Source organism: Thermopolyspora sp. NPDC052614, assembly GCF_040678635.1.
Classification (GTDB): Bacteria; Actinomycetota; Actinomycetes; order Streptosporangiales; family Streptosporangiaceae; genus Thermopolyspora.
In genome coordinates, this window is record NZ_JBFATZ010000014.1 from 1 (window position 1) to 57671 (window position 57671).

A 57671-nucleotide genomic window follows, 5' to 3' on the forward strand; every position below is an offset into this window, starting at 1 on the left:
CTGGCCAAGGAGAACCGGGCCAGCCGCGACTGACCAATGCCGGGGGGTTAATTTTCCCGGAACCGCGCGGGGTCACTATCGCGCGTCCGTTGACACCTTGCGGCCTGTGTGCGTGAGCTGCACTCGTACGAGGTGCCTGAGATCGTGGCGGTCCCGATCGTCCAGGGGACGCCGGATTACCTTGACTGGATCAGGCGGGAGACGTCCCCAGAGCGCGGCGAGTAGCGCGGATGTCGCCGAGTAGTTCCCGGGCGGCTTGGTCGGGCCGGGCTGCGAGGGCCTTCTCCACCTCAACGAGGTGCTGCATGCCCCAGGTGGATTCGGTGCGCTGGGCTGCTTCGAGTGCGCGGCGGGCGTAGGCGACTCCCTCGCTTACATCGCCGAACTGGAGCTGTGCTTGTGCGATGTCGGCGTAGACGACGGACACGCGCTTCTGGTCCTTGTCCTGGCCGAGAGCAGCAAGGGCGGCTTGGCCGGCCTCTGTCACGTGCTGCTCGTCGCCGAGCCGTACGTAGGTCGAGAGCTGTAAGGCTGCCATGCGTCCGGCGTCGAGAAAGCGGGTCCATGCGCGCTCTCGGTGGGGCCGGGCTCGGGTATGGGCTTCCTCAGCTCGCTGCAACAGCTCAACGGCCTGGCCGTCGCCGAGTGCGGCCAGCTCTTCGGCTTCGCGGGCGAGCAACCATGCGCGGGTCGCGTCGTCTCCCTCGGCTGGGAGGAACTGCTGGGCGCATCGGATGTGCTCGACGGCCTCGGGGCCGGTGGTGGCGTACGACCGATAGGCGTAGATGCACGCCTGGATGACGCGGTGCCCGCTCTCCTTGGCGGCCAGGGCGGCGACGCGTTCGAATGAGACCGACTGTGCGAGCTGCTTGAGGTCCCAGGCGATCCAGGACGCCAGCGTTGCGGCTTCGCCGGCTGTTGCCGCCAGGCGGCGCCGGTAGCGCTCGGGCGGGCCGCTTTGAAGCAGGGTGCTCAGCTCGTTGATGTGCGTCGTCAGCCCTTGGTAGATGGCTCGGGCAGGCATGATGTATTCGAGCCGGTGGAAGCCGATGGTTCGCGCTTCGAGCCGTTCAATGGTGTCGTCGTCGAGCATCTGCGGTCCCCTGAGCGCACGGGAAAGACGTTCCCAGGGGTCCGCGATGGAGGCCGCGGTTTCGGCGGTCATTCCGGCCGCGAGGAGCAATATCGTTCGTCGGTCCATCCGGGCATCCAGCCTTCCCACTAGCCAGGCCAGCGTCAGTAGGTCGACATCCCACAAGCCATCAGTTGGACGCGGGCCGATCACCACGCCTTCGACGCTAAGGAGCTGACTCGCTGGCATCCCATCCCGAGAGGGGATAGCGCGACGGGATGAGGCGGCGTCGATGATCTGGGTACGGCCGGGCGAGCGGGGGGCGAGTCCGAGAGCGAGCCGGGCCGGGTCGGGCATGCGCAGTCCATCGGCGATCCGCTCGAACACGTCAAGCGCTGTAATCTGCGCGTTTCCGCGCATGATCTCGCTGACCTTGCCCTGGCTGAGGTTCACGGCAATACCGATGCGGGTCTGACTCACGCCCGCATATTTCCTGATAAGCCGGAAAACCTGCCCGATATTCCGTTTCTTTAGTGCGTCAAGCATTTCAGGGCGCTCCCAGAGGTCAGGCGGGATCATGACTCGTTCCGCCGCTTCTGCGGGCATAAGGCGCTTCCCCTTGCGTCTGCTTGACTTCCTGTATTCCAAGCTTCCGGGTTGGGGTTAACCCGTCAAGAGATATCGGCATGCCCGGCCGGAATATCGGCGCGGGATGGGTTGAGCGACCTGCAATTACGACCCTTGCCCCATGGTTACGGAGACGGAGAGGTGCGGAGCCTGCCGGGGGAAGGGTTGGCGGCTCGTTCGGCGGGCGTCGGCGGATGCCGAGTACCGGCTTGACGGCGTGATCGTGGAACTGTCCACGGTCGAGTGTTTCGACTGCTCGGGCTCGGGCCGTGGGACAGTGGCGTCGTGAGCGGCGATCGGCTCGTGGCGGGCCGTCGCCCCCTGGCCCTCACCGCTGCCCAGTGTGCCGAGCGGCTGCGCTTAGAGCTGGAGCAGTACGGCGTGGCCGCCGATGTCCACGAGGGGTACGGGCTGGCGCTGGTGTTGGTCTGGTTCGAACTGGTCGTGTGGACCGATGGCCGCTGGTTCCGCTGGCGCTCGGGCCGTAACTCGACCAGCGGGCGACCGGTCTACGCCTTCGCCCCGGCCTCCGACATCGTCACCACCGCGCGCCGGGTGGCTCACCGGTATGGGCAACTGCGCCAGCACTACCCCCGTCCGCCGTACCTGGCGGGAGACGCCTAGCGCACGACCTCGGCGAGCCGGGAGCAATTATCGAAAAAGGGCCCCGACTCGCGGGCGGCGGGGCTGGCCATGGCGTTCCAGCCGATCGGGGCGGCCCAGGCCCGCCGGCGCGCGATCAACGCACCCCAACTGGTCGCCCTGGTCCGCGCCGGCGCGACGTTCGAGGGAGGCAAGCTCGTCGAACGACCCGACGAGGTATCCTCGGTGGCCGCCTGCAAGATTTTGATCCATAGGTATTGGCGATTGCTCGAGCCTGGCTTGTACGGAGCTCAAATATCTGGCCGACCTGCGGGAACACCCCCAAGATCATTGCCAGGTGTTTGGCGGACCGGCGACAGACGTGGGCTCGGGGTGGCGTTCGAACCTGGGTAAGCTGAGCCGACGGTTTTACAGCGCGTCAGCATTTCCGGCCGAACGTGCTCCCTGACCTGTGGCGATTCTCTGTCGCACGGCTGCCGCCCTCAAGATCATTGCACGCATATTGCACGACGGACCGACCAACATCCGGTGCGTAAGCGCACCATGCGGTGCCCTGTCTCCTGTGCCTCCCCCATCCTCCTCGTAGCTGCCGATTCCCAGGACGGGACCGTCGTGTCAAGGGTCAGCGAAGCTGATCGCGAAGCGACGCCGTAGGCGCCCTTGACTCGGCGGTCCCGCCCGGGACACTTGAGCAGCGAGGAGGATGAAGCCCAGGCGACCGGTAGCACGGATACGCCCGGTGCGGCGATGCTTGCGCCAGCAAGGATCGAAACTACGAGTAGTGACACCAAACGGCAACTTTATTGAGTAATCGTCAAGACCGGTGGATCAGGAGTTCCTAGGCGGCTGCGGCTGCTGGTGAGGGCTGGTCGTCGGGGCGTTCGACGAGCTTGCCGTTGATGAAGGTCGCTCCGGCGCGGACGAGGGCGACGAGGTGGGGGGCGTTGACCGCGCGCCAGCGGGCCTGGGCCGACTCGATCAGCTTGAAGGCCATGGCCAGCCCGGCCGCCCGCGATCCGGGCCCTTTGGTGACCTTGGTGCGGTGCCGCACGGTGGCGAATGTCGACTCGATCGGGTTGGTCGTGCGCAGATGCGCCGTCGGCGCGCACCCCGATCATCACCAGCAGGCACAAACGGTGTTCCTCCAGCCGGACATTGACGTGCACCCCGTCAGCCCACAGGTAGACGTAGTCCACACCCGACAGATCCCGAGCGGCGAAGGCGCGCTGCTCAGCCTTCCACTGCTCGGTCAACCTCGTGATCACCGGCGCGGACAGCCCGGACGAGGAGCCGAGGAACTGCCCCAGAGCCGGGACGAAATCTCCCGAGGACAGGCCATGCAGATACAGCAGCGGCAGCACCTCGGCGACCTGAGGGGTCTTACCGTACCCAGGGCGGCAGGATCGCCGAGGAAAAGCGCTTACGCTCCCCGGTGACCTCATCGACACGGTTGTCGTTGACCCGCGGCGCGCGGACCTCGACCGTGCCGGCCGCGGTGAGCGCCTGGCGCGGGGCATGGTAGCCGTTGCGCACGACCAGACGGTGACCGTTGTCATCCCGCTGGTCGGCGAAGGCGGCGATGTAGGCGTCTACCTCCGCCTGCAGGGCGGCGGCGAGCATCCGCCGGGCGCCCTCCCGGACGATCTCGTCGATCAGTGAGGAGGAAACCGGGTTGTCTGCCACAGGCTGGTCGCCGTCGGCGGGATCAGGGACTACGGTGAGCATCGGGTGGGCCTTCCCGACCGACGTTGGCGCGTCGGTCATGCGTGAGAGACCTCAAACGATCACCGGGAAGGTACACCCCTTCCCGGCCGATCCACAGGTCTCAAGCATTGCTCAACTTTATTCGGCGGCAGTGAAGTGAGCGAATCAGCTAATCAGATAATCCGGAACTTTTGCGAGCAGGAAATTTTACCCAACGAGCATGCTCTCAATGTACTAGTGCGTTCGTTCGGGCGCCAGGCTGCCAGACTCGAGGAAGACAATGTCGATCTGAAATCTACATTCCAGAATGATCCAAAATCGTGGCCTGCACTCATCAAGGACATCGTCGCTATGCACAACAAAGGCGGCGGTGTTTTGATTTTTGGAATCAACAATGACGGTGCACGTATCGGATTAGCGGCTTCTATGTCCGCGACTCTTGATCCGACGAACATAGGAAATAAAGCGCGGCGCTACCACCTGAACGGCACCGCGCGGACTGCCTATCTTGAGTGCTCCTACTATTCAAAGCGTTATGGTTTTCTTTTCGTTCATGCAGGCGCGGGGCTCCTTGTATTCGACAAAGATGTAGCTGTAGACAAACCAGGAGGGTCACAAGAGATAGTTGCGCGAGCCGGAGTAGTTTACACTCGCCGAGACAGTGCGACTAAACCTGCACGACAGGGAGATATAGATGCGCTTCTTCACAGGATCCTCGGCAAAGGAGTGCGAGCGTTCCTTGCCCGTGTAGAGAAGGTAGCTAACCTGCCAGCGTCTACGCAGCTAATTGCACAAACGCCCGGTGCAAGCAGCGGTTACGTTTTAACGGCTGCCGGCCAAGGGGTGCCTGTCACGATCGTTGGTCCAAGTGAGGACGCCCAAGCCATCCCCTTAACAGAAGCTATGTTGCCGGACCTTCCCTTGGTTAGCGCCAACGCAGAGGTGATAAATCAGCTTCGTCAGTTTCATGCGGACCCGGATCACCGAGTGCAGCCCGGCACCCTCCGGCGGTGGTATCTGAGGCGTGCAGAAATAAGCTGTCCACCTGATGCCGGGATCTTCCTGACGCTTTCAGCGCTCGATACGAGAGCGCTTCCTTGTTACTGGGCGTCCCTAGTAGACCGCGGACAGCTTAAGAAATTCGTCGCTGAACAGATTCGGCGTGATAAGTATCCTGCCCGTGATACGCTGCCCTACCTGGTTGCAGCCTTTTTTTGGGATGAGCGAACGGATATGCTCCAAAACCTATTAGATCGGTCGGCTGCTCGTCGCGTATGTCAGGCGACGGATCGAGAGGACTTTCTCCGCCACGGTCGTATGGTCGGCGCAAGGACTGTTAGGATCGGCTCACGTAGAATCCCTATACAAGACTTATATGCTGATCCTGAGGCAGCACAGGCTGCCCTGGACGAGATCATTGCAGATGATGATCTGTACGCAAGGTCGAAGCAGGTAGCTTATCAGCTCGATCTGTGGCTACATGCGGACAGATAGCGGCTGACTCAGCTCAGTCACTCACTTGACGGAATTGTGTGATTATGATGACCAGTTGTGGCGCCAGGCACCGACCGTGCGCGAGAACGGCCTCCCAGGCCGCACGCGCAGCGTGCGGTCGGGTGCCGGGCGCGAGGCGGCGCGGAGCGCCGCCCTTGATACTCAAAAGCGTAATTCGGCAACGCTGGTGTGAAGTGTTGGAGCTTGCAGGCTGCGGCAGGTGCTGCTCTACACAGGAGATCTCTATCTACTTTGATCGTGATGCGCTTTCCTTGTTATCAGGGCGAGCATCGATAAGTACTATATCCTTCCGCCCTTCTAGCTGCAGCTCGCGCAATAGACGCTTGACTCTCTTTTCTTCTTGTTGGGTTGCGTAGATAATTACCAAAAATGCGCAGTTTGTTCTATTGGCTTCTTTGTATATTTCTACCTGATGGGTCAGTCCGTGCCGCAATCTAGTGTTGCTGCCGAGTTTGAATTCGACCAGGCATTTGTCGTGCGCACCCATACTAATGGCGAAGTCCACTGGCCCGCGACCGTTATTCACCTCGCGGCTAACAGCGTATGGCGTCCCATGCCACACAGCCTGGAAAAGAATTTGGACGTCTTCCTCTTTGAGGCTGTCGAGTTCGTTCCGATGCAGCAATTTGAAGCCGCCCTGCATCTCAATAAAATGCTTAAATGTCTCTAGCCTGCTTCGCGTTTCTTCATAGCTATTTGAGCTGGACCTATAGAAAGTCGTACTATCTCTCAGTTGGGCGCTGATCTGCTCCGCGAGGAGAGCTATCTCTCTGTTCTTTCTAACTTGAGATGGATTATAGATAAGGCCAACTACCCCCTTCCCGCCCCATTTAGTCTGCGGTGGGACTAGAATTTTCTGGCGAGACCGAATAGCCTTGGTTGGCTCTCCTAGAAACACCTCGGCCCTCCACAGGTGAGAGCTCTTTCTTGCGCTATTGGTGAATCCGGGCAGCGCGATAATCGCGTGATCCTTCGGATCGATCCTAAAGGCTTCGGGGTTTCCATCAACAAACATGACCCCTCCGCTGTCACTAACAAGACGCCAATCACTAATCGTGACTTCATGTCGCGATCCATTCCAGACGATCAAATAAAGGCATCCGTGATCTCTGAAGAACGTCAGCTTGCTGACATTGATGATCCTATCTTTGTGGGCGCGAATATTATGTTCAGGGCCGTCGTCCGAGGGTGACCATGTCGCTACGCCATAGCCGATATGCAGTTTTATTGACGGAAATAGACTGTTGATCAAGTGGGCCCCCATCTGAAAGTGTGACATTGCATATAAGAGTGATATCATTAGAAGTTTAGCGCAGGCGCAATGCCGGGAAGGCTGGCACCTCGACCACGAACCCATCAACCTGCCCGACACCCCGGATGAGTATCAGCGGCATCTCGTGGAGCTGCGCGCGGACGCTCAGGCGTGGCGGGACGAGGTCGAGAAGGCCGGCGGGGACACCACCGACCTGGACGCCGCCATCATGGAGCTGGATGAGGAGATCAACCGCGCGGGGATGCGCGGCAACGTCCTCGGCCGAGTCTCCGGCAAGCGCACCCGGTCCACCAAGCGGCGGCAGGACGCCCCGGACCTGCCCAGGCGGCGCATGGCTAAGACCACGCTCGGGCGGACCTTCACCGGCTCTGGCGGCAGAACCTATCGGCCGTCGATGTTCGTCACGCTCACCCTGCCCTCCTACGGGCGGGTGCTGGAGGGTGTCCCTGTCGACCCGGACGCCTACGACTACACGCGGGCGGCCCGCGACGCGTTGCACTTCTCCAAGCTCGTGGAGCGGTTCGTGCAGAACCTCCGCCGCGTCGCCGGGTTCGATGTGCAGTACTTCGCCACCGTCGAACCGCAAAAGCGGCTCGCCCCGCACCTGCACATGGCGAACCGCGGCACCCTCCCCAGGGCGGAGCTGCGGCAGATCGTCGCGGCCACCTACCACCAGGTGTGGTGGCCACCCACGGACACCGTTCGGTTCGAGGGTGACCACCTGCCGGTGTGGGAGGACGGGGCAGGCTACCTCGACCCGGACATCGGGGAGGTCCTGCCCACCTGGGAGCAAGCCCTCGACCAGCTTGACGCCGACGAGGACGCCCAACCCCTGCATGTGCTGCGCTTCGGCGACCGACTCGACATACAGAGCGTCCTCGCCGGGACCCCGGACGCCGACCAGCTCATCCGGTACCTGTCCAAGTACCTCACAAAGAGCCTCGGGGACGCGCTCGGCACCGACGACCCGCGCCGGAAAGCGCACGCCGAACGGCTGCTGGAGGCTCTGCGGTTCGAGCCGTGCTCGCCCACGTGCCCGAACTGGCTGCGCTACGGCATCCAGCCCAAGGGCGCCAAACCCGGCATGGCCCCTGGGCGGTGCAGAGGCAAGGCACACAAGCCCGACCACCTCGGCTACGCCGGCCGCCGCGTCCTCGTCTCCCGCAAGTGGTCCAACAAGACCCTCACCGAGCACAAGCAGGACCGCCGCACCTGGGTCCTGGAAGCCCTCGGCCTGCCCGACGAACCGGCCGACCCCCACCGCTACATCTGGCGGCCGGTCAAGCCCGGTGATCCCGACCTCGCCCCCATCGGCGTACGGCTCCTGCGGTCGGTCCACGAACGCCAACGCTGGCTCAACCACCTCGCCCGGCTCGAAGCCGAGGCAGACGGCAGAGATCTTTCGGCAACTGAAGGGAGGGCGGCATGAAGAAAGACGACAAGCTGATGACAGTCCCCGAAATCCTCGACGCGCTCGGCGGCATCTCCCGCCGCACCTTCTACCGCTGGCGCCAGATCGGCAAGGCTCCCGAGGGCTTCAAGCTCCCCAACGGGGAGATCCGCGGGTACCGCAGCGAGTTCGACGCCTGGTTGGAAAGCCTGCGGGAGGCTGCGTGAAGACCTCCTATGACGTGAAGTTCTTCGAGACCTACCGGAACAAGTCGAGCAAGGCGCCGTCCTACGTCGTGCGCTGGCAGGTGGCCGGGAAGCGGTCTTCGAAGACCTACCGGACCAAGGCTCTCGCCGAGAGCTTCTTGTCGGACCTCCGTCAGGCGGCCAAGCGGGGAGAGCCGTTCGATGTCGAGAGCGGCCTACCGGCCTCCAAGCTCAAGGCCAAGAGCGCACGGACCGTCTTCGACTTCGTCCGGGCCTACATCGACATGAAGTGGCCCCACGCTGCGGCGAAGACGCGCGACAGCATCTCTGATGCGCTCTCCACCGTGCTCCCTGCCCTGACCAAAGATCGTCCGGGCCGCCCTGACGCCGAGACCCTGCAGACCGCGCTCCGCAAGTGCGCCCTCATCCCGGCGGACAAGAGGCCGGAGCCGTCCCCGGAGATGGCGCGAGCGATCCGCTGGCTCGAAGGTGCGTCCCTCGACCTGGCCGATTTGAACGAGACGAAGACCGTACGGCTTGCCCTCGACGCACTCGCGCTTCGTCTCGACGGCCAGGCGGCCAGCGCGAACACCGCCAGGCGGAAGCGGGCCGTCCTCCATGCGGTCTTGGAGTACGCCGTCGAGCTGGAAGAGCTGCCGTCCAATCCGCTCCACAAGGTCAAGTGGAAGCCCCCGAAGACGACCGAGACCGTAGACCCTCGCGTGGTCGTGAATCCGCGGCAGGCCAAGGAGTTGTTGACCGCCGTGACGTACGTGGGCAAGCGTGGCCGGGGTCGGCGGCTCATGGCCCTGTTCGCCTGCATGTACTACGCCGCGCTTCGGCCGGCTGAGGCCGTCGCCCTTCGACGGCAGGACTGCCATCTTCCGGCAACCGGCTGGGGGCGTCTCCTCGTCGACGTGTCGCGCCCAGAGGTCAACACCCAGTGGACCGACAGCGGCGACGCTCACGAGGAACGCGGGCTCAAGCACCGGGGCCGGGACGACGTACGGCCGGTGCCCATCCCTCCGGCCCTGGTGAAGATCCTTCGGCAACACATCGAAGAGTTCGGGGTCGGCTCGGACGGGCGGATCTTCCGAAGCGAGCGCGGCGGGGTCATCGCCTCGACGGCCTACACGGAGGTGTGACAGGAAGCCCGCAAGCTCGCCCTCACCCCCGCCCAGGTCGCCTCTCCCCTGGCTCGTCGGCCGTACGACCTGCGGCACGCGGCCGTCTCCCTCTGGCTCAACGCAGGAGTCCCGGCCCCCGACGTGGCCGAGCGGGCCGGGCACAGCGTTGACGTCCTCCTGCGCGTCTACGCCAAGTGCCTCGACGGCCAACAGGAGATCGCCAATCGGAGGATTGACGACGCCCTTGCGGCGTGAGTCGCGATCACCACAGACAGGGTCCCAGAAGCCGGCCGGGACCCTTCGCCGTTTCGGCGGCTCGTCTCGTCACCCCTACGATGCCGAAAAGCGCGGCGCGACCTGCGGAAACGCGCCCAAGATCATTGCACGTATATTGCACGATCATCGACAGACGGCCGCATGGGCCCGGACAGCAAAAGAGGCCCCTTAGGGCCTCTGAGCTGCGAATTCGCTGGTGGCAGGTCCAGGGTTCGAACCTGGGTAGGCTGAGCCGACGGTTTTACAGACCGCTCCCTTTGGCCACTCGGGCAACCTGCCTTGTCGTTCCGCTTGGCGCGGTGACAGGTAAGAGGATAGCGGACTTCCGGGGTGTACGTGACACCCGTTCGTGGGGCGGTGATCTGCACCCGGGGCGGGCGGGATCGGTAGGGTCGGGGAGAGCGTTAGGAAGGACACTCAATACCGATGGCCGATTCGAGTTTCGACATCGTTAGCAAGATCGACCGGCAGGAGGTCGACAACGCGCTGAACCAGACGGTCAAGGAGGTCGGGCACCGGTTCGACTTCAAGGGGACCGGGGCGGGGATCGCCTGGTCGGGTAAGGACATCGAGATCAGGGCCAACAGCGAGGAGCGGGCCAAGGCCGTGCTCGACGTGTTGCGGGACAAGATCGTCAAGCGGGGGCTGTCGCTGAAGATTCTTGATCCGAGTGAGCCCAAGTTGTCTGGCAAGGAGTACCGGATCATGGTCTCCCTCAAGGAGGGCATTGATCAGGAGCACGCCAAGAAGATCTCCAAGATGATTCGCGACGAGGGGCCCAAGGGCGTCAAGGCGCAGATCATGGGGGAGGAGCTGCGGGTCAGCTCGAAGAAGAAGGATGATCTGCAGGCGGTCATTTCGCTGCTAAAGGGCAAGGATCTGGACATCGCGCTGCAGTTTGTGAACTACCGGTAGTCACGACGGCGGCGTTGGACTGCCGTGCGGTCTCCAGCGCGTTGGGTGGCGCTGGGAGGCTGTGGAGGGCATCCGGGGCACATGGGTGAGCGGCATCGTCCGTGTGGATGTGCGTTTTCCTGTGCCCCGGCCGCTCCCCGCGTGGCGTGCCCCGTGTCGGCGGCTTGGGGACCGCGTTCATGGTCTTGATCGCCTGGTGGGCGGCGTCTCGCGGGTTGAGCCACCTCGTGCTCGTTGATCTCTGCTCGGGTAGCGTCGGAGATATCGGGCAAAGGAGGTCAAAGTGGGCAAGGTTTATGAGGCGTTGACGGATCGGCTGCGGGCCTTCATTGAGGAACAAGCGGTCTTTTTCGTCGGTACGGCTCCCCGTGAGGGTGGGCACGTCAACGTTTCGCCCAAGGGGCTCGCCGACACGTTCGCCGTGCTCGATGAGACGACCGTCGCCTATCTGGATCTCGGTGGGAGCGGGGTGGAGACGATCTCCCATCTCCGGGAGAACGGGCGGATCACGATCATGTTCTGCGCCTTCTCCGGGCCGCCGAAGATTTTGCGGCTGTACGGCACCGGCCGGGTGGTCATGCCCGGCGATGAGGAGTGGGACGGGCTGTTCGCGCGGTTCGGGGCGCATCCGGGGGTGCGGTCGATCATCGTGGTGGAGTGTGAGCGGATCGCAGACTCGTGCGGGTACGCCGTGCCGCTCATGAGCCTGGACAAGGAACGCGTCTGCTGGACCAGTCGGCGGGGCGTAAGAGTGCGCAGCAGTTGCGGGACTATCGCGCCAAGTACAACAGCCGGAGCATCGACGGGCTGCCGGCGCTGACCTCCGAGGAGATCGACGCGGTTCTGACGTGATCACGCCGCGCCGGTGGGTTTGGCACGGCGCGGCGTGATGGGCGTTCGGTGGGGTTGTGGCGGGTGGTCAGCGGCGGTAGCCGGCCATGCGCTCCAGGCGGGCCACGCGGTCGGCGGTCGGGGGGTGGGTGGAGAAGAGGCGGCCGATGCCCACGCCGCGGAACGGGTTGGCGATCATCAGGTGGGAGGCCGAGGCGATGCGGCCGTCCTCGGGGAGCGGGATTCTGCGGGTGCCCAGTTCGATTTTGCGGAGGGCCGAGGCCAGCGCCAGCGGGTCGCCCGTGAGGCGGGCGCCCGACTCGTCCGCCTGGTACTCGCGGGATCGGGAGATCGCCATCTGGATCATGCCGGCGGCGACCGGGCCGAGGATCATCATGAGCAGGCCGCCCAGCAGGCCGGGGCCGTCGTCATCGTCGGACGAGCCGCCGAAGAAGACGGCGATGTAGCCGAAGTAGGTGATGATCGTGGCGAGCGCGCCCGCCACGGAGGAGATCAGGATGTCGCGGTTGTAGACGTGGGACAGCTCGTGGGCGATGACGCCGCGGAGTTCACGTTCGTCCAGCATGCCGACGATGCCGTGGGTGACGCAGACCGCCGCGTTTCTCGGGTTGCGTCCGGTGGCGAACGCGTTGGGCTGCATCGTCGGTGAGATGTACAGCCGGGGCATCGGCTGTCGCGCCTGCGTGGAGAGTTCGCGGACGATTCGGTAGAGCGTGGGCTGTTCGACCTCGCTCACCGGCCGCGCCCGCATGGCGGACAGGGCGATCTGGTCGGAGAAGAAATAGGCGATGCCGTTCGCAAGCAGAGCGACGACGATCGCGATCTGCACGCCGGACCCGCCTCCCAGCCACGCCCCCAGCGCCAGGATCAGCGCGGAAAGAGCGCCCAGGAGAACCGCGGTACGCAGACCGTTGTGGTGCACGCCTCCCCCTTCGCGGTGCTTGGCAGCAATGCCCGATTGCACTGCCCACCAATGTCAACGCATGTGGCGTGGTTGAACGTTCCCCAGAGTGATCAGCCCACAGCGGACGGGAGGATCCCGAACACGACCTGCGGCGCGACCGAGAACAGGACCGCGGCGGCGAGGGTCGCGGCGATCGCGACGCCGACGGGTCCGGCTCGGCGTCCCCGGCCACCGTACGGCTCGCGCCCGGCTCCCGGTGCCTCGGCGGTGAAGAGCCTGGCCGCCCAGCCGACGTAGTAGTACAGGCCGACGACGGTGTTGACCGCCATGACGACGGCGAGCCACCCCGCTCCCCCGTCGACGATCTCCCGGAAGACGACGATCTTTGCGAACAGGCCGGCCATTCCCGGCGGCAGCCCGGCGAGGCAGATCAGGAAGAACGCCAGGGACAGCGCCGCGGCGGGCCTGCGAAACAGCAACCCCCGGTAGTCGTCGATCGCGTCCCCGCCCTCGTCGGCGGATCCCCGGGCGACCAGCATGACCACGGCGAACGCCCCGATGTTCATCGCGGCGTAGAACACCAGGTACGCCATCGAGGCGGCGGCCGGGGCGCCGCGGCCCGTGCCCCACACGGCCAACGGCGCCAGGATGTAGCCGGATTGGGCGACCGACGACCAGGCCAGCAGCCGTACGGCCTGCCGTTGCCGCAGCGCGAGCAGGTTCCCGGCGGTCATGGTGAGCGCCGAGAGCACGGCGACGACCGGCGTCCACAGCGCGGCGCGGGCTCCGAGGGCGGTGGTGAGCAGGAGGATCAGGCCCGCGAACCCCGCCGCCTTCGAAATCACCGACAGCAGCGCGGCCACCGGGATCGCCGCGCCCCGGTAGACGTCGGCGGCCCAGAAGTGGAACGGCACGGCCGCGACCTTGAACGCGAAACCCGCCACGACGAGCACGGTCACGATCAGGCCCAGGTTGGGGCCGAACTCGGCACGCTCGGTGGCCACGCCGAGCCGGTCGAGGAAGACGGTGCCGCTCATGCCGTACAGCAGGGAGATCCCGAACAGCGTGACGGCCGTCGAGACCACGGAGACCAGGAACAGCTTCAGCGCGGCCTCGGAGCCGCGCGGGTCGTGGCGACGCAGCGCCGCCAGCGCGAACACGGGCAGCGACACCAGTTCCAGCGCGACCACCAGCATGATCAGGTCGCGGGAGGCGGGGAGCAGGACCGCGCCGGTCAGGGTGCACAGCAGGAGGAAGTACCACTCGCCGGCGGGCACGGTGCCCTTGGCGATCTCGCCCATCGACAGCAGCACGATCACGACGCCGGACGCCAGCATCACGCCCGCGAAGACCAGCGTCACACCGTCGATCACGAATGAGCAGGCCGAGGGTCCTCCGCCGTTCAGCCCGGCTGGGACGCAGAAGGTACGGCGCACCGCGCCCTGCGCCCCCTGCGCGGCGATGACGCCGAGCGCGGCCAGGACGCCGACGAGCGTGACGCCGCCGAGGATGGTGGCCCTGGACGGTGCCCGTCCGGATGCGCCGGCGGGACCGGTGGAGCCAGGGGTTTCGGCGATCGCGTCGGCGGAGTCACCCGCCCGGACCCGCGAGCCGGCGTCGGATACCGTGGCCGCAGGGAGATCCGCTCGACGGCGCGGCCGGTCGAAGGGGAGGAACGCGCCGAGCAGCAGGACGATTCCGGCGGTCACCGCCAGGATCAGGGGTGCCGCGATCGCGTAGTAGTCGATTGATTGGATCACTCGACGCCCTCCGCCCGCTCGATGCCGAGGTCGTGCACAAGATCGCTTTCCCTGCGACGCGGCCCGCCGGGCGGTGCGACGGTCTTCCGGGTCCAGTGCGGACCCGGAAGACCCCTGGCGCGCAACTCCGCCCAATAGTCGCCGAGACCGTGGGCGCACGTGGCGGGCGGCATCGCGGCCGCACAGGTGAACACGTCGGGGTCGGTCACGGGATCACCCCTTGCACGATCGCCAGCACGGCTCATCAGCACCACCAGGACAGCCCAGGCGACCAACTCGTACGCAACCGCACCCCCACAGCACCAACGATTTGTCGGCCGCGAGGGCGAACACGCCAGGATCGGTCACCGGATCACCCCTTGCACGATCGCCTGCACGGCTGGGGTCGTGAGCAGCAGCAGCCCCTTCGGCCACAAGCCGAAGAGCAGGATGAGCGCCACGAGGGGAGTCCACGCGGCCACCTCGTACGCGGCCACGTCCGGCGGCCTCAGTGGTTGCTCGGCCGCCGTCGCGACGGCCGCTCGGCCCGCCGCCGCACTGCCGGTGGCCGGTGCCGGGGTCTCCCGGGCGGCCACGGTGGCGTCGTCGGGGCTCCGGGGCCTTTGTTCACCTGCGGAATCCGTGCCGTCCTCCGGGGCGCGCGGTCTGCCGTGGGTCACCTTTGACAGCATGGTGAGGAAGTACGCGGCGGTCAGCAGGGTGCCGAGGCCGCCGAGGGCCATGAAGGCCAGGTAGAGCGGGCGGGGCAGGCCGGGGGCGGGTTGGAAAGCGCCGAGTAGGGCCAGCATCTCGCCCCAGAATCCGGCCAGGCCCGGCAGGCCGAGGGAGGCCACGGAGGCGAAGGTGAGCAGGGATGCCAGGTATGGCAGGCGTGCGAGTAGCCCTGGTCCGAGGGACGTCATGTCGGCCGTGCCGTACCGGGATTTGAGGGAGCCGGCGAGGAAGAAGAGCAGGCCCGTGATCAAGCCGTGGGCGATATTTCCGAACAAGGCGGCGTTTATGCCGACCGGTGTGAGGGTGGCGAAGCCGAGGAGGACGAAGCCCATGTGGCCGATCGACGAGTAGGCGATCATGCGTTTGAGGTCGCGCTGTGCCAGGCACGCCAGCGCGCCGTAGATGATCCCGACGACCGCGAACGCCCCGAGCCACGGCGCCACCGCGGCCGCCCCCTCCGGCAGCATCGGGATGGCGATCCGCGCGAAGCCGTACGTGCCCATTTTCAGCAGCACCCCGGCGAGCAGCACCGATCCGACGGTCGGCGCCTCGGTGTGCGCGTCGGGCAGCCAGGTGTGCAACGGCCACATCGGCGTCTTCACCGCCAGGCCGGCCGCCACCGCCATGAACGCCACAATCTGCACCGACCGCGACATCCCGGACCCGTGCGCGGCGGCGAGTTCCACCATGTCGAGCGTCCCGGTCTGCGCCCAGATCACCAGCAGGCCCAGCAGGAGTACGGCCGAGCCGAGCAGCGTGTACAGGATGAACTTCACCGCCGCCGCCCGCCGCTCCGGCCCGCCCCAGATGGCGATCACGAAGTACATCGGGATCAGCACGATCTCGAAGAACAGGAAGAACAGCAGCAGATCGAGCGCGAGGAACGTCCCGAGCATGCCGACTTCGAGCACGAGCAGCGCGAACACCAGCGCACGCGGCCGGGCGACGCCGAGCAGCTGGCCGGGCCGGTCGGCGCGCCCCCACCCCAGGTAGACGAAGCACAGGAAGGTCAGCAGCGCGGTCAGCACGACCAGCGGCAGCGAGACGCCGTCCACGCCGAGGTGGAAGCGCAGGTCGAGCCACGGGATCCAGCGCCAGTCCGCCTCCGCCTGCATCCGGCCCGCCGCGCCGTGGTCGAACCCGGCCGCGAGCACGACGGCCAGCGCCAGCGTCAGGCCCGACACCGCCATGCCGTACGCGGGCAGCCGGGGCCGCCACCGGATCGGCAGCAGCAGCGCGGCGCTCCCGGCCAGCGGCACGGCGGGGAGGGCGACCAGGATCCAGCTCATCTTCCCCACCGCCGGTTCATGTGAGCACCACCGCCGTCACCGAGACGATCAGGACGCCCGCGAGCACGCCCGTCACGTAGAGTTGCGGGTTGCCGGTCTGCGCGAGCCGTACGAGGTGGGACAGGCCGGTCGTCAGCCGTCCCGAGCCGCGCACCGCGCCGTCGACCACCCTCTCGTCGGCGCGCACGACCTCCCGGGCCAGCCACCGCACCGGCCGTACGAACAGCACGTCGTACGCCGAATCCACGCAGAACGCCCGAGCGCTGGGCGCCTGCAGCGGCCCGAGCACGCGCGCCGGGTCCGCGGCGGGGTCCGCGCGCCAGGCCACGTACACGACCCCGGCGCCCAGCAGCGCCAACACCACGCTGGTCGCCGCCGAGCCCCAGGCCAGGCCCTCGGTGTGGACGAACCCCAGCAGCAGCGCCGGTACGGCGAGCACGACGACCGGCCAGAGCATCGTCGGCGGGGCCTCGCGGGCGTCCCACACGTGCGCGGTGCCCGGCGCGGGTTCCGGCGACGCGGCGCCCTCCTGGCGGCTCTCGCCGAAGAACGTCCGCAGCCAGGCCCGGGTGGCGTACGCGCCGGTGACGGCCACGGTCGCCAGCGCGCAGCCGTACAGCAGCCAGGCCGCCGCGTCGGTGAGCACCCGGCCGGTCGCAGCGTGCTCGACGGCGGCGAGCACCGCGTCCTTGCTGAAGAATCCGCTGGTCGGCGGCAGTCCCATCAGCGCCGCGAACCCGATCGTCATCGCGCCGAACGTGTACGGCATCGCCCGTCGCAGGCCGCCCATGTCCCGTAGGAAGTTGGAGGCCACCTTGTGGATGACGGCCCCGGCGCACAGGAACAGCAGCGCCTTGAAGGCCCCGTGGCTCACCAGGTGGAAGATCGCGGCCTCGTCGGACCCGGCGGCGAGCCCTCCGGCCATGTACGCGAGCTGGCTGATCGTCGAGTACGCCAGCACCCGTTTGAGGTCGTCCTGCGCGAGCGCGGCGAGCGCGGCCCCGAGCATGCCGACGGCGGCGAGCACGGCGAGCACGTCCAGCGTGGGGCGGGCGGCGAGGAAGACCGGGTACAGCCGGGCGACGAGGAAGATCCCGGCCGCGACCATGGTGGCCGCGTGGATGAGCGCGCTGATCGGCGTCGGGCCGGCCATCGCGTCCGGCAGCCAGGTGTGCAGGGGCGCCTGCGCGCTCTTGCCCGCCACGCCCGCGAGCAGTAGCATCGTGGCCGCCACGACCGTGCCGGTGGGCATCTCCGGAAGTGCCCGGATGACATCGACGATGCGGAAGCTGTCCGCCGCGAACCCCAGGACGAAGATCCCGAACAGGAATCCCACGTCGCCCAGCCGCGTCACCAGGAACGCCTTGACCGCCGCCCGCGAGTTCGCGCGGTCCTCCCACCAGTGGCCGATCAGCAGGTACGAGCACAGGCCCATGACCTCCCAGCCGACGTACAGGACGATCAGATCGCCCGCGTAGACGACGAGGAACATCGCGCTGGTGAACAGGCCGATGAACGCCGCATACGACGGATATCGCCGCTCATGCCGCATATATCCGACCGAATACACCTGTACGGCCAGCGCCACTCCAGCCACCAAGACCCCGACCAGCGCGGCCAGGCCGTCCACTCGCGACTCCACACCGATCGCGATGGAGCCTGTGTCGATCGAGGTCAGGGTGCTCTCCGCCACCCCGGGAAACGCCTCCGCCCAGAAGGGCGCCCGCCCGTCACCCCCGCCCCGGCCGCGCAGGTCGATCAGCAGCCAGACCGCCAGCACGGCGGCCACCGCGGTGGGCGCCACGGCGAACCACGCCGCCCTCCGATGCGCCCCCGTCTCATCCGGCCGATCACCACGGACACCTACGGATCGGGGCCAACCGGACAGCAACAACGCCGCCACCGCGCCCAGGAACGGCAACAGGATCACGAGCCAGGCAATCACCGCCGCCCCTCCCCTCGCCCCAGACGCGCCGACCGCTTGGCACGGACATCCGCAGGTCGAGGCCCGTCGGACAGCAACAACGCCACCGCGCCCAGGAAGGGCAACAGGATCACGAGCCAAGCGATCACGACCGCCCCTCCCCTCGCCCGGAATCCGCCGCCCCCGCACCACGAACCCCCACACCGCTGCCTGCGACCTCGCCTTCTCCTCGCTCGGCCGCGTCCGCCGTCTCCCCGTCCGCTTCGGCGGATTCCGGGTCGTCCGGCGTACCGTCGCGTGGCCCGCGCTCGGCGAGCAGTCGTAGGCGGTCGATGTCGATCGTGCCTCGGGCGCGGAACACGGCCAGCACGATCGCCAGCCCCAGCCCGACCTCGGCCGCAGCGATCACGATGACGAACAGGGTGAGCACCTGGCCGCCGTGCAGGGCGTCGCGGAGCCAGACGTCGAAGGCGACCAGGTTGAGGTTGACCGCGTTGAGCATGAGCTCGACCGACATCAGCACCAATATGGTGTTGCGCCTGGCCAGCACGCCGTACACACCGATGGAGAACAGCAGGGCCGCGATCACCGCCGGATAGACGACGTGCATCTCATCCCCCCTCGGGCTCCGACTTCGGCGTACCGGACGAGCCCGGCGGCTCGCCCCCGTTCTGCTCGCCGGAGGCCGACGGCGGCATCGCGACGGCGGATTCGCCCGGCCGCCGTCCGTTTCGTGAGTCCTCCTGACGCGACCCTCTGTCGGACGGAATGTCCGTACGGGAGATGACGATCGCGCCGATGAGCGCGGCGAGCAGCAGGATCGACAGCGCCTCGAAGGGCAGCACCCACGTGCGGAAAATGCTCGACCCCAGCGGCTGCGCCGCCCCGCGACCCGGCTCAAGATCCGCGTACGCCGTCCGGAAGCCCTCGATGACCACCGCCACGAGCACCGCGGCCGTGGCCACGGCGACGATGGCGGCCACCACGCGATTTCCGGAGTCGAGATCGGTGCTTCGCCCCACGGGCGCGCGGGTCAGCATGATCCCGAACAGCAGCAGCACGACGACCGCGCCCACGTAGATGAGCACCTGCACCCACGCCACGAACTCGGCCGTCAGCACCAAATAGCACCCGGCGAGCGCCCCGAACGCGACGACCAGCCACAGCGCGGCGTGCACGAGCTGCCGGGTGGTGACGACGAGCAAGGCCGCCCCGACCGCGACCGCCCCGAGCAGCAGCAGAACGATCTCCTGCGCGCTGGGCGGCCAGACCGGCGGAGCGGCTCGCGTCACGACTCGTCCCCGCCCTCCGGCCCGATGTCGGGTTCCGCGGCCTCTTTGCCCCTGGGACGGCGCGGATCTCCACGCCCCGCCCCCGCCTCGGGTCCGCCCCCGGACCCCGCGCGATCGGAGCCGTCCGGCTTCTTCGGCAACGCACCGGGCGGGCGTACCGACCGGACGTTCGCCAGGCGGCTGCGCGCGCTTCCTTCACGAACGGGACGACCGCCTTCAGGGCGACCCGGATCGGCCCCTTCGGTCGATTTCGCCGCACTTGCCTCGGGCCGCGCCTCGGGTCGCGGCGAAGCCGACATCGCCCGCCCCGGCTCGGCCGACGCCGCGCTTTCCGAGCCCACGCTGCCCGAACCCACGCTTTCCGAGCCGGTGCTGCCCGAGCCCGCGCTCGAACCTGCACCTGCCGAAGGCCCGCCTCCCGTACGGCCCGCCGTCTCATCGGCGCCGCTCGGCTTCTTCGGCAACGCGCCCGGCGGACGGATGGAGCGGACGTTCGCCAGGCGATCGCGAGGGCTGCGCTCGCGGGCGGGCCGTCCAGATGCGGATTCGTCCGCCACCCCTTGGCCGGGGGTAGACGACCCGGCAGGCCCGGCGGTTTCCCGGCCGGGTTGGACACGCGCGCCCGCGCCGGAGTCCGCCTCGCCGCCCGCGGAACGGCCGGCCTCCTCCTGCGGGCGGGCATCCGGTTCCGCGCCGGGACGCCGCCGCTCGCGGGTCGCGGGCCGCGCGCCGCCGGGGCGCTCCCGGCCCGTCCCGGCTCCGGTGGCGGCGGACATCTCCTTGGGCGGCTCGGCGTTGACCTCGTGCGCGGGCGGCGGTGGAACGGTCTGCACCCAGTCCCGCAGGCGATCCTTCTCGTGGAGAAGGTCACGTATGTCGTACTCGGCGTACTCGAACTCCGGCGACCAGAACAACGCGTCGAAGGGGCACGCCTCGATGCAGATGCCGCAGTACATGCACAACGAGAAGTCGATCGCGAAGCGGTCGAGCACGTTGCGCGCACGCGGGCGGCCGCCCTCCGGAGCCGGCAGCGTCTCCTTGTGCGAGTCGATGTAAATGCACCAGTCGGGGCACTCCCGGGCGCACAGCATGCAGACCGTGCAGTTCTCCTCGACCAGGGCGATGACGCCACGGCTGCGTGCGGGCAGGTCGGGCTTGACGTCGGGGTACTGCTGGGTCACGGACTTGCGCACCATGTGGCGCAGCGTGACGGCCAACCCCTTCGCGAGCCCTTCTCCCGGTATGTGAGCCACAACAGCATCATCGCGCACATCTCGCCGAACGTGAATGTGACAACCGTGCTCCGCTCCGTACTCGCACCCCAGCGGCGTCAGAGCGTCACACCGTCCACAGAAAACCCCCGGTCATCCACAGAAATCGGCCACTTATCCACAGGGCTGTGTATGACGCTCCTCATCCGAAAGGTCGATGCCACTGCGGCTTACAACTACGTATTCTTCGGATATGCAGTCGACGAACGGGCCGGGGGGCCGGGGGTCCAATCCGAGCGATCCGCAGCAGCCCGGACACGACGGGCCCCACCCCGATCCAGAGCACTCCTCCCGCGATCCGCAGCGTCCCTCTTCTGCATATCCCGATTCGCCGGACCGAAGTACGCCCTCGCCACCGCCCATCGGCCCCACCGTGCCCGTCAGGCCCAAACGACCGGCCCCGGACATCTACCCTCCGCCGCCGCCCCCGGCTCCGGAGATCAAGGACCACTTCGCGCCGCGTCACCCCCCGGCGCCGCGCCCTCCGACGCCGCGTCCCCCGGCTCCGCGCCCGCCGCGGCCGAATAACCCGCGTTACTATCCGGGGCCGCACCAGCACGGCCCTCAGCCTCCGCCGCCTCCGGCCGCCCAACCGTCGTCGGGCGCGAGCATCCTGTGGGCCCTGACCCCGCTGTTCACCTGCGGCTTCGGCACCCCGTTCACGATGGCGTACGGCGCGGCGCGGCTGAAGAGCCGCGGCCTGGCCCTGGCCGCCGTCATCTACGGCCTGGGGCTGCTGGTCTTCTGGTTCGGCGTCGGCCTCGACGCCCCCGAGGTGCTCCGGCCGCTCATGGCCCTCGCCTACATGGGCAACTGGCTGGGCGGCACCGTGCACTCGTTCATGATCCACCGTAAGGTCTTCGGCCTGCCCGGCTCCGAGGCCCCGATGACCGCGAACGAGCGCGCCATCGCCCTGGCGCAGCATCGCAGGAACCTCCGCAAGGAGGCCCGCGAACTCGCCGCCGGCGACCCGGCGCTCGCCAAGGAGCTGCGCATCGGTCGTCCCGACCTTCCCCGCCAGTACGACGACGGCGGCCTGGTGGACGTGAATCACGCCCCGGTCGAGGTCATCGCCACCCTGCCGGGCATGACCCGCGAACTGGCGCAGAAGATCGTCGACGTCCGCGAGACCGTGGAGGCGTTCATCTCCGCCGAGGAGCTCTCCGCCACGGTCGGCCTCCCCCCGCAGCTCACCGCCGACCTCGCGGAGTACACCATCTACCTGAACTGACATCCGCCCGAGCCGACTACCTACACGGCGCTGCATGGCACTACATGGCACGGCGCCGCGCCCCGCAGCGGTTCTCCCGCTCGGGCCGCGGCGCCGCCGCACGTTCTCCCCGCTCTTTTTCCCGGCTGTCCGCCTCGGTCAGCGTGCGCAGATGGCGAACACGCTGATGCCGACGTCGTTGTAGCCGGGCTGCCGCCCGATGCCGATCCACCCCCGCTGGTCGTCGGTGGGGAAGGAGCCGACGAGGATGGCGTTGACGCCGCGGGCCTCCGCCCCTCCGCCGACGACCTTCATTCCGGTCGGGCAGTGGACCGTACGACGCTGGAAGTTGGGCACATTCGCGTTCGGCAGGGTGACGAGCACGAAGTCGGTGGTCGGGCGGGGCGCCTGCCCGGCCGATGGGATGGTCTCCGTGGCGGAGGCCGCGCTCGCAGGCACGACGGAGGTAAGACACGCGGTGACGACCGTGGCGGCGACCGCCGCGATCCGAACTGGCTGCATGGGTGACTCCTCAGAGTGTCTGCTTGAAATCGCTTCATTCGCGGCAGCACACACGAATTCGTGCCATGTGCGCTGGAAGCGCTCCGCGTCCTCACGGAGAGTATCAAAGCAATCACTCTGTGACACTTACCTCCACCCTGCGGCGCGTGCCCCGTCCCTGCGCTCGGGCGCTCAGCCGATGGCGATCTTGACGACGCCGGTGAGGGCGAGTTGCACCAAAGCCAGCGGGACCAGAGTCGTCCAGGCGAGGCGCTGCAACTGATCCTCGCGCAGCCGCGGATAGCTGACGCGGACCCAGATGACGACGAAGGCCAATATGAAGACCTTCAGGAGGGTCCAGAGGGGGCCAAGCCCGTCGGAGAGGAACGGCCCTTTCCATCCCCCCAGGAAGAGCACGGTGGTCAGGGCGGAGAGCACGACGATCCCGGCGTACTCGGCGAGCATGAACAGGGCGAAGCGCATGCCGGCGTACTCGGTCATCGGCCCCATGATGATCTCGGAGTCGGCGATGGGCATGTCGAAGGGCGGGCGGCGCAGTTCCGCGAGGCCGGCGACGAAGAAGACGACGCCGCCGATCAACTGCCAGGGCAGCCACCACCACTGCCAGGCCTCGACGATCCCCGGCAGGGAGAGCGTGCCGGCGGCCATGGCCACGCTGGAGGCGGCGAGGACCAGGGGCAGCTCGTACGACATGAGCTGGGCGGCGGCGCGCATGCCGCCCAGGGCCGAGTACTTGTTGGCCGACGCCCAGCCCGCCATGATCGCGCCCAGCACGCCGATGCCCATCACCGCGAGCACGAAGAACAGGCCCGCGTCGAGGTCGACGCCGAGCAGGCCGGGGCCGATCGGGATCACGACCAGCACCACCAGGTACGGCACGAGCGCGACGGCGGGCGCGAGGCCGAACACCCGGCGGTCGGCGGCGGCCGGGATCACGTCCTCCTTCTGTGCGAACTTCACCCCGTCGGCGATCAGCTGCGCCCAGCCGTGGAAGCCGCCGGCGTACATGGGCCCGAGCCGCGACTGCATGTGCGCCATGACCTTGTGCTCGGTCTGCCCCACCACCAGCGGCAGCACCAGGAACGCGACCACGATGACGCCCAGCCGGATCGCGATGTCGAGCGCCTCAGCCATCGGCTCTCCCTCAGTCGGGCGGCACCACCCCGGTCGGATGCGCCGTGCGGTACCGCGTGGCCTCAGCCATCGGTCCTCCCCCAGTCGGCCGGTACGCCGGGGGGCAGCATCTTGCGGCGGCTCGGGGCGCCGTGGCCGGACTCGCCGGGTTCCTTCGCGCCCGGCCAGGCCTTGGCGACGCGGGCGGCGAGGATGAAGTCCTTGCGCAGCGGGTGTCCCTCGAAGCCGTCGGGCAGCAGCAGGGGCCGCAGGTCGGGGTGGCCGTCGAAGACGACGCCGAACATCTCGTGCGTCTCGCGCTCGTGCCAGTTCGCGCCCCGGTAGACGCCGGTGACGCTGGGCAGGCGGGGGTCGGCGCGGGCGACGCGGGTGCGCAGCAGCAGGTGCCGGTGGGTCTTGACGTCGTACACGTGCGCGACCACCCCGATGCGGTCGGGCGGGTCGTCCACGCCGGTCAGCCAGTCGAAGAACTCCATGCCCAGGCCGTCGCGGGCGAAGGCGACGAGGTCGGCCCACGACTCGGACGCGACGTCGACGGTGACCTCGCCGAAGGACTCGGTCACCTCGGCCCCCTCGCCGTACCGGTCGGCGACCGCGGCGCGCAGATCGACGGACGTCCGCTCAACGCTCATCCGGCGCTCCCCGGTACCGCTCGCCCAGGCTCTCCTCGGCGATCTTCTCCTGCAGTTTGGTGATGCCGTACAGCAGGGCCTCGGGCCGCGGCGGGCATCCGGGGACGTACACGTCGACCGGGATGATCTGGTCCACGCCCTTGGTCACGCAGTAGGAGTCCCAGTACGGCCCGCCGGAGTTGGAGCAGGCCCCGAAGGAGATCACGTACTTGGGGTCGGGCATCTGCTCGTACAGGCGCTTCACGGCGGGGGCCATCTTGTCGGTGACCGTGCCGGAGACCACCATCAGGTCGGCTTGCCGCGGCCCGTTGGCGAACGGGATCACCCCGAACCGGATGAAGTCATGCCTGCTCATCGACGTGGCGATGAACTCGATCGCGCAGCAGGCCAGGCCGAAGTTGAAGACCCACAGGGAGTAGCGCCGCCCCCAGTTGAGGATGAAGCGCATCGGCTTGGGCGCCAGCTTCGAGGCCGGGCCCACCGTGGGCATCGGCAGATCGGTCGCCGCCATGTGCCGGCCCTCCTCTCGTCGGCTCTCCCTATTCTCCGGCCCCTATTCTCCGGCCACCGCGTCGTGCCCCGGTCCACGCCGCCGCGTCCGGGCCGGTTCGCCGCCCGCCGTCAGGTCCATGTGAGCACGCCCTTGCGCCAGGCGTACACGATGCCGAGCGCGATGATCCCGAGGAACACGAACATCTCCACCAGCGTGGCCATCCCGAACCCGGGCGCGGCGAAGATCGTCGCCCACGGGAACAGGAACACCGCGTCCACGGCGAAGACCACGTACAGGTAGGTGAAGACGTAGTAGCGCACCTGGCTCTGCGCCCATCCCTCCCCAACGGGATCGACGCCGCACTCGTAGGTGAGCAGCTTCTCGGGCGTCGGGCGGGCGGGCCGCAGCATGCGGTTCGCGGTCAGCGCGCCTGCGAAGATCGCGATCCCGATGACGAGCAGCACCGCGACGACCGCGTAGGAGCCGAAGTATCCGTCCATGCAGCCACTCCCTGCCGGGGGCGCGAGCGTCCCTCCGATCGTAACCCCGCCGGGGCGCGTCACCCAGCGGTTACCCACGGCAGCCAAAGGCCGATCACCGATCAGGTAAAGCACCCATAAATAGGCCGAAATCCCCCCTAATGTTGCTGCCGTGTCCACATGGCGATCTCTCGGGGGTATCGCATCGCTCGTCCTGCTGCTCACGGCGTGCGACGCGTCGGTGCTCCCCGCCGCCGGGGACGGCATCGTGGTGCCGTCCCAGCCTACGGTGTTCGACTTCGTCGATCCCGCGCGCATCCCCGGCCTCGGCGTCGAGACGATCGCCATGGACTCCCCGTACGTCCACGTCAGCTACCCCACGCTGGCGGACGCGCCGGCCCTCGACCGCGGCCTGCGCGCCTGGCTGTCCCGCGAGGTCCGCGAGCACGTCGCGGCCGTGCCGAAGGGCTCCACCGCGACCGAGTTCAACGTCGACTGGCGACTGACCGCCGCCTCCGGCGACATCGTGGGGGTACGGCTCCGCATGGGCGAGTTCGCCGCGGACGGCTGGGCCAACGGCTTTCGCACCCTCTGGTACGACCGCGCCGACGGCCGCCTCCACCCGTCCGCAGACCTGGTGAAACCGGACGCCGTCGCCGCACTGGCCACCACCGTCCGGCGGCTCGCCACGGCCGACCGCGTGGGCATCGCCGCCGACCTGATCGAGGCGGATCCCGACGTATTCGACTCGTTGAACTTCAACCGCCGCGGCGACCTGGTCGTGGAACTCGACGACAGCCGGATCGTTCCCGCCTCCATGGGTCGGGCGGCGATCGCCGTCCCGGCGGCCGACGCCGCCCCGCTCCTGTCGGACCTCGGCAGAAGGATCCAGGCCACGGTCAGGGCCGCCGCCCCCCAGGCGACGGTCCCGTACCCGCAGGCGCGATCGCCCATGCAGACGGACCTGGAAGCGACAGGGCCGGAACCGACGGGCCAAGCGACCGGCGCAGAGCAGACCGGCGCAGAGCAGCCCGCGCCGGGGCAGGAGACCTCGGGCCCGGCCGCGTCGGCCTCGCACGGCCCCGGCGGCGTGGACGAGGCGGGCGAGACGAGCGGCCCGCCCACCGACTGCACGAAGGTCAAGTGCGTCGCGCTGACGTTCGACGACGGCCCCGGCCCGTACACGGCCGAGATCCTCAAGATCATGAAGAGGCACCGGGCCTGCGGGACGTTCTTCGCCGTCGGCATCAACGCGGCGGCGCAGCCCGATCTGGTCAGGCGCGTCGGCGACGGCTGCGGGCTGCTCGCCGCCCACACCTGGTCGCACCGGAACCTGACCACGCTGCCGCAAAGCAAGATCGCCGACCAGATCGAGCGCGGCCGGTACGCCGTCGCCTCCGCCACCGGGAGGAGCCCCACGCTGCTGCTTCCGCCGTACGGAGACGAGGATGCGCAGGTGGATGCGGTCGCCCGCGAACTGGGCGTGACGGTCGTGCGGGCCGATGTGAACGCCGGGGACGGCGACGACCCCGCCGCCATGGCCGCATCGGTGATCGCCCGCGTGAGCCGCAACGCCATCGTGCTCATGCACGAGACCCGGGCGACCGTCAAAGCGCTCCCGCGCATCCTTAACGACCTCGACCGGCGAGGCTACGCGGTTGTCACCGTCCCCGATCTGGGGATATAGGCAGGCCCGCGTCCAGGAGGCGCGGCCCGAGCCCAGGAGGGAGCCCGAGATCAGGAGGCGTCCCGGACGACCGGCAAGGGCGGCGGTACGAGCGCCGACAAGCACCACGGCAAGCGGTTCCGCCCCGTCTCTGGCAGCCTCTTCACCCGCGTGAAGGCGAAGCACCGGCGCTGAGACGCGCCGAACCGGCTCCCCCGGCGGTTCGGCCGTACGACGACGAGACTCCGGCCATCCGGACGCCCCCGTCCCGATCGCCGGAGTCTCCCTCTTCTCCCGCTCCCCGCGCCCTCTCGCGTCCCTGCCCAGGAGTCCTCGGCCGCCACGATCACACTGGCTCACTTCGGGGCTCACTTCGGGGCTCACTTCGGGGCTCACTTCGGGGCTCACGTCGGGGGTCACGTCGGTGCGAACGCGGACGTGACCTGTACCGGACACATACCGGGGCGGGCCGGGTCGCGCGGGGCCGGGAACGTATCATTGGCGATCGTGACGAAGAATGTGCTGTTCGCTCGCCTGCACGTTGACCTTGGCCGGTTGGCGGCGGCGCTCTGTCGTCCTGATCTCCCCCGGGTCTGACGCCGCCATCAGCGGCGATCGCCCTCTGATCCCGAATGGGTTCCATCGCGTAACCCATTAGGCGGGCCGCGCCGGTCACCACCACGCGAGCCCGGCCTGAAGCGCACCCCGAATGGCCGTGTTACCTAGGCCACATCCAGACGGTGCGCAAAGGAATACGTGTGTTCCGAAAGCGACTTAGCATGTTAGTTGACAAGCGCGTCACGACCCTTGATGTTCGGGCGCGCAGCGGGAGGACTGAGCTGTGACGCAGCGCAGCGGGGCGACCACAGCGCCCGGCACCCTGGTCGCGGGATCGGCCAAGGAGAATTCGTGATCGAGATCGAGCCCATCGACAGGCACGACGGCACCCTGGTCTCAGGGCCGGCGGGGGAGGCCCGATGACCAAGCAGGTTCAGCAACTGGAACGCGTCATCATCCGCTTCGCGGGTGACTCCGGCGACGGCATGCAGCTCACCGGCGACCGCTTCACGGCCGAGACCGCCGAGTTCGGCAACGACATCTCGACCCTGCCCAACTTCCCGGCCGAGATCCGCGCCCCCGCCGGCACCCTGCCCGGCGTGTCGAGCTTCCAGCTCCACTTCGCCGACCACGACATCCTCACCCCCGGCGACGCCCCGAACGTCCTGGTCGCGATGAACCCGGCCGCCCTCAAGGCGAACCTGGGCGACCTGCCGCGCGGCGCCGACATCATCGTCAACACCGACGAGTTCACCAAGCGCAACCTGCAGAAGGTCGGCTACGACGTCAGCCCCCTCGATGACGGCTCGCTGGAGCCGTGGCGGGTGCACGCGGTGCCGCTGACCTCGCTGACGGTCAAGGCGCTCGAAGACTTCGACATCTCCAAGAAGGACGCCGAGCGGGCCAAGAACATGTTCGCCCTCGGCCTGCTGTCGTGGCTGTACCACCGGCCGACCGAGGCGACGATCCAGTTCCTGGAGAACAAGTTCGCCAAGAAGCCCGACATCGCCAAGGCGAACATCGCGGCCTTCCAGGCGGGCTGGAACTACGGCGAGACCACCGAGTCCTTCTCGGTGTCGTACGAGGTCAAGCCGGCCCGGCTCGCCCCCGGCACGTACCGGAACATCTCCGGCAACCAGGCGCTGGCGTACGGGCTGATCGCGGCCTCGGTGCAGTCGGGGCTGCCGCTGTTCCTCGGCTCCTACCCGATCACCCCGGCCTCGGACATCCTGCACGAGCTGTCCAAGCACAAGAACTTCGGGGTGCGCACCTTCCAGGCCGAGGACGAGATCGCCGGCGTCGGCGCGGCGCTGGGCGCGGCGTTCGGCGGGTCGCTCGGCGTCACCACCACCTCGGGGCCGGGCGTGGCGCTGAAGGCCGAGACCATCGGCCTCGCCGTCACCACCGAGCTGCCGCTGATCATCGTGGACGTGCAGCGGGCCGGGCCGTCCACCGGCATGCCGACCAAGACCGAGCAGACCGACCTGCTGATGGCGATGTTCGGCCGCAACGGCGAGTCGCCGGTGCCGATCATCGCGCCGTCGACGCCGTCGGACTGCTTCCACGCGGCCATCGAGGCGGCGCGCATCGCGCTGAAGTACCGCACGCCGGTGATGCTGCTGTCGGACGGGTACCTCGCCAACGGCTCCGAGCCGTGGCGCCTGCCGGAGATGTCCGAACTGCCGGACATCTCCACCACATTCGCCACCGCGCCCAACGGCGAGGACGGCACATTCCTGCCGTACAAGCGCGATCCGGAGACGCTCGCCCGCCCGTGGGCGGTGCCGGGCACGGCGGGTCTGGAGCACCGCATCGGCGGCATCGAGAAGGCCGACGGCACGGGCAACATCTCCTACGACCCGAACAACCACGACCTGATGGTGCGGCTGCGTCAGGCCAAGGTGGACGGCATCGACGTCCCCGACCTGGAGGTCGACGACCCCAGCGGCGACGCCCGGGTGCTGGTGCTCGGCTGGGGCTCCACCTACGGCCCGATCGCGGCGGCGGTCCGCCGGGTCCGCAACGCGGGCGGCAAGGTCGCCCAGGCCCACCTGCGTCACCTCAACCCGCTGCCCGCCAACACGGGCGAGGTGCTGAAGTCCTACGACAAGGTGCTGCTCCCGGAGATCAACCTCGGGCAGCTCGCGCTGCTGCTGCGGGCGAGGTTCCTCGTGGACATCATCAGCTACAACCGCGTACGCGGTCTGCCCTTCAAGGCCCAGGAGCTGGCCGGAGTGATCCAGGACGTGATCGACAGTGAGTGAGTCCCTCAACGGCAAGGGCCTGCGCCTGGTCCCGAAGACCGATGCCAAGCAGACCCTCAAGGACTTCAAGTCCGACCAGGAGGTGCGCTGGTGCCCGGGATGCGGCGACTACGCGATCCTGGCGGCGGTGCAGTCCTTCCTGCCCGAGCTCGGCCTCAAGCGCGAGAACATCGTGTTCATCTCGGGCATCGGCTGCTCCTCGCGGTTCCCGTACTACATGAACACCTACGGCTTCCACTCCATCCATGGCCGCGCGCCGGCGATCGCGACGGGCCTGGCCGCCTCGCGGCCCGACCTGTCGGTGTGGGTGATCACGGGTGACGGCGACTCGCTGTCGATCGGCGGCAACCACCTGATCCACGCGCTGCGCCGCAACATCAACCTGAACATCCTGCTGTTCAACAACCGCATCTACGGCCTGACCAAGGGCCAGTACTCCCCGACGTCGGAGATCGGCAAGATCACCAAGTCGACGCCGATGGGCTCGCTGGACAGGCCGTTCAACCCAATCTCGCTGGCGCTCGGCGCCGAGGCCGGCTTCGTCGCCCGCACGATCGACTCCGACCGCAAGCACCTGCAGTCGGTGCTGCGGGAGGCGGCGGCGCACCGCGGCACCTCGCTGGTGGAGATCTACCAGAACTGCAACATCTTCAACGACAACGCCTTCGAGCAGCTCAAGGACCCGGAGGTCCGCGACGACATCACGCTGCGGCTGGAGCACGGGCAGCCCATCGTCTCGGCCACCAAGGCCGTACGGCGGGGCCCGAACGGCGGCATCGAGGTCGTGGACCGCGCGACGGTGGCCCCGGAGGAGATCCTCGTCCACGACGCGCACAACCCGGACCCGTCGGTGGCGTTCGCGCTGTCCCGCCTGGACGAGCCGGCCTTCGAGCACGTGCCGATCGGCATCTTCCGCTCGGTCGACCGGCCCTCCTACGACGAGCTGCTGAACGAGCAGGTGGACAAGGCCGTCGCCGCCAAGGGCAGGGGCGAGCTGCGCGACCTGCTCCTCGCCGGGGACACCTGGCGCATCAACTGACCACCGCTGACCAACGCCTCCGATACGGTCGCTCCGATACGGTCGCTCCAGATCACGAAAAGCGGAGGTTCCGAAAGCACGGGACCTCCGCTTTCGCGTTCCGCCCGACGTCCCCGCCTCGCGTCACCGCACGCATCAAACCCCACGAGCCCCATATATCGCCGAAATCCCCTAACCCATCCTGCGCCCGTACCGTCCTCCGCCGCGTTTACCGTTCCCCCTTACGGTTTTCGCCAGATATCCCAACACGCGGCCCCTCGTTCGGCTGATATGCGATAGTTGCCAGCCTGGTCGTCGCACGAGGAGGTTCGCTTGTCGCAAGCGGCATTCTGGTCCGGTACGCGGGCGCTGGTGACCGGGGCCACCGGGTTCATCGGGGCCCACCTGACGCGACGGCTGCTCGACCTCGGCGCGGTCGTGCACGCGGTCGGCCGCCGCCCCCCGGAGCGGTCCGAGCACGGCGAGGTCTGGCACGCCGCCGACCTCGGCGACCCCGAGGCGTCGCTCGGCCTGATCCGGCGCGTCCGCCCCGACCACGTGTTCCACCTGGCGAGCGAGGTGACCGGCGCGCGGGATCCGGCGGTGGTGCGGGCCACCCTCGACGGCAACCTCGGCGCGGCGATCAACCTGCTGACGGCGGCCACCGAGGTCCCCGTCCGCCGCCTGGTGCTCGCCGGGTCGGTGGAAGAGCCGCGCGAGGGCGACCCCACCCCGTCCTCCCCGTACGCGGCGGCCAAGTGGGCCGCCACCGGCTACGCCCGCATGTTCCGCGACCTGTGGGGGGTGCCGGTGACCGTGCTGCGCGTGGCCATGGTCTACGGGCCGGGCCGGCAGAGCACCGCCCGGCTCGTGCCGCACGTGGCCCTGTCCCTGCTGCGCGGCGAGGACCCGGCGGTGAGCAGCGGCACCCGCCTGGTGGACTGGGTGTACGTGGACGACGTCGTCGAGGCGTTCCTCCTGGCCGCCGAGATCGAGGCGGCGTCCGGCCGGGTACTCGACGTCGGCGGGGGCGGCCAGGTGACGGTGCGGGAGACGGTGGAGTTGCTCGCCCGCCTGGTCGGCGGCACGGCCCGGCCGAGGTTCGGCGCGGTCCCGGACCGGCCGCTGGACCGGCCGCAGGTCTCCGACATCGGGCCCACGGCCGACGTCCTCGGCTGGCGTCCCGCGGTCGGCCTGGAGGAGGGGCTGCGACGCACGGTGGCCTGGTACGCCGAGCACCGATAAGCGTCCACAAATGTGCGGATTATCCATATTACCGGACATTCTTCGCGAAGATCCTCACGCCGATACGCGGACAGACCGGGAACGACCTCGTGAATTCGCCTCTCCGTACGGACACGGTTACGGATTCGCGCTACCGTGTCACCGCGAAAGCCGATATCAATGACGAGTGGAACATTCCACAAGGCTGTGCTCAACCGTCTGTTCGAAATGCCGGATCGGAAACGGGAAGGCTGTTGATGCGTTCGGTGGTCAATCTGACAGTGCACGGCATCGGCCCGCCCGCACGGCCGTTCGACCCCGGGGAGCAGGACACCTGGGTCACCGTCGAGCAGTTCGAGCAGGTGCTGGACGCGGTGACCGGCCGCACGGACGTCCGCCTCACCTTCGACGACGGCAACGCCTCCGACGTCGAGATCGCGCTTCCCCGGCTGCGCGCCCGCGGCCTGACCGCCGAGTTCTTCGTGCTGGCGGGGCTGCTCGGCGAGCCGGGGCGGCTGGACGAGGACGGCGTGCGCGAGCTGGTACGGGCGGGCATGCCGGTCGGCTCGCACGGCTGGGCCCACCGGGACTGGCGGCGCCTCGACCCGGGCCAGACGAGCCAGGAGCTCGGCGACGCGCACCGGTTGCTCACCAAGCTCACCGGGCGGCCGGTGACGCGGGTGGCCATCCCGTTCGGGTCGTACGACCGGCACGTGCTGCGCAGGCTGCGCCTGGCGGGCGTCACCCGGGCCTACACCAGCGACGGCGGGCCCGCGCGGCCGGGCTCCTGGCTGCAGGCGCGCACCAGCCTCCGCCACGACCTCGACGCCGACTGGACGCGCCGCGTCCTCGACGAGCGCCCCTCCCCCATACGGCGTGCCCGAGCGCTGGCCGCCCGCACCGTCAAACGCCTGCGCGGCTGACCGGAGCCAGCCCCGCGTGCACCTCCCGAGCCCCGACGCGAACGAGCGGCCGCAACGCCCCCGGACCTGAGACCACACCCCCAACGGCAGAGGGTCGAAAGAGAGCAACGATGCCCGTGTTCCCCCCGAGGACAGGCACGTGATGGCCGGCGCCCCGCGCACGCCGCCCGGCGTCGCCGTCGTCATCGTCACCTACAACAGCGCCGACGTGCTCCCCGGCTGCCTGGACTCGATCGCCGCCGGCCTGGAGGGCGTACGTCTCGCCGCGGTGGTGGTCGCGGACAACGCCTCCAAGGACGGCTCGGCGGAGATCGCCGAAGGAACGGTCCACCTGCCGATGCGCGTCGTGCGGACCGGCCGCAACGCCGGCTACGCCGCCGCGGTCAACGCCGGGGTCGCGACGCTCGACCTCGACGACATCGACGCCGTCTTCGTCATCAACCCCGACTGCCGGCTGCGCCCCGGGGTGCTCGCCCGGCTCGCGGCGGCGCTGCGCGAGCCCGAGCGGGGCATCGCGGTGCCGAAGCTGGTCAACCCGGACGGGAGCCTCCAGCCCTCGCTGCGGCGCATGCCCACGGTGCGGCGGGCGCTGGCCGAGGCGGTGATCGGCGGCACCCTCGCCGGGCGGCTCGGCCGGCTCGGCGAGCTGGTCACCGACCCGCGCGAGTACGAGCGTCCCGGCTCGGCGGTATGGGCGACCGGCGCGGCGATGCTCGTCGCCACGCGGGTGATCCGCCGGATCGGCGGGTGGGACGAGTCGTTCTTCCTCTACAGCGAGGAGACCGAGTACGCGCTGCGCGCCCGCGACCACGGCTACACGCTGTGGTACGAGCCGGAGGCCGTGGTGGAGCACATCGGCGGCGACTCGGGCGTCAACCCGGCGCTCGCCTCGCTGCTCGTGGTCAACAAGGTGCGGCTGTTCCGGCGGCGGCACGGGCGGGTGCCGTCGGTCGCCTACTACCTCGCGGTCGTCTTCGGCGAGGCGCTGCGCGCGCTCGCGGGGCGCCGCACCGCCAAGGCGTCCGTGGTGGCGCTGGTACGGCCGTCGCGCCGCGTTCGCACGCTCGCCAACTGACCGACGGACCCGGGCCGATCCCAAGGGGACGCCCGACAGGGAGGTGACGATGGGCAGCGCCGCAGAGCGGAGCGGCACCGCCGAGGAAGGATTGTCCCAGGTACCCGATTCGTCCCATGCGACGGGTTCGGCGGGCGCACCCGCGTCCGGCCACGCCCTGCCGGGGCCGGCGGCGACCTGGCGGCGGCTGGGCTTCGACGAGTTGGGGAGCGAGGAGCTCGACGCCTGGCATCGGCTGCGGGACGCCAATCCGATGCTGGACAGCCCCTACTTCCATCCCGGTTTCGCCGCCGCCGTACACGCCTGCGGCATGCCCGTGCAGGTGGTGGTGGCGCGGGATCTCCAGGGTCGGGTGTGCGCGCTGCTGCCGTGCCATCGGGAGCGGTCGCTGCTGCGGCCCGCCGGGTGGCCCGCCGCCGACTTCCAGGGACCGGTGCTCGCGGCGGGGGCGGGGTTCGCGCCGTTGCGGCTGCTTGGGGGCGGGGTGCGGGGCTTCGCGTTCGATCATCTCCTGGCGGGCCACGCGGACTTCGATCCGTGGGTGGAGTCGCGGCGGGCCTCGCCGTACCTGGACGTCTCGGGCGGTCTTGACGGGTATCTCGGGCGGGCCTCGCGCAGCGGCAAGGACAACATGGCGCAGGCGCGGCGGCGCGCGGCCAAGGCCGAGCGGACGTACGGGCCGGTGCGGTTCGTCGCCGAGTCGGTCGACGCGGACGATCTGGCGCGGCTGGTGGAGCTCAAGCGGGGCCAGTACGCGGCGACCGGGGTGAAGGACCACTTCGCCGACCCGCGGCGGCTGGATCTGCTGCACCGGCTGCTGCGCACCAGGGACGCGTCGTTCGGCGGCGTGTTGTCGACGCTGCACGCCGGGCCGCACCTCATCGCCGCACATTTCGGGATCCGCTCGGAAAAGGTGCTGCATTGGTGGTTTCCCAGTTATGACCCCGCGTTCGCCGCCCTCGGCCCCGGGTGGATGCTGCTACGCGAGCTCGTGGCCGCCGCGCCCGCCCTCGGCATCGCGCGCATCGACCTCGGGCGGGGCGACGACGAGTACAAGCGCCGGGCGAAGACCGGCGAGACGCTGGTGAGCCAGGGTCTCGTCACCCGGAATCCGGCACGGCGGGCGCTGCGCAAGGCCCGCGAATCCATGATCGCGGCGGCGAAGTCGTCCGTCCTCGGGCCGCGATTACGCGGCGCCGTGCGCCGGCTTCGCGCCCTCTCCCGGTGAGCGACGGAGGCATCGCATCCATGAGAATCAGTGTGTTCGGGCTCGGGTACGTCGGCTGCGTCTCGGCGGCGTGCCTGGCCGCGCAGGGGCACGAGGTCGTCGGCGTCGACGTCAACCCGACGAAGATCGACCTGATCGGCCGGGGGCGGACGCCGGTGGTCGAGGAGCGCATCGGCGAGCTGATCGCGAAGGCGGTCGCCGACGGCGCGTTACGGGCCACCTCCGACGCCGCCGAGGCGATCGACGCGACCGACGTCTCGCTCGTCTGCGTGGGCACCCCCTCGGCGCGCAACGGCAGCCTGTCCACGACGTACCTGGAGCGGGTGGCCGAGCAGATCGGCCGGGCCCTCGGCAGGCGGGAGCGGCGGGACCGGCACCGGACAAGGCACACGGTCGTGTTCCGCAGCACGATGCTTCCGGGCACCTGCGACGGGCTGCTCGTCCCGATCCTGGAGCGGGCCTCCGGGCTGAGCGCCGGGAGCGGGTTCGGGGTGGCGGTCAACCCCGAGTTCCTGCGCGAGGGCAGCAGCGTGCGCGACTTCTTCGACCCGCCGAAGACCGTCATCGGCGAGTACGACGCCGCCAGCGGCGATGTGGTGGCCGCCCTGTACGAGGGGCTGCCCGGCGAGGTGTTCCGGGTGCCGGTGGCCGTGGCCGAGATGGCGAAATATGCCGACAACGCGTTCCACGCGGTGAAGATCGCGTTCGCCAACGAGCTGGGGGCGATCAGCCGGGCGCTCGGCGTCGACTCGCATCGGATGATGGACGTCTTCCTCGCCGACCGCAAGCTCAACATCAGCCCGGCGTACCTGCGCCCCGGATTCGCCTTCGGCGGCTCCTGCCTGCCCAAGGACCTGCGCGGCCTGGTGTACGCGGCGCGCAGGGCCGATGTGTCGGTGCCGCTGCTCTCGCACGTGCTGCCGTCCAACGAGGAGCACCTGCGGCGCGCGTTCGACCTGATCACGGCGAGCGGACGGCGGAAGATCGGCCTGTTCGGCCTGTCGTTCAAGCCGGGCACCGACGACCTGCGCGAGAGCCCGCTGGTCGAGCTCGCCGAACGCCTGCTCGGCAAGGGCTACAGCCTGCGCATCTACGACGCGGGCGTCTCGCTGTCGCGGCTCATGGGGGCCAACCGCGACTACATCGAAAGTCGGCTCCCCCACCTGGGCGACCTGCTCACGAACTCCGCCGACGCGGTTCTCGACCACGCCGAGGTGTGCGTGGTCGGGTGCGCGGACGCGGCCGTGCTCGCCGCCCTCGACCGCGCGGAGGACCGCGTGATCATCGACCTCGTCCGCCTCCCCGACGCGGAGACGCGCCGGGCGACCCCGGGATATGCAGGCCTTGGCTGGTAAGCCCACCTCCGAAACCACCCCTCACACCACCCCTCACACCACCGCGCAGAGCACCCCTGAGAGCACCCCCAAAGGCACCCCCGAGAGCACCCCTGAAAGCACCGCAGGCAATGGCGGGAAAGGGCGCAAGGCGCTCATCCTCGTCGAGAACCTGTCGGTGCCGTTCGACCGGCGCGTCTGGCAGGAGAGCAAGGCGCTGCGGGACGCCGGATGGGAGGTGCACGTCATCTGCCCCCAGGGGACGAAACGGGACACCGAGCCCGAGGCCGAGATCGACGGGGTGCGCATCCACCGCTATCCGCTGCGGCCCGCGACCGGCGGCCCGCTCGGCTACGTGCGCGAGTACGGCCTGGCGCTGTGGCACACGATGCGGCTCGCCCGCAGGGTGGGGCCGGTGGACGTGGTGCACGCCTGCAATCCGCCGGATCTGCTGTATCTGGTGGCGAAGCGGTTGAAACGGCGCGGCGCGCGGTTCGTGTTCGACCAGCACGATCTCGTCCCCGAGCTTTACCTGTCGCGGTTCGGGCGCGGCGAGGACCTGCTGTACCGGGCGGTGTGCCGGTTGGAGCGGCTCACCTACCGGGCCGCCGACGTGGTGATCGCCACCAACGAGAGCTACCGGCAGGCGGCGCTGCTCCGGGGCGGCAAGGCGCCCGAGGACGTGTTCGTGGTGCGCAGCGCGCCGGCCGTCGAGCGCTTCCACGAGGTGCCCGCCGAGCCGGCGTTGAAGAAGGGCAAGCCGCACCTGCTGTGCTATCTGGGCGTGATGGGGCCGCAGGACGGCGTGGACTACGCGTTGCGGGCGCTGGCGAGGCTGCGTGGGGGGCTGGGCCGTACGGACTGGCACGCGGTGTTCATCGGGGGCGGGGACACCTTCGAGGCGATGGTGGCGCTCGCGCGGGAGCTGGGGCTGGACGACATGGTCGAGTTCACCGGCCGCATTCCGGACGAGGACCTGCTGCGTTACCTGTCCACGGCGGACGTGTGCCTGTCGCCGGACCCGCGCAATCCGCTCAACGACGTGTCCACGATGAACAAGGTCATGGAGTACATGGCGATGGCCCGCCCGATCGTGTCCTTCGAGCTGAAGGAGGCCCGGGTGTCGGCCGGGGAGGCCGCCGTGTACGCCCCGGCGAACGACGAGGACGCGTTCGCGGAGCTGATCGCGCAGTTGCTCGACGATCCGGAGGAGCGCCGGGTGATGGGCGAGATCGGGCGTTCGCGGGTCAGCGGGCCGCTGAGCTGGGAGCACTCGGTGACGGCGCTGCTAGCGGCGTACGAGGCGGCGTACGCCAAGAAGCCCGGGAAGCCTGGGAAGCCCAGGAAGCCCGAGGAGGCCGAGGAGAAGGACGCGGGAAGACCGGCCGGGACGGACGCCGAGGGGTCGGGGGTCAGCGGGCGGGCCGGTGCGTGATCCGGGTGCTCGCGTCCGACCCCCACGCCACCTGACCCCCCTGTTTGCGCGCCCGCAGCCGGGTGAGGGCGCGGTCGAGGAGGAGCACGGCCAGGTAGCAGGCGGCGTCGGGCACGCTCACTTCGCGTCGCCGTACCAGGGAACGCAGGTCGCCCGGCTTCAGCCGTCCCTCGGGGAGGGGCAGGCCGAGCGCGTCGAGCTGCCGGTTGCCCATCCGCACCCGGACGCGGCGCCGCAGGTGCGCGCGGACGGTCCGCGCCGGGCGCACCACCGACCGGGCCTCGGGCACGACGGCCCGCTCGTCCGGGCGGAAGGATCGGTGGATCCAGCCGTCGTCGGAGATCACGTCGGCGGGGATGGGGAACGCCCGCGCGTGCCCCTCCTCGGTGAGCACGTAGACGCCCACCCCGGCGAGCGCCCGGTGCGGCGCGATCAGGCGCTCGTGCACCCGGTGCATGCGGCGGGCGACCGGGCCGACGCCGTCCAGGTCCAGCTCCGGCACGGGGGCGCAGGCGAGCACTCCCGGCCGCGCGCACGCCGCCACGAGGGCGCGGACCGAGTCGGCGTCGAGTTCCACGTCGGCGTCGAGATACACGCGGGGAAACAGCGTGCCGCAGTGCTCGTCGCCGACGCGCAGCGCGTTCGCCTTGCCCGGCGTCGCCGTCTCCACGATGATCACGTCTCCCGCCGTCTCCGCCGAGCCGACGTCCTTCCCCGGCCGTTCGGCCGCGCCGTCCCCTGCGCGCCCCCCTTCGCTCGGCCCACCGTCCGGACAAGCGTCCGCGCTCTCGGGCGCATCCACGTGGGTACGCGGGTCGGACTGTCCGTCGGCCCCGGTACGGGACTCGGCGGCGAAGCGGGCGGCGGTCTGCCGGGCGATCTCGGCGGTGCGGTCGGTGCAGGCGTTGGGGACGACCACGACGCGGAGCTCGCCGGGGGCGGTTCCGGCGAGGAGGCGGTGGAGGGTGCGGCCGATGACGGCCTCCTCGTTGTGGGCGGGCACGACAACGGCGGCGATCGCCTGGGTCACCGGTGCGCCTCCTGGGTGCGAAAAGGTCCTGCCGGTCGTCTCCGCGCCGCCGGTGCCGGAGCGCGGCAACTCGATCCTTTTGTCCCCCGCGTGCCGGTAGCGGCAGTTTCGTCCCTGGTGGCGGGGACGGCGATGCCGTACAGGCGTGGTCTGCCCGCCCGCGCGGCGGTTCGGTCCTCGCCGCCGGGCATCGGACACACTACCGTTCTGCGCCGTGCGTCGTTTCGCTTCCGCCTCGCTTTTCCAGGTTTTCCGCCCACTTCCCTGGGAGCAATTTTTCGCGTTATTTAAGGAGGGATGATGAAAATCGAACGGACGACGCTCGACGGGGTGCTGCTGTTGCTGCCGACGCCGCACCACGACGACCGGGGCCTGTTCACCCGGACCTTCGACGCCGCGATCGGCGAGGAACTGGGATGGGAGCCTTTCGTGCAGGACAGCCAGTCCCGGTCGCGGAAGGGGACGATCCGCGGCATGCACGGGCGCACCGGGCGCGGTGAGGCCAAACTGGTCCGATGCGCGCGGGGCGCGGTGCACGACGTGCTGGTGGACGCGCGGCCGGAGTCGCCGACGTTCGGCCGGCAGCTGTCGGTGCTGCTGGACGACGAGAAGTTCGCCACCCTGTACGTGCCGCCGGGCATGCTGCACGGATTCCAGGCGCTGACCGAGCAGGCCGACGTGTGCTACCGCATCGACCGGGAGCACGACCCGGCCGAGGACGTGTCGGTCCGCTACGACGACCCGGAGCTGGCCATCCACTGGCCGCTGCCGGTCACGGCGATCAGCGAGCGGGACCTGGCCGCCGGCTCCTGGGCGGAGTTGCGCGCCCGCCTCGTCGGCGCCCCGAGCGGGAAGGGCTGACCGGAACCGTCCATGGCCAGACGCACGACCATTACCGCGATCATCGTCGGCGCGGCGCTGGTGACCGCCTGCCAGTCGTCGCCGAGCGACGCCGGCCCCAGTCCCACCCCCAGCGTGGCCACGAGCGCCCCGGCCACGCCGACCCCCGTGGCGGATCACCCCACCCCGGAGACGACCGGCGTGCCGCCGGGCACCAAGCTGAAGCGGCTGAAGTCCAACTACGAGGGCATCTACCGCGTCACCAAGCGGGGCACGGTCCTGGACGGCGTGCACATCGCCAGCGACCTGCTGATCGTCGCCGACGACGTGGTCATCAAGAACAGCCGCATCGACGGCGGGGTGATCGGAGAGTACTCCGGCAAGATCTACTCGTTCACCATCACCGACTCGACCGTCGGCCCGACCAAGGGCTGCCTGACCGCGCCCGGCATCGGAGCGGCCGAGTACACCGCCGAGCGGGTGCACATCCGCGGCCACGGCGACGGCTTCAACGCCTCCGGCGACGACATCGAGATCAGGGACTCCTACGTACGGCTCTGCTCCAATCCCGGCGACCACTCCGACGGCATCCAGACGTACATGACCGGCAAGGGCCTGATCTTCGACCACAACACCATCGACCAGCGCTTCGCCAAGGACATCACCGCCCCCATCTTCATCACCGACGAACAGGCCGAGGACGTCACCGTCACCCGCAACCTCGTCATGGGCGGCACGTACTCCATCCAGGTGCGCAACGTGAAGGGCAAGGCGGTCGTGCGCGACAACCGCCTGGTGGACAGGTCCTGGGTCTACGGTCCCGTGGACTCCGAGTGCGCGACCGTAGAGTGGGCGGGCAACACCCTGGTGACCATCGACGACGACTACCGCATCACCTCGACCGTCGGCCCCCTGCAGTGCGAGGGCTGACGCCACGGGCCCCTGCCGTGCCCGGGGATGTCCGGAGGGGAGGCACGCCGGAGAGGACGACACGCAGGGCCGTGGCGGCCGGAGGCGCGTGCGTCCTGCTCCTGTGCCTGGTGTACGCGCTCGCGGTGTGCACGCGGCGCGGGCAGCTCCTCGAGGACGCGGTGCTCGACGCCTACCTGGCCGTGTCCACCGGCCCCCGCGCCCGGGTCGCGCTGGACGCGCTCGCGCACATCAGCGTGTTCTCGCTGGCGGGGGCGGTCGTCGCGGTCTTCGCGATCGGCATCGTGCGCCGCCGGCCGCTGCTCGCCGTGACCTCGTCGGGACTGATCGTCGCCTCCGTGGTCGTCACGGAGTTCGTCAAGCTCGCGGTGGTGCGTCCGCTGCTGCTGGATTCGGGCGTCCATCGGGAGAACCAGAGCTTCCCCAGCGGCCACACCACGATCGCGATCTCGGTCATGTGCGGCCTGGCGCTCGTCGCGCCGTACCGGGCACGGGTGGCGGCGGTCTTCCTCGGCTCGCTGTGGGGGATCGGCATCGCGGTGGCGACGGTGACCGGCAACTGGCACCGCCCCAGCGACACGATCGGCAGCGAGCTCATCACCCTGGCCTGCACCTGCGCCGCGCTCATCCTGCTGGCCCGGCACGGGCGGGTACGGCAGGCGCCCCCGGCCCCGGGCCGCGTCGGCGGAATACTGTCGGCGGCCCTGTACGCCCTGACGGCCACGGCGGCCCTCGCGATCGCGGCCGTACGCCAGGACATCCTCACCACGGGATGGGCCATCGCGCTGGCCGGGGGCTGCCTCACCGCGCTCGCCCTGCTCGCCCTGCTCGGCACGGCCGACTTCGCGGCCCCGGCCCCGCCGCGGACGTCGCCACCCGCCCCCGCCCGGGCTCCGGCCCACGTGCCATCGGCCGCCGGGCCTCCCGAAAGCGTGGAATCCACCCCTATCAGCGACAGAACGCGGCGGTTGGGCCTCGAGAAAATCCCCGAAGCCGATAGGCGTTTGCGCCTTGACCAGCGATAATCGAGCGGCGGCACATGATCGGTCAGGGCTCGGCACATCGCGATGGACCGGAGGTCGGACAAATGTCGCCAAGGCACCAGCCCCACCACGCCGACGATTCGCAGGACGACCCCGCACGGCCACGCCCCCGTCTCCGGTTCGTCCCGTTCCTCCCACGCCCGTCCGCGCCGGTGGCCATCGGGCTCGCGGTCGCCGTCCTCACGGCCACCGCCCTCGCCGCGCTGTGGATCACGGTCTCCTCTTCCCCCGCCCCGCCCGTGGCCGCGCCGTCCGCCCCCACCGCGACCCCGGACGGCGACCTCGACCCTGCCTCCCCGCCGACCGGCGACCCCCCTTCCTCCGGCGCACCGTCCCCCGTTCCCAGCCCCTCCGCCTCCGCCGGCACCCCGGCCCCCACCCCCGAGCCGACGCCACCGGCGACCCAAGGCGGCGAGGACACCGAGGCGAAGCGCCCACCCGACGGCAGGAGCTGCCCCGGGCACCCGACCCCCGCCTGCACCGGAGTCCCGCCCGGCACCCGGCTGACCAGGCTGGCCCTCAACGAGGGGGGCGCCTACCGCGTCACCGAACGGGGCACGGTCCTGGACGGCGTGCACATCCCCGGCGACCTGCTGATCGTCGCCGACGACGTGGTCATCAGAAACAGCCGCATCGACGGCAGCCTCTCAAACGAGTACAAGCTGCATCGCTACTCCTTCACCATCGCCGACTCCACCGTCGGCCCGCCCAAGGGCTGCCTGACCGCCCCCGGCGTCGGCGAGGCCCGCTTCACCGCCGAGCGGGTGCACATCCGCGGCCACGGCGACGGCTTCCACGCCTCCGGCGACGACATCGAGATCAGGGACTCCTACGTACGGCTCTGCTCCAACCCCGGCGACCACTCCGACGGCATCCAGACCTACCTCGCGGGCAAGGGCCTGGTCTTCGACCACAACACCGTCGACCAGCGCTTCGCCAAGGACATCACCGCCCCCATCTTCATCACCGACGAACAGGCCGAGGACGTCACCGTCACCCGCAACCTCGTCATGGGCGGCACGTACTCCATCCAGGTGAAGAACGTCAGCGGCAGGGCCGTCGTCCGCGACAACCGCCTGGTGGACAGGTCCTGGGTCTACGGCCCCGTGGAGGCCGACTGCGCCACCGTCGAATGGTCCGGCAACACCCTGGTGACCATCGACGACGACTACCGCATCACCTCGACCGTCGGCCCCCTCCCCTGCGCCACCTGACCCGGCCCATGTACGGCGCGCAGGAGGGCGCCGGAGGCGCCGATCAGCAGGAAGGTGACGCCGGTGACGGTGGCGAAGGAGAACAGGTCGAAGGTGGCCATGCCGATCAGGGGGACGGTCAGGGCGGCGGCGAGTGACAGGCCCAGGTCGCGGGTGGCGGGGTCGGCGCTGAGGTGGCGGGCGCGCAGGGCCGCGTAGGCGGCGGTGAGGAACATGGCGACGATCACGATGACGCCGATGAGGCCGGTCTCGACGGCGGACAGGATGTACTGGTTGTCGAAGACCTGGTGCTTGGGCGCGTACCAGGTGGCGAGGCCGCGGCCGAGCCAGGGGTGGCGGGCGATCTGGTCGGCGGCGACGGCGTAGTCGTGGGTGCGGTAGCGGATGCTGTCGTCGGCGCCGAGGTTGGCGAACAGGCCGTAGAACGTGCTGAGCAGGCCGGGCACGAGGAGCCACACCGCGACGAGGAAGCCGCCGGTGACGGCGATCGCCTGGAGGCGGCGGCGGGCGGGCCAGCCGAGCAGCAGCACCACGCCGACGCCGACCAGGCCGAGCATCGCCGAGCGGGACACCGAGAACATCAGGCCCATCGCGATCAGGGCCGTGCACGCCCACCAGCGCAGCGCGGGCTCGGCCCGTTCGCGGGCCTGGAAGCCGTAGTGGGCGGCGATCGGCAGCAGCATCGCGCACACCACGCCGAACTCGATCGGGTGCCCGGTCGTCGCCGCGACCCGGCGCAGGTCGGAGCGTTCGAGCACGAACGCGTCCGCGGAGGTGTACTCCAGGATCGGCAGCCGCAGAAAGCGGGTGAGGTCCAGGTCGAGCACGAACTGGAATCCGCCGATCACCGCCACGATCGCTCCGGCGGTCACGACGCACTTGAGCAGGAAGTCGAGCCGGTTCGCGTCGCGCACGCCGTCGCACACCAGCAGGGCCAGGCCGACCACGGCCACGATCAGGACCAGGGCGTGGTCGGCCAGGTTGAGCTCGTCGCTCGGCAGGTAGCCGTAGGTGGCGACGCCGTACGTGGCGATCGTCGCGGTGATGTGGGCGAACAACGCGGTGCGGACCGGGTTGCGCCCCTTCGCCATGCCCAGGGTCGTGGTGAACTGCGCGAACAGCCAGCACAGGGCGGCGATGAGGCTGATCACGTTGGCCGGGGTGAGGGACAGGGGCAGGTAGCGGAAGACCAGCCGGGCCGGGACGATCAGCAGCACCACGGCGAACAGGCAGGCCACGGTCGCGCCGTCCGCGCGGCGGCGCACGACCCCGGCGACGGCCTCTCCCCCCGCGCGGGTACGGCCCGCCGACCGCGTACGGCCCGGCGACGACGCGGCGGTCACGCCTCGGCCCCGGTTTTCGACGCGACCGCGACCGGGCTCTCAACCGGGGATTGCGCAACCGGGGATTCCGTGACCGGGGATTGCGCGGGCGCGGGCGGGCGCGGTCCGGGGAGTGCGGGGCCGTGCGCCAAGGAGCGGGATCGGCGTCGCCGGCCGAGGAGGCTCTCGACGGCGAAGGTCGCGGTGAGGGAGGCGATCAGGCCGGTCCCCAGGGCGGCGGCGGTGGCGCGCATCCGGCGGCCCTGCTGGGGACGCGGCGTGGTGGGGGGTACCGCCTCGGACATGCTGATGTACGTGCCTTTGGGCGCGTTGACCGCCTTCTGGCGGATGTCCAGTTCGAGTCGCGCCCGCTGGATGACGCGCCGCACCATCTGCGACGCCTTCTCGGGACTGGTGCTGTTCGCCTCGACGAACACCAGCGGGCCGGTGGCGAGCGACTCCAGGTTGCTGCTGCCGTTGGTCACCTGGTACTCGGTGTCGCCGCCCTCGCTCACGCCGAGGTCGCGGGCCACGTCGGGGGTGCCGAGGGCCGCGATGAGGATGGAGGCCGACACGCTCAGGCCGTGCTCGAAGTTGAGCATCGGATTGATCAGCGTGCTACGGATCCTCGGATCGGCCGCGACCGTGCCGCCCGTCGTCGGGGTGGTGAGCACCAGGACCGCGTTCGAAACGTAGACGACCGGAATGGTGGAGTAGACGCCGAACGCGGCGGCGACGGAAAGGGCGAAGGCCGGCAGAGAGATATACCACCGCCGAAACAGGACGAGAACCGTCCCCCAGAAGTCCATGTGCTTCCTTCCGAGCCGGACGGCGGCCCGCCGAGAACGAGGCCCGCCATTGAACCCGCCGCTGAACCCTTGTCAAACCATGCGAACCGGCGACGTCGAACTGCTTCACGCCTGACGCCGGGCTTTCCGTGGAACATCGCCCTAACCCTTGTCGTGCGTTACGGCGGCCGATGAAGATATTGCAATAGGATGCCCGTGGACGCCAAGTCGCCTTCCCTGACCATACACCCTCCCGACGTCAATCTCCCGCTATGACTTCTCGCTATAAATCCCCCATATACCTTTGCGGATACGCGCCGTCGTCGCCGCCCGTCACCGCTTGCGGGGACGAGCGCGCCGGTGACGCCGGTCGGCACCGCGGAACCGGAGTAAGCCGATCATGAGTGAGATGGCCGTGCTCACGCCGTGCTACCGAGGCGACGCGGCGATGTTTCCGGAATTGCACCGATCGGTGCTTGAATTCACCCCCGAGGACACGATTCACCACGTCTACGTACCGGCACGGGACAAGCACCTGTTCACCCAGTTCGAAGGTCCGCGCTGCCGGGTCTACACGCGCTCGGACATCCTGCCCTCGTACTACCTCCGTCCGCCGCTCACCGACGTGTACGTCAACGTCCGGCGGCCCTGGCCGCCGCTGCGCGGCTGGGTGATGCAGCAGACCGTCAAGATCGAGGCGGCCGCGCGACTCGACGTGGACGTCGTGCTCATCATCGACTCGGACGTGGTGCTGGTCCGCCCCACCACCGCCAAGCGCTTCGTCTCCGACGGCCGGCTGTGCCTGTACCGGGAGGAGAACGGCGTCACCGCCGACATGGAGCGCCACGTCATCTGGCACCGGGTCGCCCGCGAGCTGCTCGGCCTGCCTCCCGCGCCGCCGCCCCCGCTCCCCGACTACGTCACCCCGCTGAACTTCTGGGATCCGGCCATCGTCCGCGCGATGCAGCGACACATCACCGAGACGACCGGGATGAACTGGATCGACGCCTTCAACGCGCAACTGCACATCTCCGAGTTCATCCTGTACGGCGTGTTCGTCGACGAGGTCCTGAGCTCCCCCGGCACCCGCCCGCCCGGCGACATCTCGATCTGCCACAACAACTGGAAGCGCAGCCCTCTCGGCCTCGACGAGGCCATCGCCTTCGCCGACAGGCTGCCCCCGGAGGCGGTCGCCATGATGATCTCCGCCAAGTCGAAGACCTCCGACGACGTACGGCTCGCCGCCAACCGTTACGCCACCACCCTGGCCGCCGCCGACTGACCGTCCCGGATGTTCGGGGCCACCCCGGAGCGGGCGGGTCGGCGGCGGACCGCCCGCCGGCGCGGACCGGATGTCGGGCGATCGGAGGTCAGGCGACGAGAGGTCAGGCATGGCCCCGGGAGCCGTCCCGGTCCGCCCTGCCGGGCACGACGACCACATAGGAGTCCTCGGCCGGGCTCGCCGGGTCGGAGCCGTCGCGGCCGTCCGCGTCGCCGTCCTCACCGGTGAGACGAGCACGCAGCTCCCGGGTGGCGTCGTCGCTCCAGGCGGCGGTCTCCTCCCAGTCGTCCGGATCGTCGGAAGCGCCGGGCGCGCGGTCCGTGGCGACCGGCTCGGCCTCGTCCTTCGCCCCGTCGGGCTCCCCGGCCGCGTCGCCCCGCCTCCTCGTCGTTGCGGCGGGCTCGTCGGACACGGGCTCCGGCCATTCGGACCTGCGGATGACCGTCGTGATGACGGGCTCGGACGGCTCCCCCGCGGAACCGGGCTCGTCGGCCGGATCCGAGCCATCGGCCGCGTCCGGCGCCGGAGCGGTCATGTCCGTCGTGGGGGCCTCCGCCCGGGAGGCGTCCGCCCTCCGGGCCGGACCGACATCCCGGTCGGCGTCCGGGTCGGCATGCGCGGAAGCGTGAACGGCCTGCGGGTCGGGCGCCTCGGACGCCTCGGTCACAGGGGACCGAACGGGCAAAGAGCTCTTCCCTCCCGCGCGGCCCGCTCTGATCTGGATGACGGCGTAGGCGAGACCGAAACCCGCCACCAGCGTCACGACCAGCGCGGCCCCGGCGGCGGTGAACTTGGCGGAGAGCTTCGGCTCGGGCGTGGAGGGCGGCACCACGTCGGCCATCCAGATGTAGGTCGACCTCGGCGCCCGGAGCGCCTGCTGCCGCGCGACCAGCTCGGCCTGGATGCGCTTCTTCGCCCGGATCGTGGTGTCCCGGGCGGCGGCGGCCGAGGTGCTCTCGGCCTCCACGTAGATGAACGGGCCGTTGGTGCTGATGCCCAGCAGTTCGGGGTTGGTCCGGCCGTCGTTGATGACGAGGCTCGTCGGCCCCCCGTCCACGATGCCGAGCTCGGCCATGATGTCAGGCGCGTTCATCGCCAGGATGAGAATGCCCGCGGTGGTCCGCAACCCGTCATTGAACTGCAGCAGCGGGTTGGTCAGCCCACCCGGCTTCGTCGGATCCTGCGACAGCGTGCCCCCCGTCGCCGGAGCGGTGAGCACCATGGAGGCCGTCGAGACATAAACGGTGGGCAACAGAAAATAAACCAGCCCGGCTATGATGATTGAGAGCGCAATCATCGGAGGGCCGACGGACTTCTTTCTGACCAGAAAAAGAACGCCTTTCCAGAAATCCATGCCCTTCCTGCCTCCGCAAAGGTTTCGGGGCGCGGCCCCTGAGCAAAACACTATATGAACGACCGCGCATTGCGAAGCCGCTGTTACGCATTTGACATCCCACCTGGGATGTTACGTCCGGCAAGCGGATGACGATAGACCCCGAGGGCGTCCGAAACGTCGCCCGGACGTCGCGATCCGTCCCGCACCGGCACTCCGGCGCTCGGCACGGGCGAACACGCAAATGCCGCAGGCACTCCGACACGGGAAGGAAGTCCACCGGTTGACCACTGTTCACCAGATCGTACGGACGTCGCCTCCGGCGAGCGCACGGACGCTGCGCGCGTGACCCGGCAGGGCGCCGGATTCGCGCCCTCCCGCCACGGCACGCGGACATCCTCCGACCACCAGGGAGAGTGAGTGACTCCTCCGCTTCCCGAAGAAAGCGGCTTCTCGCATTCCGCCGACTCCGCCGAGGCGGGCGACGGGCCGGCCGTACCCGTTTCGAACACAAGGACCATCTCAGGAATGCGATTTCCCCGCCGGGTGCACCGGGCGGCCCGCCCCAACGCGACGCAGCCGGCGGCGCGGGCCGCGAGCACATTCGCCGGCGGCGAGGCGCGGCACCGCGCCAGGCTCGCCTGCCTCGACGGCATACGCGGCGTCGCCGCGCTGTTCGTGATGGTGCACCACTGTTGGTTGCTGTCCTTTCCGGGGTATCCGCGCGACACGGGTCCGGGCTGGGCCGGGTGGCTGCTCTACGGGCACTTCGCGGTGGTGGTGTTCATCGTGCTGTCCGGTTTCTCGCTCGCGGTGTCGCCCGCCCGCTCCGGGTGGCGGCTGGGCGGTCTTGGCCGGTTCGCCCAGCGACGGGCATGGCGCATCCTGCCGCCGTACTGGGCCGCGCTGGCGCTCAGCCTGGTGATCGCGTGGACGGTGATCCCGCAGCCGGGCGAGGGCCCGCCCACGGCGAAGTCGGTCCTGGTGTACGGCCTGCTGACGCAGGACCTGTTCGGCGCGCCCAGCCCCAACGGCGCCTTCTGGTCCATCGCCATCGAGGCGCAGCTCTACCTGGCCTTCCCCGCCATGCTCCTGGTCCTGGCCAGGTACGGCGCGGCCGTCATGCTCGGCGCGGTCACCGCGATCGTCGTCGCCGTCGGCGCGCTCGCGCCGTACGTGCCCGCCGTGGACCTGCTGATGCGGCTGACCCCGCAGTTCGCGGCCCTGTTCGCCGCCGGAGTCGTGGCGACGGTCGTCCTCGCCGCCGACCGCCCCTCGCCGAACCGGCTCGATGCGGACCGCATGAGCGACGTCGCCGCAGGTCATCCCGGACCGAGCGACCTCGGTCAAAACCCGATCGCCCCCGGCCCCGCCACATTGGCCCGTGACGCGGCCGAGCCCGCCGGGCGGGCGGGAAGACCGAAGCGATACCACGCACTCCTGCCGTGGCTGGCGCTCGCCACCGCCGTCCCCGCCGTCACGCTGATCGTGGTCCAGGGGTCCGTCTGGACGGTCGAGAACTTCTTCTGGGTGGATCTCGCGCTCGGCCCCTGCGTGGCGCTGCTGCTCGCGGCCCTCGCCACGGGCCGCCCGGCATGGCTCGTGCGCCTGCTCGACCTGCGCCCGCTGCGCCGGCTCGGCTCGTTCTCCTACAGCCTCTACCTGACCCACGCGCCGTTCGTCGTCATCATGGCCCAGCTGATCGTGGCCCCGCGCGTGACCCCCGGCGTGCCGGCGTTCCTCACCACGCTGGCCCTGTCCGCGCCCCTGACGATCGCGGTGGCCTGGGCCTTCGCCGCCGTCTTCGAGCTTCCCTTCCAGCGCCACCGAAGCTGGACCGCGCTGCGCGCCGCGATCCGCGCCCGCCTGCCCCGGCGCAAGGCCCGTCCGGCGGCGAACGAGCCGTGAGCCCGTGGCCGGGCTCATCGGGCGAGCCCGGCCATCCGCAGCAGCTTGCGGCTGCGATGGCTCACCGTACGCCGCTGCCGCCGGGCGTACATGCGGTACACGGCAGCCCTGGCCCGCCGGCGCTGCGCCTCGGTCAGGTCGGCCGCGCGGATCCAGCCCAGCAGCTCGCGCAACTGCAGCGTGTTGGAGAAGTGGGACTGCCAGGACGGTACGCCGAGCCGCCGGGCCACCACCCCGATGCGCTCCAGCTTCCAGTGCCGGTGGGCGAGCACCTCCGGCACGTGGCCCCACGGACCCGCCAGGGCGAGCTTGGCGGCGAACACCTCGTCCTCGCGCAGCATGTTGCGGCGCGGCACCGCCGCCACGGGGGCGCGCCGTACCATGCCATAGAGCGGGTCGATGATCAGGTGGCTCTCGTTGAGCAGCCGCAGCATCTCGGCGAAGCGTTCGACCGGATCGTCCGAGCGCAGCGCGGTGCCGGTGTAGTCGCCGGTGGCGACCGTGCCGTCGGGCCCGGTGTAGGCGACCTTGCTGGTGACGAGGATGAGCCGGGGGTCGGCGGCGAACTCGCGCAGCAGCCGGGAGACGTAGTGCGGCTCCAGCCTGTCGTCGTCGCCGATCCAGCGGAAGTACTCGCCCCGGGCCAGGCGGATCGCGGCGATGAAGTTGTTCAGCAGGCCGATGTTGCGCGGCTGCCGGTGGTAGACGACGCGCTCGTCGGCGGCGGCCAGGTCCCGGCAGACCTGCTCGGTCTGGTCGGTCGAGGCGTTGTCGCAGATGACGAGCTCGATGTGGCCGTGGTCCTGGGCGAGCACCGAGCGGACCACGTTCTCCACCCGGTCGGCGGCGTTGCGCACCGGCAGGCCGATCGAGACCAGGGGGCCGGAGGTCGTGTCCATGAACTCCTCACGAAACGGTACGAGGCGATGGGGGGTGCCGGTCAGCGTGGACAGTCGGCGTGGACAGTCGGCGTGGACAGTCGGCGTGGACAGTCGGCGTGGACGGTCAGCCGTGGACGGTCAGCGTGAGCGGGCGGCGGCGAGCCGGCCGCCGAGCCGTGCCAGGGCGGCGACCAGCGTGACGCGCGGCACCATGACCAGGACGTAGGCGAGCAGACCGCCGCCGCCCGCCACGCACAGCTCGACGAACGGGTTGCCGCCCGTGAGCCCCGTCACCAGCGCCGACAGCGCGAGCGCCAGCACGCCGCAGACCAGCCCGCCGAGCAGCGGGCGGCGCAACTCGGGGAGGATCGGGCCGAGGCGCACCCCCGTACGGCGCAGCGCCAGCACCGCCAGCGGAAGGGCGACGAGGGCGGCGGAGGCCGCGTGCCCGATGGCGGCCCCGCGGATGCCGCCGAGGTGCGCCCCGACGAAGATCGCGGGCACGAGCGCGACGCCGGTCCCGGCGTTCATCCAGACCGTGGCCCGCGTCGCGCCCTGCGAGGTGAGGATGTCGAACGCGAACGAGGTCAGCATCCGCACCAGCATCAGCACCGCGAGAAAGCGCAGCACCCCGGCCGACATCTCCCATTCCACGCCATAGAGGAACACCACGATCGAGTGCGCGAGCACCGCCATCAGCACCGCGATCGGCAGCACGCCGGCGACCAGCAGCGGCACCGAGCGCTCCACGCCGCGCTGCAGCGTCTGGTCGTCGCGCTCGGCCAGCCGGGAGAACCCGGGGATCGACACGTAGCGGATCGCGGTCCCGACCAGCCCCGGCACCCAGCTCGACACGTTGAACGCGAGCAGGTAGAAGCCGAGCAGCTCCTTGTGCAGCACCGCGCCCACGATGACGTAGCCGACGTTCAGCAGCACCGCCTCCAGGCCGGTCCCGGCCGCCGACGGCAGGCCGAACCGCAGCAGCCGCACGGCGATCGCCCGGTCCACGCGCAGCCGGAACGGCACCCCGGCCGACACGAATATCAGCACGCCGGTCACCACCGCCCCCGCGAGTTGCCCCCAGGCGAAGCTGTACGGCCCGGCCCCGCCCGCGGCGAGCGTGATCGCCACGGCGGCGTTCATCACGAAGCCCGCCAGGATCGCCCCGGTGAGCCGGTCGTGCCGGAACTCGCGCATGAGCACGCCGCTGCGGACGGCGGTGAAGCCCTCCACGAGGATCACCGCGGTGAGGATGCGCACCACCGGGGCGGCGTCCGGGGTGCCGGCCATCGCGGCGAACGCCGGCGCGCCCACCCAGAACACCCCGTACAGCGAGGTCGCCGACACCAGCGCCAGCACGGTCGCGGTCGGCGCCATCTCCTCCAGCCGCCCCCGCCACTGCACGGTCGCCGCGATGATCCCGACATCCTTGATCGTCATCACGAACTGGGTCGCGGCGAGCGCGACCGCGTAGACGCCGAAGTCCCCGGGCGCGAGCAGCCGCACGAGCACCAGGCTCACGATGAAGGACCCGGCCTTCATCACCACGTTGCCGAGCAGGCTCCACCGCAGCCCCCGCCCGGCCTTGCGCCCGATCGCGCCCACCGCGCCGGACGCGGCGTCTCCAGCCGCCGGGTCCCCGGCCGCCGGCGCGTCCGCGTCCGTGTCCGCCACCCCCGCCGTGGCCGCCACCCCCGCCGTGGCCGCCACCCCCGCCGTGTCCGTGGTCGCCGACGCGTCCCCGGCCGTGGCGGCGCTCTCGTTGTGGCCCATCTCGGCGCTCATCGGCCGGTTCGCGCCGCATCGGGGCCGCCGGGCCGGGCCGTACGGCCGGGCTCGGGAACGCGTTCGAGCCAGATCTCCCGCCAGAACGGGACGAACTCGCGGGGGCAGTTGAGGTTGTAGACGCCCGCGCAGACGATGCCGTCGAGGATGATGCAGGGGTTCTTCATCCGCAGCATCCGGCCGGTCCGCTCGTCGATGCAGCGATCGACGCGGGCCACCACCCGGGCGGTCCGGCCGCAGTACCGGGCCATCTCCTCCTCGAAGCCCATGCCGCGGTTGAGCAGGTCCGCGTTGAGCGTGGCGAGGATCTCCTCCTTGGATTTGATCCGGACCAGTTCGCCGGGCCGCAGGTCGAGGCGGGCGCTCGGGGTCGGGCCGGTCGCGCCGCCCTTGACGAACCCCCAGCGCAGGCCCCCCTTGATGCGCAGCGGCCGGGGCAGCACGCGCGTGCTCAGGTGCTGGTACCGGTTGAACAGGCCGATGAGGATGCCGCGCAGCGTCGCGAGCACGCCGGCGTTGCCGGTGCGCACGTCCGTCACGTACTGGCGTACGTCGCGGAACGGCAGGCAGACCGGGGCCGCGCGGAGCAGTTCGGTGGCCTGGCAGGAGTAGCGCTCCTCGCCGTCCGGCCCGGGTTCCTTGCGGGTGGCGGCCTCCAGCAGGGGCAGCAGTTGCCGGCCCGCCGCGAGGTCGCCGGGCGCGCCGGAGGCACTGGGGGCACCGGCCTGGCCGGACCGCCCCGCCGAATCCCTCCCCGGCGCCGGGACCGACGGCCGCGGCGGCGTCACGGCCGTCGCCGGACGCGGGACCCCGTTCACCCCCTCCGCCGCCCGGCCCCCGGGCGACAGGTCCTGCCCCGGCTCCACACGCTTGAGCCAGGCCTCCTTCCAGTAGAGGGAGCAGGCGGTCTGGCAGCCGCCGTGGAACGCGCCGTCGCAGCGCGCGCCGGTGAGATGGACGGCGTTGTCCATGCGGCGCAGGCCGCTGCGGCTGATCGTGTCGCAGAGCTTGTGCGCCACCTTGTGGACGGTGAGGCGCCGCCCGCAGAACCTCAGCATCTCCGGCATGAAGGGCAGGCCGTCCAGTTCGCCCTTCTCGTCGAGGGTGGCGAGGATCTCCTCCTCGCTGCGGACCTCCACGACGTCGCCGACGCGAAGGCCGAGGCCGCCCGTGCGCCGCGGCATGACTTCTACCATTGTTTGACCGGTTCCAGCAGGGTGGCGTCGCACAGCGCCCGCGCCGCGTCCGCCACGAGATCGAAGGGGAGGCCGGACCGCTCGGCGATGTCGAGCAGGCCGTGCTCTCCGTCGGACAGGTTGAGCACCCAGAGCATCGCCATCTGGGCCTGTTTGGTGTCGCTTCGCCCGCCGAGGGAGTCGTACAGGCCGCGGCGGCCGAGCTGCGGCTCGCCGTACGGGCTGAGGTTGACGTAGCGTCGGTCGCGGTCGAGGATCCGCATGATCTCCCAGCAGGCGTCGAGGGTGTCGCGCATCGCCTCCTCGGTCACGAAGTCCGGGTTGTCCCCCGACGTGTGATATTCCGGATATCCGCCGTACGGGGTGCGGGTGAGCGAGCCCACGCCCAGGTTGAACCCGGGCGAGCAGTACTGCCGCTCGTCGTAGCCGTACGGCGAGAAGTCCACGACCGTGTGCGGCCGCCCGGACGAGCGCAGCACGTACTGCGCGACCCGGTCGATCGGGGCGTCGCCGCGCCTGCTGCGCTTGTACGTGAGCGAGCCCCGATCCCCGGCGCAGGCGAGCACCAGACCGTGCCTGACGCGCTCGACGCGGTCGCGGTTGCGCGCCAGCCAGGTGATCGCCCCGATCGTGCCGGGCGCGAACAGGAAGCGGTAGGTGTACCACGGCCGCCCCCCGCCCGCGCCGTCGGTCCCGGCCGCGAGCCGCCGCGCGAGCCGCGTCGCCACCGCGATCGCGGCCAGGTTGTCGTTGGCGAGCGAGGGGTGGCACACGTGGCAGGAGACCAGCACCTCGTCCTCGACCTGGCCGGGCACCACGTGCTCGCCGTAGGTGAGGTGCCCGTCGGCGAGCGTGGAGTCGATCCGCACCTCGTAGTCGCCGTCGGGCAGCGCCGCCAGCGCGTTCGCGCTCAGGCAGAAGCCCCAGGTCTCGGCGTAGTAGCTCGTCCGGTAGGGGATGAGATCGGGCTGGTCGGGCAGCGTGTGCAGCCGCTCGCGCAGCTGTGCCAGCGGCAGCACCGCCGCCACCGGCACGCTGTAGCCGACCACGTGCAGGTTGCACGCGTTGAAGTCGATCACCCGCCGCCCCGACGCGTCCTTGACGTAGGCGTCGCGGATGTTCCACTCCTTGGGCACCGTCCAGTCGAGCACCGGCGTCCCGGTCGGCACCTCGCGCACCTCCAGCGGCACCTCCGCCGAGATGATCTCCAGGGTACGGCGCACGCCGTCGCCGGTGATGCTGCGGCACAACGGATAGAGCCGCTCCACCAGCGCGTGCATCTCCCCCGGCTCCTCGGCGGCCCCCAGGACGCCCGGGACGCTCGCGGCGCTCGGGTTCCCGCTCACGCCCCCTCCCGGGGCCGCAGGTCCTCGCCCACGCCGCCCTCGGTACGCCGGTCGGCGAGCCGGGCCAGCCGGGTGAAGTCGCGCTCGAAGCCGTGCCTGGTCAGCCCGAACCCGATGTAGGCGTCGTACAGCTCGACCGCCCCGGCCTTCACCGTCCAGCGGGGGGCGAACCCGGGCAGCGCGCGCCGGATGCGGGAGAAGTCCACCCGGTACGAGCGCGGGTCGGCCCCCGTCTCGCCGGTGATGACCAGGCGCGAGCCGGGCACCGCCTCCACCACCTCGGCGGCGATCTCGGCGACGGTGAGGTTGTTCTGCTCCGTGCCCACGTTGAACGCGGTGGCGTGCACCGCCTCGCGCGGCGCGTCGAGCGCGAGCAGGAACGCCTCGGCGATGTCCAGCGCGTGCGCGAGCGGGCGCCACGGCGTGCCGTCCGACAGCACCCGCACCTCGCCGCTGAGCACCGCGTGCCCGACGAGGTTGTTGAGCACGATGTCGGCGCGCAGCCGCGGCGAGAAGCCGAACGCGGTGGCGTTGCGCAGGAACACCGGGCTGAAGTCGTCGTCGGCGAGCTCGGCCAGGTCGTCCTCGACCCGGACCTTCGACACCGCGTACGGCGTGACCGGCCGCAGCGGCGCGTCCTCATCGACCAGGTCCTCGCCGGAGGCGCCGTAGACCGAGCAGGTGGAGGCGTACAGGAAGCGGCGCACGCCGGCGTCGCGGGCCAGGCGGGCGAGCCGTACCGCCGCGTGGTGGTTGATGGCGTAGGTGAGCTCGGGGGCGAGCGCGCCGAGCGGGTCGTTGGACAGCGCGGCGAGGTGGATCACGGCGTCCATCCCGGCGAGCATGTCCGGGGTGACGTCCCGCAGGTCCACGGCGAACCCCGGAGGGTCGTGGGGCACAGGGCCGAGCACGCGGTCGGCGAACAGGCCGGAGTCGAGGCCGATCACCTCGTGTCCGGCCGCGGCGAGCACCGGGCTCATGACCGTGCCCAGGTAGCCCTGGTGCCCGGTGAGCAGCACGCGCATGTGGGTCAGCCTCCTGATCTCAGGTCGAGCGTGAGCTTGGCGACGTGGAACGCCTCGGCGTATCGGGCGTGGCACTCGATGCCCCGGATACGGGCCAGCCCGAGGAACGCCTCGCGGTCGTACCACGCGCGTCCACGTTGTGAGGGGTAGTGCCGTTCGAGGAGCGCGACCTTCGCCTCGGCCACGTCCGGATCGAGCGGCTGGTAGACGGAGGGGCGGCCGAGGTCGCCGTCCCACTTGATGATCTCGTAACCGAGCACGAGATGGTCGCGGAACGCGGTCGGCACGAGTTTCGCGAGTCCCCGGTGGTCCTGGTGGGCGTCGCCGGGGTGCGGCCCGAGCAGCAGGTCGGGGTCGGTGCGGGCGCGCAGCTCCTCCACCGCCGCCTTGGCCTCGTCCCAGTGCGCGGGCAGCCGGCCGTCGGGCAGCTTGAGCACGGTCAGCCGCAGGTCGGCCCCCGGGCAGAAGTCCGCGAGCGCCGCCGCCTCCTCGTCCTCGCGCTCGGTGCCGCCGCCGGACAGCACCAGCGCGTCCACCCGGATGCCCGGATGGCTCGCACAGACTGTCAGCAGCGTGCCGCCCGCGCCGATCGCGAGGTCGTCGCAGTGCGCGGCGAGCGCGGCGATCGCCCGCAGCCCTCGCCCGCCCGCCGCGTCGGTGCCCGGCCCGTTCGCCTCCCGCCGGTACGGCCGAAGCCCGATCATGCGCCCACCCGCTCCCACAGCGCCCACGGCCGATCCCCGCGCGAGTACGCCTCGTCCAGCGCGAGCCGCTCCTTGACGGTGTCGGTCGGCCGCCAGTAGCCGCAGTGCCGGTAGGCGAGCAGCCGCCCCCGCTTGGCCAGCTGGGCGCAGCCGTCGGCGACGAGGTCGCCGTTCTCCGGGATGTGCTCGAAGATCTCCTGGCGCAGCACGAAGTAGCCGCCGTTGACCCACAGCGGCATCTCGGCGACCGGCACGATCGCGCCGACCCGGCCGTCCTCGCCCACGTCGACGCAGTGGAAGGTGCCGGGCGGCGGCACCACCATCATCGAGGCGCCCGCGTCGGACGCGGAGAACCGCTCGATGATCTGCGGCAGCGGCGCGTCGGTGAGGATGTCCGCGTAGTTGGCGAGGAACATCTCCTCGCCGTCGAGGTGGTCGCGGACCCGGCGCAGCCGCTCCCCGATCGGGGAGGAGATGCCGGTCTGCACGAACGAGATCGACCAGTCGGAGATGTCGGTGGACAGCAGCTCGACCCGGCCCTCGCGCAGCACGAAGTCGTTGGAGGTCGTCTCCTGGTAGTTGAGGAAGAACTCCTTGATGTGGTGCGCGCCGTACCCCAGGCACAGGATGAACTCCTTGTGCCCGAAGTGGGCGTAGTACCGCATCACATGCCAGATCAGCGGGCGGGGGCCGACGAGCTGCATGGGCTTGGGCACGTCGCCGGGGGTGCCGGAGCGCATGCGGGTGCCGTAGCCGCCGCAGAACAGGACGACCTTCACGAGATCACCTCCAAACCGGGGATGGGGAACACCAGGCGACCGCCCCAGTCCCGCACGTAGGAGAGCTGGGCGACGAGCTCCTCGCGCAGGTTCCACGGCAGGACCAGCACGTAGTCGGGCCGGTCGGCGGCGATGCGCTCGGGCGGCAGGATCGGGATGCGCGCCCCGGGGGTGAACCTGCCGTGCTTGTAGGGGTTGCGGTCCACCGTGTACGGCAGCAGGTCGGGGCGTACGCCGCAGTAATTGAGCAGGGTGTTGCCCTTGCCCGGCGCGCCGTACCCGACGACCGTGCGGCCCTGCTCGGCCGCCTCGATCAGGAAGCCCAGCAGCTCGCGCCGCACCCGGGCGACCCGGGC

At 69.9% G+C, this 57671-nt stretch carries 50 protein-coding genes, 1 tRNA gene and 3 pseudogenes (1 of these 54 running past the window's edge); 25 read left to right on the forward strand and 29 right to left on the reverse strand.

The window, feature by feature from the left end; genetic code table 11:
- Positions 1–144: 144 nt before the first annotated feature.
- Positions 145–225 carry a hypothetical protein gene (locus AB0K60_RS26195; protein WP_364060845.1) on the forward strand — a complete coding sequence of 27 codons (81 nt, stop codon included), beginning with the start codon at positions 145–147 and terminating at the stop codon, positions 223–225.
- Here AB0K60_RS26195 and AB0K60_RS26200 read toward each other — a convergent pair.
- Positions 191–1651, reverse strand: coding sequence for a helix-turn-helix transcriptional regulator (locus tag AB0K60_RS26200; RefSeq protein WP_364060317.1), 1461 nt, complete (start codon positions 1649–1651; stop codon positions 191–193). The two genes, AB0K60_RS26195 and AB0K60_RS26200, sit on opposite strands and share 35 nt — an antisense overlap.
- Before the next feature lie 333 nt (positions 1652–1984).
- Here AB0K60_RS26200 and AB0K60_RS26205 point away from each other — a divergent pair, with 333 nt between their 5' ends.
- Positions 1985–2323 (forward strand): hypothetical protein, encoded by a 339-nt coding sequence (locus AB0K60_RS26205; RefSeq protein WP_364060320.1) that lies wholly within the window; start codon positions 1985–1987, stop codon positions 2321–2323.
- 18 nt (positions 2324–2341) lie between these two features.
- Positions 2342–2524, forward strand: a pseudogene (locus tag AB0K60_RS26210) (IS256 family transposase); the annotation flags it as partial.
- Between the two features lie 616 nt (positions 2525–3140).
- Here AB0K60_RS26210 and AB0K60_RS26215 read toward each other — a convergent pair.
- Positions 3141–4027 (reverse strand): annotated as a pseudogene (locus AB0K60_RS26215) (transposase).
- A 135-nt stretch (positions 4028–4162) separates the two neighbouring features.
- Between AB0K60_RS26215 and AB0K60_RS26220 the strand changes: the two are divergent.
- Positions 4163–5500, forward strand: a complete 1338-nt coding sequence (locus tag AB0K60_RS26220; RefSeq protein ID WP_364060322.1) for an ATP-binding protein — start codon at positions 4163–4165, stop codon at positions 5498–5500.
- 247 nt (positions 5501–5747) lie between these two features.
- On the opposite strand, the gene AB0K60_RS26225 is transcribed toward AB0K60_RS26220, so the two are convergent.
- A complete protein-coding gene (locus tag AB0K60_RS26225) occupies positions 5748–6773 on the reverse strand; it encodes a hypothetical protein (protein ID WP_364060325.1) in 1026 nt (341 codons plus the stop codon).
- A 46-nt stretch (positions 6774–6819) separates the two neighbouring features.
- Here AB0K60_RS26225 and AB0K60_RS26230 point away from each other — a divergent pair, with 46 nt between their 5' ends.
- Genes AB0K60_RS26230 through AB0K60_RS26240 form a run of 3 tightly spaced genes read left to right on the forward strand, consistent with a single transcriptional unit; the run spans position 6820 to position 9535 of the window.
- On the forward strand, positions 6820–8223 hold the full coding sequence (locus AB0K60_RS26230; protein ID WP_364060848.1) for a replication initiator: 1404 nt from the start codon (positions 6820–6822) through the stop codon (positions 8221–8223).
- Positions 8220–8411, forward strand: a complete 192-nt coding sequence (locus AB0K60_RS26235) for a helix-turn-helix domain-containing protein (protein ID WP_364060328.1) — start codon at positions 8220–8222, stop codon at positions 8409–8411. The genes AB0K60_RS26230 and AB0K60_RS26235 overlap by 4 nt, the downstream gene beginning before the upstream one ends.
- Entirely contained in the window at positions 8408–9535 is a 1128-nt protein-coding gene (locus AB0K60_RS26240; protein WP_364060331.1) for a site-specific integrase, read from the forward strand. Before AB0K60_RS26235 ends, AB0K60_RS26240 begins: the two co-directional genes overlap by 4 nt.
- 452 nt (positions 9536–9987) lie before the next feature.
- On the opposite strand, the gene AB0K60_RS26245 is transcribed toward AB0K60_RS26240, so the two are convergent.
- Positions 9988–10072: transfer RNA gene (locus AB0K60_RS26245), tRNA-Tyr, on the reverse strand.
- Positions 10073–10219: 147 nt separating this feature from the next.
- Here AB0K60_RS26245 and AB0K60_RS26250 point away from each other — a divergent pair.
- Positions 10220–10708 carry a YajQ family cyclic di-GMP-binding protein gene (locus AB0K60_RS26250; protein WP_364060334.1) on the forward strand — a complete coding sequence of 163 codons (489 nt, stop codon included), beginning with the start codon at positions 10220–10222 and terminating at the stop codon, positions 10706–10708.
- Between the two features lie 283 nt (positions 10709–10991).
- Entirely contained in the window at positions 10992–11528 is a 537-nt protein-coding gene (locus AB0K60_RS26255) for a pyridoxamine 5'-phosphate oxidase family protein (protein ID WP_364060337.1), read from the forward strand.
- Between the two features lie 99 nt (positions 11529–11627).
- Here the strand turns inward: AB0K60_RS26255 and htpX are convergent, their stop codons facing one another.
- The 8 genes and pseudogenes from htpX to AB0K60_RS26295 form a co-directional block, all read right to left on the reverse strand.
- The gene (gene htpX / locus AB0K60_RS26260) at positions 11628–12482 is read right to left on the reverse strand and encodes a zinc metalloprotease HtpX (RefSeq protein WP_364060340.1); all 855 of its coding nucleotides are present in this window, start codon (positions 12480–12482) and stop codon (positions 11628–11630) included.
- A 92-nt stretch (positions 12483–12574) separates the two neighbouring features.
- Positions 12575–14224, reverse strand: coding sequence for an NADH-quinone oxidoreductase subunit N (locus AB0K60_RS26265; protein ID WP_364060343.1), 1650 nt, complete (start codon positions 14222–14224; stop codon positions 12575–12577).
- The gene (locus AB0K60_RS26270; protein ID WP_364060346.1) at positions 14221–14433 is read right to left on the reverse strand and encodes a hypothetical protein; all 213 of its coding nucleotides are present in this window, start codon (positions 14431–14433) and stop codon (positions 14221–14223) included. The genes AB0K60_RS26265 and AB0K60_RS26270 overlap by 4 nt, the downstream gene beginning before the upstream one ends.
- 135 nt (positions 14434–14568) lie before the next feature.
- The gene (locus AB0K60_RS26275; RefSeq protein ID WP_364060349.1) at positions 14569–16227 is read right to left on the reverse strand and encodes an NADH-quinone oxidoreductase subunit M; all 1659 of its coding nucleotides are present in this window, start codon (positions 16225–16227) and stop codon (positions 14569–14571) included.
- 16 nt (positions 16228–16243) lie between these two features.
- Positions 16244–18172: an NADH-quinone oxidoreductase subunit L gene (locus AB0K60_RS26280; protein ID WP_364060352.1), complete on the reverse strand. Its 1929-nt coding sequence runs from the start codon at positions 18170–18172 to the stop codon at positions 16244–16246.
- Positions 18173–18464: 292 nt separating this feature from the next.
- Positions 18465–18761: pseudogene (gene nuoK / locus AB0K60_RS26285) on the reverse strand (NADH-quinone oxidoreductase subunit NuoK); the annotation flags it as partial.
- A 1-nt stretch (position 18762) separates the two neighbouring features.
- Positions 18763–19443, reverse strand: a complete 681-nt coding sequence (locus AB0K60_RS26290) for an NADH-quinone oxidoreductase subunit J (RefSeq protein ID WP_364060355.1) — start codon at positions 19441–19443, stop codon at positions 18763–18765.
- The gene (locus AB0K60_RS26295; protein ID WP_364060358.1) at positions 19440–20639 is read right to left on the reverse strand and encodes a 4Fe-4S binding protein; all 1200 of its coding nucleotides are present in this window, start codon (positions 20637–20639) and stop codon (positions 19440–19442) included. The genes AB0K60_RS26290 and AB0K60_RS26295 overlap by 4 nt, the downstream gene beginning before the upstream one ends.
- Positions 20640–21087: 448 nt before the next feature.
- Here AB0K60_RS26295 and AB0K60_RS26300 point away from each other — a divergent pair, with 448 nt between their 5' ends.
- Positions 21088–21945, forward strand: coding sequence for a helix-hairpin-helix domain-containing protein (locus tag AB0K60_RS26300; protein WP_364060361.1), 858 nt, complete (start codon positions 21088–21090; stop codon positions 21943–21945).
- Positions 21946–22083: 138 nt separating this feature from the next.
- Here the strand turns inward: AB0K60_RS26300 and AB0K60_RS26305 are convergent, their stop codons facing one another.
- The 5 genes from AB0K60_RS26305 to ndhC form a co-directional block, all read right to left on the reverse strand.
- The gene (locus AB0K60_RS26305) at positions 22084–22446 is read right to left on the reverse strand and encodes a hypothetical protein (RefSeq protein WP_364060364.1); all 363 of its coding nucleotides are present in this window, start codon (positions 22444–22446) and stop codon (positions 22084–22086) included.
- Positions 22447–22617: 171 nt separating this feature from the next.
- Complete coding sequence (nuoH, locus tag AB0K60_RS26310) at positions 22618–23580, reverse strand: NADH-quinone oxidoreductase subunit NuoH (RefSeq protein ID WP_364060367.1); 963 nt, start codon at positions 23578–23580, stop codon at positions 22618–22620.
- A 62-nt stretch (positions 23581–23642) separates the two neighbouring features.
- Positions 23643–24212 carry an NADH-quinone oxidoreductase subunit C gene (locus AB0K60_RS26315; protein ID WP_364060370.1) on the reverse strand — a complete coding sequence of 190 codons (570 nt, stop codon included), beginning with the start codon at positions 24210–24212 and terminating at the stop codon, positions 23643–23645.
- Positions 24202–24660 (reverse strand): NADH-quinone oxidoreductase subunit B family protein, encoded by a 459-nt coding sequence (locus AB0K60_RS26320; protein ID WP_364060851.1) that lies wholly within the window; start codon positions 24658–24660, stop codon positions 24202–24204. Before AB0K60_RS26320 ends, AB0K60_RS26315 begins: the two co-directional genes overlap by 11 nt.
- A gap of 173 nt (positions 24661–24833) precedes the next feature.
- Positions 24834–25205 (reverse strand): NADH-quinone oxidoreductase subunit A, encoded by a 372-nt coding sequence (gene ndhC / locus AB0K60_RS26325; protein ID WP_364060373.1) that lies wholly within the window; start codon positions 25203–25205, stop codon positions 24834–24836.
- Between the two features lie 151 nt (positions 25206–25356).
- On the opposite strand from ndhC, the gene AB0K60_RS26330 reads away from it, so the two are divergent.
- From AB0K60_RS26330 to AB0K60_RS26370, 9 genes are all read left to right on the forward strand, one after another.
- A complete protein-coding gene (locus AB0K60_RS26330) occupies positions 25357–26871 on the forward strand; it encodes a polysaccharide deacetylase family protein (protein WP_364060376.1) in 1515 nt (504 codons plus the stop codon).
- Between the two features lie 956 nt (positions 26872–27827).
- Entirely contained in the window at positions 27828–29672 is a 1845-nt protein-coding gene (locus AB0K60_RS26335; RefSeq protein WP_364060379.1) for a 2-oxoacid:acceptor oxidoreductase subunit alpha, read from the forward strand.
- Positions 29665–30711 carry a 2-oxoacid:ferredoxin oxidoreductase subunit beta gene (locus AB0K60_RS26340; protein WP_364060382.1) on the forward strand — a complete coding sequence of 349 codons (1047 nt, stop codon included), beginning with the start codon at positions 29665–29667 and terminating at the stop codon, positions 30709–30711. The genes AB0K60_RS26335 and AB0K60_RS26340 overlap by 8 nt, the downstream gene beginning before the upstream one ends.
- Positions 30712–31023: 312 nt before the next feature.
- Positions 31024–31935, forward strand: a complete 912-nt coding sequence (locus AB0K60_RS26345; protein ID WP_364060385.1) for an NAD-dependent epimerase/dehydratase family protein — start codon at positions 31024–31026, stop codon at positions 31933–31935.
- A 236-nt stretch (positions 31936–32171) separates the two neighbouring features.
- Entirely contained in the window at positions 32172–32837 is a 666-nt protein-coding gene (locus AB0K60_RS26350) for a polysaccharide deacetylase family protein (RefSeq protein WP_364060388.1), read from the forward strand.
- A gap of 142 nt (positions 32838–32979) precedes the next feature.
- Positions 32980–33912 carry a glycosyltransferase family 2 protein gene (locus tag AB0K60_RS26355; RefSeq protein ID WP_364060391.1) on the forward strand — a complete coding sequence of 311 codons (933 nt, stop codon included), beginning with the start codon at positions 32980–32982 and terminating at the stop codon, positions 33910–33912.
- 49 nt (positions 33913–33961) lie between these two features.
- Complete coding sequence (locus AB0K60_RS26360; protein ID WP_364060394.1) at positions 33962–35140, forward strand: GNAT family N-acetyltransferase; 1179 nt, start codon at positions 33962–33964, stop codon at positions 35138–35140.
- A gap of 20 nt (positions 35141–35160) precedes the next feature.
- Positions 35161–36495 carry a nucleotide sugar dehydrogenase gene (locus tag AB0K60_RS26365; RefSeq protein ID WP_364060397.1) on the forward strand — a complete coding sequence of 445 codons (1335 nt, stop codon included), beginning with the start codon at positions 35161–35163 and terminating at the stop codon, positions 36493–36495.
- On the forward strand, positions 36485–37909 hold the full coding sequence (locus AB0K60_RS26370) for a glycosyltransferase family 4 protein (protein WP_364060400.1): 1425 nt from the start codon (positions 36485–36487) through the stop codon (positions 37907–37909). Before AB0K60_RS26365 ends, AB0K60_RS26370 begins: the two co-directional genes overlap by 11 nt.
- On the opposite strand, the gene AB0K60_RS26375 is transcribed toward AB0K60_RS26370, so the two are convergent.
- Positions 37887–38939: a glycosyltransferase gene (locus AB0K60_RS26375; protein ID WP_364060403.1), complete on the reverse strand. Its 1053-nt coding sequence runs from the start codon at positions 38937–38939 to the stop codon at positions 37887–37889. The two genes, AB0K60_RS26370 and AB0K60_RS26375, sit on opposite strands and share 23 nt — an antisense overlap.
- Before the next feature lie 300 nt (positions 38940–39239).
- Between AB0K60_RS26375 and AB0K60_RS26380 the strand changes: the two genes are divergently transcribed.
- The 4 genes from AB0K60_RS26380 (at position 39240) to AB0K60_RS26395 (ending at position 42966) form a co-directional block, all read left to right on the forward strand.
- Complete coding sequence (locus AB0K60_RS26380; protein WP_364060406.1) at positions 39240–39800, forward strand: dTDP-4-dehydrorhamnose 3,5-epimerase family protein; 561 nt, start codon at positions 39240–39242, stop codon at positions 39798–39800.
- A 12-nt stretch (positions 39801–39812) separates the two neighbouring features.
- Positions 39813–40709: a hypothetical protein gene (locus AB0K60_RS26385; protein ID WP_364060409.1), complete on the forward strand. Its 897-nt coding sequence runs from the start codon at positions 39813–39815 to the stop codon at positions 40707–40709.
- 71 nt (positions 40710–40780) lie between these two features.
- A complete protein-coding gene (locus AB0K60_RS26390; RefSeq protein ID WP_364060412.1) occupies positions 40781–41734 on the forward strand; it encodes a phosphatase PAP2 family protein in 954 nt (317 codons plus the stop codon).
- 62 nt (positions 41735–41796) lie between these two features.
- Entirely contained in the window at positions 41797–42966 is a 1170-nt protein-coding gene (locus AB0K60_RS26395; protein WP_364060415.1) for a hypothetical protein, read from the forward strand.
- On the opposite strand, the gene AB0K60_RS26400 is transcribed toward AB0K60_RS26395, so the two are convergent.
- Together AB0K60_RS26400 and AB0K60_RS26405 are read right to left on the reverse strand one after the other, a co-directional pair.
- Complete coding sequence (locus AB0K60_RS26400) at positions 42921–44309, reverse strand: O-antigen ligase family protein (RefSeq protein ID WP_364060418.1); 1389 nt, start codon at positions 44307–44309, stop codon at positions 42921–42923. The two genes, AB0K60_RS26395 and AB0K60_RS26400, sit on opposite strands and share 46 nt — an antisense overlap.
- Positions 44306–45097, reverse strand: a complete 792-nt coding sequence (locus AB0K60_RS26405; RefSeq protein ID WP_364060421.1) for a hypothetical protein — start codon at positions 45095–45097, stop codon at positions 44306–44308. Before AB0K60_RS26405 ends, AB0K60_RS26400 begins: the two co-directional genes overlap by 4 nt.
- Positions 45098–45476: 379 nt before the next feature.
- Here AB0K60_RS26405 and AB0K60_RS26410 point away from each other — a divergent pair, with 379 nt between their 5' ends.
- Positions 45477–46358, forward strand: coding sequence for a DUF6492 family protein (locus AB0K60_RS26410; RefSeq protein WP_364060424.1), 882 nt, complete (start codon positions 45477–45479; stop codon positions 46356–46358).
- Positions 46359–46461: 103 nt separating this feature from the next.
- On the opposite strand, the gene AB0K60_RS26415 is transcribed toward AB0K60_RS26410, so the two are convergent.
- Positions 46462–47610 (reverse strand): hypothetical protein, encoded by a 1149-nt coding sequence (locus AB0K60_RS26415; protein ID WP_364060427.1) that lies wholly within the window; start codon positions 47608–47610, stop codon positions 46462–46464.
- Between the two features lie 609 nt (positions 47611–48219).
- Between AB0K60_RS26415 and AB0K60_RS26420 the strand changes: the two genes are divergently transcribed.
- Positions 48220–49599, forward strand: coding sequence for an acyltransferase (locus tag AB0K60_RS26420; RefSeq protein ID WP_364060430.1), 1380 nt, complete (start codon positions 48220–48222; stop codon positions 49597–49599).
- Positions 49600–49613: 14 nt separating this feature from the next.
- Here AB0K60_RS26420 and AB0K60_RS26425 read toward each other — a convergent pair whose 3' ends face one another.
- The 8 genes from AB0K60_RS26425 to AB0K60_RS26460 form a co-directional block, all read right to left on the reverse strand.
- On the reverse strand, positions 49614–50498 hold the full coding sequence (locus AB0K60_RS26425; protein ID WP_364060433.1) for a glycosyltransferase family 2 protein: 885 nt from the start codon (positions 50496–50498) through the stop codon (positions 49614–49616).
- A gap of 120 nt (positions 50499–50618) precedes the next feature.
- The gene (locus AB0K60_RS26430; RefSeq protein WP_364060436.1) at positions 50619–52265 is read right to left on the reverse strand and encodes an oligosaccharide flippase family protein; all 1647 of its coding nucleotides are present in this window, start codon (positions 52263–52265) and stop codon (positions 50619–50621) included.
- Positions 52262–53449, reverse strand: coding sequence for a hypothetical protein (locus tag AB0K60_RS26435; protein ID WP_364060439.1), 1188 nt, complete (start codon positions 53447–53449; stop codon positions 52262–52264). The genes AB0K60_RS26430 and AB0K60_RS26435 overlap by 4 nt, the downstream gene beginning before the upstream one ends.
- Positions 53450–53454: 5 nt before the next feature.
- Positions 53455–54807: a DUF4910 domain-containing protein gene (locus AB0K60_RS26440; protein WP_364060442.1), complete on the reverse strand. Its 1353-nt coding sequence runs from the start codon at positions 54805–54807 to the stop codon at positions 53455–53457.
- On the reverse strand, positions 54804–55832 hold the full coding sequence (locus AB0K60_RS26445; protein WP_364060445.1) for an SDR family oxidoreductase: 1029 nt from the start codon (positions 55830–55832) through the stop codon (positions 54804–54806). Before AB0K60_RS26445 ends, AB0K60_RS26440 begins: the two co-directional genes overlap by 4 nt.
- Before the next feature lie 5 nt (positions 55833–55837).
- Complete coding sequence (locus AB0K60_RS26450) at positions 55838–56536, reverse strand: PIG-L deacetylase family protein (RefSeq protein WP_364060448.1); 699 nt, start codon at positions 56534–56536, stop codon at positions 55838–55840.
- The gene (locus AB0K60_RS26455) at positions 56533–57315 is read right to left on the reverse strand and encodes a sugar phosphate nucleotidyltransferase (RefSeq protein WP_364060450.1); all 783 of its coding nucleotides are present in this window, start codon (positions 57313–57315) and stop codon (positions 56533–56535) included. The genes AB0K60_RS26450 and AB0K60_RS26455 overlap by 4 nt, the downstream gene beginning before the upstream one ends.
- Positions 57312–57671: the end of a class I SAM-dependent methyltransferase gene (locus AB0K60_RS26460; protein ID WP_364060452.1), read on the reverse strand. The gene runs 870 nt beyond the window's last position; the window shows 360 of its 1230 coding nt (coding positions 871–1230); its start codon lies beyond the right edge, outside the window; the stop codon is at positions 57312–57314. Before AB0K60_RS26460 ends, AB0K60_RS26455 begins: the two co-directional genes overlap by 4 nt.

Coding starts and splice junctions, on each gene's coding strand:
- AB0K60_RS26200 (WP_364060317.1), bottom strand. CDS start 1,651: ATGATCCCGCCTGACCTCTGGGAGCGCCCTGAAATGCTTGACGCACTA.
- AB0K60_RS26235 (WP_364060328.1), top strand. CDS start 8,220: ATGAAGAAAGACGACAAGCTGATGACAGTCCCCGAAATCCTCGACGCG.
- AB0K60_RS26250 (WP_364060334.1), top strand. CDS start 10,220: ATGGCCGATTCGAGTTTCGACATCGTTAGCAAGATCGACCGGCAGGAG.
- AB0K60_RS26275 (WP_364060349.1), bottom strand. CDS start 16,227: ATGAGCTGGATCCTGGTCGCCCTCCCCGCCGTGCCGCTGGCCGGGAGC.
- AB0K60_RS26295 (WP_364060358.1), bottom strand. CDS start 20,639: ATGGTGCGCAAGTCCGTGACCCAGCAGTACCCCGACGTCAAGCCCGAC.
- AB0K60_RS26305 (WP_364060364.1), bottom strand. CDS start 22,446: ATGCAGCCAGTTCGGATCGCGGCGGTCGCCGCCACGGTCGTCACCGCG.
- nuoH (WP_364060367.1), bottom strand. CDS start 23,580: ATGGCTGAGGCGCTCGACATCGCGATCCGGCTGGGCGTCATCGTGGTC.
- AB0K60_RS26315 (WP_364060370.1), bottom strand. CDS start 24,212: ATGAGCGTTGAGCGGACGTCCGTCGATCTGCGCGCCGCGGTCGCCGAC.
- AB0K60_RS26320 (WP_364060851.1), bottom strand. CDS start 24,660: ATGCGCTTCATCCTCAACTGGGGGCGGCGCTACTCCCTGTGGGTCTTC.
- ndhC (WP_364060373.1), bottom strand. CDS start 25,205: ATGGACGGATACTTCGGCTCCTACGCGGTCGTCGCGGTGCTGCTCGTC.
- AB0K60_RS26335 (WP_364060379.1), top strand. CDS start 27,828: ATGACCAAGCAGGTTCAGCAACTGGAACGCGTCATCATCCGCTTCGCG.
- AB0K60_RS26350 (WP_364060388.1), top strand. CDS start 32,172: ATGCGTTCGGTGGTCAATCTGACAGTGCACGGCATCGGCCCGCCCGCA.
- AB0K60_RS26355 (WP_364060391.1), top strand. CDS start 32,980: ATGGCCGGCGCCCCGCGCACGCCGCCCGGCGTCGCCGTCGTCATCGTC.
- AB0K60_RS26360 (WP_364060394.1), top strand. CDS start 33,962: ATGGGCAGCGCCGCAGAGCGGAGCGGCACCGCCGAGGAAGGATTGTCC.
- AB0K60_RS26365 (WP_364060397.1), top strand. CDS start 35,161: ATGAGAATCAGTGTGTTCGGGCTCGGGTACGTCGGCTGCGTCTCGGCG.
- AB0K60_RS26380 (WP_364060406.1), top strand. CDS start 39,240: ATGAAAATCGAACGGACGACGCTCGACGGGGTGCTGCTGTTGCTGCCG.
- AB0K60_RS26385 (WP_364060409.1), top strand. CDS start 39,813: ATGGCCAGACGCACGACCATTACCGCGATCATCGTCGGCGCGGCGCTG.
- AB0K60_RS26395 (WP_364060415.1), top strand. CDS start 41,797: ATGTCGCCAAGGCACCAGCCCCACCACGCCGACGATTCGCAGGACGAC.
- AB0K60_RS26405 (WP_364060421.1), bottom strand. CDS start 45,097: ATGGACTTCTGGGGGACGGTTCTCGTCCTGTTTCGGCGGTGGTATATC.
- AB0K60_RS26410 (WP_364060424.1), top strand. CDS start 45,477: ATGAGTGAGATGGCCGTGCTCACGCCGTGCTACCGAGGCGACGCGGCG.
- AB0K60_RS26420 (WP_364060430.1), top strand. CDS start 48,220: ATGCGATTTCCCCGCCGGGTGCACCGGGCGGCCCGCCCCAACGCGACG.
- AB0K60_RS26425 (WP_364060433.1), bottom strand. CDS start 50,498: ATGGACACGACCTCCGGCCCCCTGGTCTCGATCGGCCTGCCGGTGCGC.
- AB0K60_RS26430 (WP_364060436.1), bottom strand. CDS start 52,265: ATGAGCGCCGAGATGGGCCACAACGAGAGCGCCGCCACGGCCGGGGAC.
- AB0K60_RS26435 (WP_364060439.1), bottom strand. CDS start 53,449: ATGCCGCGGCGCACGGGCGGCCTCGGCCTTCGCGTCGGCGACGTCGTG.
- AB0K60_RS26445 (WP_364060445.1), bottom strand. CDS start 55,832: ATGCGCGTGCTGCTCACCGGGCACCAGGGCTACCTGGGCACGGTCATG.
- AB0K60_RS26450 (WP_364060448.1), bottom strand. CDS start 56,536: ATGATCGGGCTTCGGCCGTACCGGCGGGAGGCGAACGGGCCGGGCACC.